General features: G+C 68.6%; 52 protein-coding genes and 2 tRNA genes (2 of these 54 cut by a window edge). 23 read left to right on the forward strand and 31 right to left on the reverse strand.

The annotated features are described in order from the left end of the window. On the forward strand, nt 1–16 hold the 3' end of the coding sequence (locus C5B97_RS15810) for a glycoside hydrolase family 65 protein (protein WP_104312943.1). 2,363 nt of this gene lie to the left of the window's left edge; only the last 16 of its 2,379 coding nucleotides appear in the window; its start codon lies beyond the left edge, outside the window; its stop codon occupies nt 14–16. On the opposite strand, the gene C5B97_RS15815 is transcribed toward C5B97_RS15810, so the two are convergent. After that, nucleotides 17–937 carry an ankyrin repeat domain-containing protein gene (locus C5B97_RS15815; protein WP_104312944.1) on the reverse strand — a complete coding sequence of 307 codons (921 nt, stop codon included), beginning with the start codon at nt 935–937 and terminating at the stop codon, nt 17–19. 341 nt (nt 938–1,278) lie between these two features. Between C5B97_RS15815 and ppk2 the strand changes: the two genes are divergently transcribed. After that, nucleotides 1,279–2,184, forward strand: coding sequence for a polyphosphate kinase 2 (gene ppk2 / locus C5B97_RS15820; RefSeq protein ID WP_104312945.1), 906 nt, complete (start codon nt 1,279–1,281; stop codon nt 2,182–2,184). A gap of 28 nt (nt 2,185–2,212) precedes the next feature. Then, the gene (locus C5B97_RS15825; RefSeq protein WP_104312946.1) at nt 2,213–2,995 is read left to right on the forward strand and encodes a maleylpyruvate isomerase family mycothiol-dependent enzyme; all 783 of its coding nucleotides are present in this window, start codon (nt 2,213–2,215) and stop codon (nt 2,993–2,995) included. 18 nt (nt 2,996–3,013) lie between these two features. Here C5B97_RS15825 and C5B97_RS15830 read toward each other — a convergent pair whose 3' ends face one another. The 3 genes from C5B97_RS15830 to C5B97_RS15840 all read right to left on the reverse strand — a co-directional run bounded on the left by C5B97_RS15830 (nt 3,014) and on the right by C5B97_RS15840 (nt 5,721). Continuing rightward, nucleotides 3,014–4,198 (reverse strand): Gfo/Idh/MocA family protein, encoded by a 1,185-nt coding sequence (locus C5B97_RS15830; protein ID WP_104312947.1) that lies wholly within the window; start codon nt 4,196–4,198, stop codon nt 3,014–3,016. Continuing rightward, entirely contained in the window at nt 4,195–5,040 is an 846-nt protein-coding gene (locus C5B97_RS15835; RefSeq protein WP_104312948.1) for a sugar phosphate isomerase/epimerase, read from the reverse strand. Before C5B97_RS15835 ends, C5B97_RS15830 begins: the two co-directional genes overlap by 4 nt. Nucleotides 5,041–5,136: 96 nt before the next feature. Continuing rightward, the gene (locus C5B97_RS15840; RefSeq protein ID WP_181027045.1) at nt 5,137–5,721 is read right to left on the reverse strand and encodes a TetR/AcrR family transcriptional regulator; all 585 of its coding nucleotides are present in this window, start codon (nt 5,719–5,721) and stop codon (nt 5,137–5,139) included. 160 nt (nt 5,722–5,881) lie between these two features. On the opposite strand from C5B97_RS15840, the gene C5B97_RS15845 reads away from it, so the two are divergent. Next, nucleotides 5,882–7,492 carry an HNH endonuclease signature motif containing protein gene (locus C5B97_RS15845; RefSeq protein ID WP_181027046.1) on the forward strand — a complete coding sequence of 537 codons (1,611 nt, stop codon included), beginning with the start codon at nt 5,882–5,884 and terminating at the stop codon, nt 7,490–7,492. A gap of 174 nt (nt 7,493–7,666) precedes the next feature. Here C5B97_RS15845 and C5B97_RS15850 read toward each other — a convergent pair whose 3' ends face one another. Further along, on the reverse strand, nt 7,667–8,149 hold the full coding sequence (locus C5B97_RS15850; RefSeq protein WP_179557820.1) for a hypothetical protein: 483 nt from the start codon (nt 8,147–8,149) through the stop codon (nt 7,667–7,669). 181 nt (nt 8,150–8,330) lie between these two features. On the opposite strand from C5B97_RS15850, the gene C5B97_RS15855 reads away from it, so the two are divergent. Then, nucleotides 8,331–9,176 (forward strand): PhzF family phenazine biosynthesis protein, encoded by an 846-nt coding sequence (locus C5B97_RS15855; protein ID WP_258068310.1) that lies wholly within the window; start codon nt 8,331–8,333, stop codon nt 9,174–9,176. Between the two features lie 148 nt (nt 9,177–9,324). On the opposite strand, the gene C5B97_RS15860 is transcribed toward C5B97_RS15855, so the two are convergent. Then, nucleotides 9,325–9,699 (reverse strand): VOC family protein, encoded by a 375-nt coding sequence (locus C5B97_RS15860; protein ID WP_104312950.1) that lies wholly within the window; start codon nt 9,697–9,699, stop codon nt 9,325–9,327. Between the two features lie 95 nt (nt 9,700–9,794). After that, a complete protein-coding gene (locus C5B97_RS15865) occupies nt 9,795–10,766 on the reverse strand; it encodes a pentapeptide repeat-containing protein (protein WP_258068311.1) in 972 nt (323 codons plus the stop codon). A 154-nt stretch (nt 10,767–10,920) separates the two neighbouring features. On the opposite strand from C5B97_RS15865, the gene C5B97_RS15870 reads away from it, so the two are divergent. The 3 genes from C5B97_RS15870 to C5B97_RS15880 all read left to right on the forward strand — a co-directional run bounded on the left by C5B97_RS15870 (nt 10,921) and on the right by C5B97_RS15880 (nt 13,656). Beyond that, nucleotides 10,921–11,871, forward strand: coding sequence for a metal ABC transporter substrate-binding protein (locus tag C5B97_RS15870; protein ID WP_104312951.1), 951 nt, complete (start codon nt 10,921–10,923; stop codon nt 11,869–11,871). Further along, the gene (locus C5B97_RS15875; RefSeq protein WP_219819822.1) at nt 11,868–12,644 is read left to right on the forward strand and encodes a metal ABC transporter ATP-binding protein; all 777 of its coding nucleotides are present in this window, start codon (nt 11,868–11,870) and stop codon (nt 12,642–12,644) included. Before C5B97_RS15870 ends, C5B97_RS15875 begins: the two co-directional genes overlap by 4 nt. Nucleotides 12,645–12,792: 148 nt before the next feature. Beyond that, the gene (locus C5B97_RS15880) at nt 12,793–13,656 is read left to right on the forward strand and encodes a metal ABC transporter permease (protein ID WP_104312952.1); all 864 of its coding nucleotides are present in this window, start codon (nt 12,793–12,795) and stop codon (nt 13,654–13,656) included. Nucleotides 13,657–13,667: 11 nt separating this feature from the next. On the opposite strand, the gene C5B97_RS15885 is transcribed toward C5B97_RS15880, so the two are convergent. Both C5B97_RS15885 and C5B97_RS15890 read right to left on the reverse strand, forming a co-directional pair. Continuing rightward, a complete protein-coding gene (locus C5B97_RS15885) occupies nt 13,668–14,366 on the reverse strand; it encodes a metal-dependent transcriptional regulator (RefSeq protein ID WP_104312953.1) in 699 nt (232 codons plus the stop codon). 71 nt (nt 14,367–14,437) lie between these two features. After that, a complete protein-coding gene (locus tag C5B97_RS15890; protein WP_244296265.1) occupies nt 14,438–14,770 on the reverse strand; it encodes a tryptophan synthase subunit alpha in 333 nt (110 codons plus the stop codon). A gap of 148 nt (nt 14,771–14,918) precedes the next feature. On the opposite strand from C5B97_RS15890, the gene C5B97_RS15895 reads away from it, so the two are divergent. Beyond that, nucleotides 14,919–16,505 carry a cell wall metabolism sensor histidine kinase WalK gene (locus C5B97_RS15895; protein ID WP_146080842.1) on the forward strand — a complete coding sequence of 529 codons (1,587 nt, stop codon included), beginning with the start codon at nt 14,919–14,921 and terminating at the stop codon, nt 16,503–16,505. Beyond that, on the forward strand, nt 16,502–17,158 hold the full coding sequence (locus C5B97_RS15900) for a response regulator transcription factor (protein ID WP_104312955.1): 657 nt from the start codon (nt 16,502–16,504) through the stop codon (nt 17,156–17,158). Before C5B97_RS15895 ends, C5B97_RS15900 begins: the two co-directional genes overlap by 4 nt. Nucleotides 17,159–17,200: 42 nt before the next feature. Here C5B97_RS15900 and C5B97_RS15905 read toward each other — a convergent pair whose 3' ends face one another. The 5 genes from C5B97_RS15905 to C5B97_RS15925 all read right to left on the reverse strand — a co-directional run bounded on the left by C5B97_RS15905 (nt 17,201) and on the right by C5B97_RS15925 (nt 21,242). Beyond that, nucleotides 17,201–17,572, reverse strand: a complete 372-nt coding sequence (locus tag C5B97_RS15905; protein ID WP_104312956.1) for a hypothetical protein — start codon at nt 17,570–17,572, stop codon at nt 17,201–17,203. After that, nucleotides 17,569–18,846, reverse strand: coding sequence for a phosphotransferase family protein (locus C5B97_RS15910; RefSeq protein ID WP_104312957.1), 1,278 nt, complete (start codon nt 18,844–18,846; stop codon nt 17,569–17,571). Before C5B97_RS15910 ends, C5B97_RS15905 begins: the two co-directional genes overlap by 4 nt. Nucleotides 18,847–18,993: 147 nt before the next feature. Further along, entirely contained in the window at nt 18,994–19,380 is a 387-nt protein-coding gene (locus C5B97_RS15915; protein ID WP_104312958.1) for a hypothetical protein, read from the reverse strand. A gap of 199 nt (nt 19,381–19,579) precedes the next feature. Next, complete coding sequence (locus C5B97_RS15920) at nt 19,580–20,128, reverse strand: type 1 glutamine amidotransferase domain-containing protein (RefSeq protein ID WP_104312959.1); 549 nt, start codon at nt 20,126–20,128, stop codon at nt 19,580–19,582. Nucleotides 20,129–20,264: 136 nt separating this feature from the next. Continuing rightward, entirely contained in the window at nt 20,265–21,242 is a 978-nt protein-coding gene (locus C5B97_RS15925) for a DNA topoisomerase IB (protein ID WP_104312960.1), read from the reverse strand. Nucleotides 21,243–21,444: 202 nt separating this feature from the next. On the opposite strand from C5B97_RS15925, the gene C5B97_RS15930 reads away from it, so the two are divergent. Beyond that, nucleotides 21,445–21,675 carry a hypothetical protein gene (locus C5B97_RS15930; RefSeq protein ID WP_104312961.1) on the forward strand — a complete coding sequence of 77 codons (231 nt, stop codon included), beginning with the start codon at nt 21,445–21,447 and terminating at the stop codon, nt 21,673–21,675. A 3-nt stretch (nt 21,676–21,678) separates the two neighbouring features. After that, nucleotides 21,679–22,182, forward strand: a complete 504-nt coding sequence (locus C5B97_RS15935; protein WP_146080843.1) for a hypothetical protein — start codon at nt 21,679–21,681, stop codon at nt 22,180–22,182. 17 nt (nt 22,183–22,199) lie between these two features. Here the strand turns inward: C5B97_RS15935 and C5B97_RS15940 are convergent, their stop codons facing one another. From C5B97_RS15940 to C5B97_RS15950, 3 genes are read right to left on the reverse strand one after another with little or no spacing between them, the layout of a single operon-like run. Continuing rightward, nucleotides 22,200–23,105 (reverse strand): IclR family transcriptional regulator, encoded by a 906-nt coding sequence (locus C5B97_RS15940; RefSeq protein WP_104312963.1) that lies wholly within the window; start codon nt 23,103–23,105, stop codon nt 22,200–22,202. A gap of 9 nt (nt 23,106–23,114) precedes the next feature. Then, on the reverse strand, nt 23,115–24,716 hold the full coding sequence (locus tag C5B97_RS15945) for a GMC family oxidoreductase (RefSeq protein ID WP_104312964.1): 1,602 nt from the start codon (nt 24,714–24,716) through the stop codon (nt 23,115–23,117). Continuing rightward, entirely contained in the window at nt 24,713–25,324 is a 612-nt protein-coding gene (locus tag C5B97_RS15950; protein WP_179557806.1) for a hypothetical protein, read from the reverse strand. The genes C5B97_RS15945 and C5B97_RS15950 overlap by 4 nt, the downstream gene beginning before the upstream one ends. A 321-nt stretch (nt 25,325–25,645) precedes the next feature. Between C5B97_RS15950 and C5B97_RS15955 the strand changes: the two genes are divergently transcribed. Both C5B97_RS15955 and C5B97_RS15960 read left to right on the forward strand, forming a co-directional pair. Beyond that, a complete protein-coding gene (locus C5B97_RS15955; RefSeq protein WP_104312965.1) occupies nt 25,646–26,209 on the forward strand; it encodes a DJ-1/PfpI family protein in 564 nt (187 codons plus the stop codon). Between the two features lie 580 nt (nt 26,210–26,789). Beyond that, nucleotides 26,790–27,569: a hypothetical protein gene (locus tag C5B97_RS15960; protein WP_181027047.1), complete on the forward strand. Its 780-nt coding sequence runs from the start codon at nt 26,790–26,792 to the stop codon at nt 27,567–27,569. A gap of 391 nt (nt 27,570–27,960) precedes the next feature. On the opposite strand, the gene C5B97_RS15965 is transcribed toward C5B97_RS15960, so the two are convergent. The 5 genes from C5B97_RS15965 to C5B97_RS15985 form a co-directional block, all read right to left on the reverse strand. Further along, complete coding sequence (locus tag C5B97_RS15965) at nt 27,961–28,746, reverse strand: SDR family NAD(P)-dependent oxidoreductase (protein WP_104287516.1); 786 nt, start codon at nt 28,744–28,746, stop codon at nt 27,961–27,963. Nucleotides 28,747–29,034: 288 nt separating this feature from the next. Continuing rightward, nucleotides 29,035–30,714: an SDR family oxidoreductase gene (locus C5B97_RS15970; RefSeq protein ID WP_104312967.1), complete on the reverse strand. Its 1,680-nt coding sequence runs from the start codon at nt 30,712–30,714 to the stop codon at nt 29,035–29,037. Between the two features lie 135 nt (nt 30,715–30,849). Then, nucleotides 30,850–31,851 carry an anti-sigma factor gene (locus C5B97_RS15975; RefSeq protein ID WP_104312968.1) on the reverse strand — a complete coding sequence of 334 codons (1,002 nt, stop codon included), beginning with the start codon at nt 31,849–31,851 and terminating at the stop codon, nt 30,850–30,852. Next, nucleotides 31,848–32,405 (reverse strand): ECF RNA polymerase sigma factor SigK, encoded by a 558-nt coding sequence (gene sigK, locus C5B97_RS15980; RefSeq protein WP_258065891.1) that lies wholly within the window; start codon nt 32,403–32,405, stop codon nt 31,848–31,850. Before sigK ends, C5B97_RS15975 begins: the two co-directional genes overlap by 4 nt. A gap of 100 nt (nt 32,406–32,505) precedes the next feature. Then, nucleotides 32,506–34,302, reverse strand: coding sequence for a cytochrome c biogenesis protein CcdA (locus C5B97_RS15985; RefSeq protein ID WP_104312970.1), 1,797 nt, complete (start codon nt 34,300–34,302; stop codon nt 32,506–32,508). A gap of 286 nt (nt 34,303–34,588) precedes the next feature. Between C5B97_RS15985 and C5B97_RS15990 the strand changes: the two genes are divergently transcribed. The 3 genes from C5B97_RS15990 to C5B97_RS16000 all read left to right on the forward strand — a co-directional run bounded on the left by C5B97_RS15990 (nt 34,589) and on the right by C5B97_RS16000 (nt 36,671). Further along, nucleotides 34,589–35,278 (forward strand): fasciclin domain-containing protein, encoded by a 690-nt coding sequence (locus C5B97_RS15990; RefSeq protein WP_104252061.1) that lies wholly within the window; start codon nt 34,589–34,591, stop codon nt 35,276–35,278. A 283-nt stretch (nt 35,279–35,561) separates the two neighbouring features. Next, nucleotides 35,562–35,834, forward strand: coding sequence for a GlsB/YeaQ/YmgE family stress response membrane protein (locus tag C5B97_RS15995; protein WP_104312971.1), 273 nt, complete (start codon nt 35,562–35,564; stop codon nt 35,832–35,834). Between the two features lie 93 nt (nt 35,835–35,927). Further along, nucleotides 35,928–36,671: a potassium channel family protein gene (locus C5B97_RS16000; RefSeq protein ID WP_104312972.1), complete on the forward strand. Its 744-nt coding sequence runs from the start codon at nt 35,928–35,930 to the stop codon at nt 36,669–36,671. Between the two features lie 105 nt (nt 36,672–36,776). On the opposite strand, the gene C5B97_RS16005 is transcribed toward C5B97_RS16000, so the two are convergent. From C5B97_RS16005 to C5B97_RS16020, 4 genes are all read right to left on the reverse strand, one after another. Further along, nucleotides 36,777–36,850, reverse strand: a tRNA-Met gene (locus tag C5B97_RS16005). Nucleotides 36,851–36,882: 32 nt separating this feature from the next. After that, nucleotides 36,883–36,957 (reverse strand) — tRNA-Thr (locus C5B97_RS16010). A 96-nt stretch (nt 36,958–37,053) separates the two neighbouring features. Then, entirely contained in the window at nt 37,054–38,307 is a 1,254-nt protein-coding gene (locus C5B97_RS16015) for a M23 family metallopeptidase (RefSeq protein WP_146080845.1), read from the reverse strand. 228 nt (nt 38,308–38,535) lie between these two features. Further along, nucleotides 38,536–39,405 carry an inositol monophosphatase family protein gene (locus C5B97_RS16020; RefSeq protein ID WP_258068312.1) on the reverse strand — a complete coding sequence of 290 codons (870 nt, stop codon included), beginning with the start codon at nt 39,403–39,405 and terminating at the stop codon, nt 38,536–38,538. A gap of 127 nt (nt 39,406–39,532) precedes the next feature. On the opposite strand from C5B97_RS16020, the gene C5B97_RS16025 reads away from it, so the two are divergent. The 4 genes from C5B97_RS16025 (at nt 39,533) to C5B97_RS16040 (ending at nt 45,014) form a co-directional block, all read left to right on the forward strand. After that, nucleotides 39,533–40,318 (forward strand): DeoR/GlpR family DNA-binding transcription regulator, encoded by a 786-nt coding sequence (locus tag C5B97_RS16025; RefSeq protein WP_104312975.1) that lies wholly within the window; start codon nt 39,533–39,535, stop codon nt 40,316–40,318. Then, a complete protein-coding gene (locus C5B97_RS16030; protein WP_104312976.1) occupies nt 40,315–41,322 on the forward strand; it encodes a 1-phosphofructokinase family hexose kinase in 1,008 nt (335 codons plus the stop codon). Before C5B97_RS16025 ends, C5B97_RS16030 begins: the two co-directional genes overlap by 4 nt. Continuing rightward, the gene (locus C5B97_RS16035) at nt 41,319–43,355 is read left to right on the forward strand and encodes a fructose-specific PTS transporter subunit EIIC (RefSeq protein ID WP_104312977.1); all 2,037 of its coding nucleotides are present in this window, start codon (nt 41,319–41,321) and stop codon (nt 43,353–43,355) included. The genes C5B97_RS16030 and C5B97_RS16035 overlap by 4 nt, the downstream gene beginning before the upstream one ends. Nucleotides 43,356–43,544: 189 nt before the next feature. Beyond that, the gene (locus C5B97_RS16040; RefSeq protein ID WP_104312978.1) at nt 43,545–45,014 is read left to right on the forward strand and encodes a sodium:alanine symporter family protein; all 1,470 of its coding nucleotides are present in this window, start codon (nt 43,545–43,547) and stop codon (nt 45,012–45,014) included. Between the two features lie 102 nt (nt 45,015–45,116). Here the strand turns inward: C5B97_RS16040 and nhaA are convergent, their stop codons facing one another. The 3 genes from nhaA to C5B97_RS16055 form a co-directional block, all read right to left on the reverse strand. Next, a complete protein-coding gene (nhaA, locus tag C5B97_RS16045) occupies nt 45,117–46,442 on the reverse strand; it encodes a Na+/H+ antiporter NhaA (RefSeq protein WP_104312979.1) in 1,326 nt (441 codons plus the stop codon). Nucleotides 46,443–46,574: 132 nt separating this feature from the next. Then, complete coding sequence (locus tag C5B97_RS16050; protein ID WP_104312980.1) at nt 46,575–49,604, reverse strand: aminotransferase; 3,030 nt, start codon at nt 49,602–49,604, stop codon at nt 46,575–46,577. Nucleotides 49,605–49,730: 126 nt separating this feature from the next. After that, nucleotides 49,731–51,239: an MFS transporter gene (locus C5B97_RS16055; RefSeq protein WP_104312981.1), complete on the reverse strand. Its 1,509-nt coding sequence runs from the start codon at nt 51,237–51,239 to the stop codon at nt 49,731–49,733. Between the two features lie 181 nt (nt 51,240–51,420). Here C5B97_RS16055 and C5B97_RS16060 point away from each other — a divergent pair, with 181 nt between their 5' ends. Both C5B97_RS16060 and C5B97_RS16065 read left to right on the forward strand, forming a co-directional pair. Further along, nucleotides 51,421–52,698, forward strand: a complete 1,278-nt coding sequence (locus tag C5B97_RS16060; RefSeq protein ID WP_104312982.1) for an ROK family protein — start codon at nt 51,421–51,423, stop codon at nt 52,696–52,698. Between the two features lie 153 nt (nt 52,699–52,851). After that, nucleotides 52,852–54,357, forward strand: a complete 1,506-nt coding sequence (locus tag C5B97_RS16065; protein WP_258068313.1) for a family 43 glycosylhydrolase — start codon at nt 52,852–52,854, stop codon at nt 54,355–54,357. An 80-nt stretch (nt 54,358–54,437) separates the two neighbouring features. On the opposite strand, the gene C5B97_RS16070 is transcribed toward C5B97_RS16065, so the two are convergent. Next, nucleotides 54,438–55,286 (reverse strand): alpha/beta hydrolase fold domain-containing protein, encoded by an 849-nt coding sequence (locus C5B97_RS16070; RefSeq protein WP_104312983.1) that lies wholly within the window; start codon nt 55,284–55,286, stop codon nt 54,438–54,440. Then, nucleotides 55,264–56,274 carry the 3' portion of a glycosyl hydrolase gene (locus C5B97_RS16075; protein ID WP_258068314.1) on the reverse strand. 2,229 nt of this gene lie beyond the right edge of the window, so the window shows 1,011 of its 3,240 coding nt (coding positions 2,230–3,240); its start codon lies beyond the right edge, outside the window — the gene reads right to left on this strand; the stop codon is at nt 55,264–55,266. Before C5B97_RS16075 ends, C5B97_RS16070 begins: the two co-directional genes overlap by 23 nt.

A 56,274-nucleotide genomic window follows, 5' to 3' on the forward strand; every position in this document is an offset into this window, starting at 1 on the left:
CATGCGGGAGGAGTGACTACCGTCGGTAGCTCGGCGTCGGCAGGTCGACGCGCTCCGGGTTCCGGAGCACCCACGTCACGGCGAGCTCGGTGAGCGTGTCGACGGCCGGCTCGTCGAAGGATCCGCCGGCGAGCCGATCGACGGCCTGGTCGACGCTCACCAGCTCCTCCTCATCGAGCGGTGCCCCCGTGGCCACGTGCGCGCGGTACGCCTGCAGCATCCTGTCGAAGTCCTTGTCCCAGTTGCCGCCGCCGTTGCCGAGGATCTCGTTGCCGACGCGACCCGCGATGCGCACGACCTCGCCCTGCACGCTCTCGGCGGCGCCACCCCCTGGCACCAGCATCTTCCACAGCTCGCTGTACTGCGCCTTCCATCCCTCAGCGGTGACGGTGATGGGCTCGCCTGGCGCGAGGACCCTCGGCGGCACCGTCGGTTCCACGCCGAGCAGCTCGAACAGCTCGAACAGGATCGCGAGGTTCTCCTCGGACCCCTTGCCCCTGGCGATGAGTCCCTGCAGCTGCGACATCGTCTGACGCAGGTACTTGGGGGTGTCCCCGGAGATGGTCGCGCCGCGGGCGACGAGGATCCGCGCCACCTTGAGCGCCCGAGGCGCGTGGTAGTCCTTCATCCTCGTCATCGCGCGGTCGAGCGCCGTCTCATCGCGACGCCCGAAGTCCAGCAGCGGGTCCGCGCCCGCCTCGAGGAGCAGGGTGAGGCCGTCGATGTTCCCGTACTCGGCCGCAGCGGCCAGCGGCGAAGAGTGACCGGTGATGTTGGGGTCTGCGCCGTGCTCGAGAAGCACGGTCAGGACGTCGAGCTTCGCCTTCCACTTCGAATGGTGGGTCAGCGCGGTGTTGCCGAAGCGGTCGACGGCGTCCACCTCCGCGCCGTGCTCGATCAGCCAGCGGATGCCAGCTGCATCGAGCCGGTCGCTCATGAGCGCGGACTCCTTGGAGGAGTCGCGGCCGAGGGCGGTCGTCTCGACCTTCGCGAAGATCTCCTCGAGCTCAGCGATCGTGTAGGTCTCGCCCCGCCTGAATTACTTTGGCAGGGTGATGCGCTTCTTGGGCAACGTCGTCTCCTCCGGTCGGTTCGCTCTCGTTTTCGAGCGAATTCCCCAAGGGTGATCGAACCCCCTGAGCGGTTCGTGCACGTCGTCGGTGTGCCCACCCGCGCTCGTACACATCCCGTTTGCCTTCACGGCGCAGTATGGTCGCCGCATCCCCCGCCGCAGGCCGCGGCGGGTGGATGCGCGGCACCTGAACCTCGGAGGAACGCATGGCCATCGAACAACCCCAGGACCTGCGCGAGTACATCGAGCACCTGCGCGCGCTCGGCTACTCGGTGCGCGACGGCCACACGAACGACCCGGATCTCATCGACCCGCAGGGCAACCCGGTGTACACGTGGCAGGAGGGGTACCCGTACGAGGAGCGCCTGAGCCGCGACGAGTATGAGAGCGAGAAGTACCGCCTCCAGGTGGAGTTGCTGAAGTGCCAGTACTGGATGGAGGACAACGACCAGCGCGCCGTGATCCTCTTCGAGGGGCGAGACGCTGCAGGCAAGGGCGGCACCATCAAGCGCTTCACGGAGCACCTCAACCCTCGCAAGGCGCGCGTCGTGGCGCTCGCGAAGCCGAGCGACCGCGAGCGCGGCCAGTGGTTCTTTCAGCGCTACATCCAGCACCTCCCCACCGACGGGGAGCTCGTCATGTTCGACCGCTCCTGGTACAACCGTTCCGGCGTGGAACACGTGATGGGTTTCTGCACCGACGACGAGTACACGCAGTTCATGCAGCAGGCGCCGGCGTTCGAGAAGATGCTCGTCGACTCGGGCATCCACGTCACGAAGTTCTGGTTCTCGGTGTCGCGCACCGAGCAGCGCACGCGCTTCGCGATCCGCCAGCTCGACCCGGTGCGCCGCTGGAAGCTCTCCCCCATGGACCTCGCCTCGCTCGACCGTTGGGAGGACTACACGGCGGCGAAGGAGGAGACGTTCCGCCTCACCGACAAGAAGCACGCGCCGTGGACGATCATCCGCTCCAACGACAAGAAGCGCGCCCGCCTCAACGCGATGCGCTTTTGGCTCGGGCAGTTCGAGTACGAGGGGAAGGACCACGACGTCGTCACGAAGCCGGACCCGCTGCTCGTGATGCGCGGCAAGCAGGAGACCGCCGACGAGTAGGCGTGGCCTCACGCCCTAGGCTCTGACCATGCGCCACGCAGACTTCATCGACACGACCGAGGACGCCGCGAACGGGTTCGCGCTCCTCCTCGAGTCTGCGGACCACACCACCACCGTCTCCTCGTGCCCCGGCTGGTCGCTCGTCGAGCTGGCGGTCCACCTCGGCGGCGTGCACCGGTGGGCGCGTGCGCAGCTGCTCGGCGGTGGGCAGCAGCTCGACCGTCAGACGCCGGATGCGCCGCTCGCCGACCGGGACGCGCTCGTCGCGTGGTTCCGCGAGGGCGCCGCGGACCTCGTGGCGACGCTGCGCGAGCTGCCGGAGGACGCGCCATGCTGGGCCCTCTACCCTCCTGCGCGTGCCTCGACGTGGGCGAGACGACAGGCGCTCGAGGCGGCCCTGCACCTCTGGGACGCGAGCGACAGCCTCGGCATCGCGGTGCCGATCCGCCCAGATCTCGCCGCCGCCGGTGTCGCGGAGGTCGCCGAGGACATGTACCCGCGGCAGGTCGCGCTCGGACGGATGCCGTCGCTCGAGGAGCGCGTCGACCTGCGGATGCTGGACCGGCTCGAACGCCCAGGCGACGGCGGCAGCTTCGGCCTGCGCGTCCGGCTCGGCCCCGTCGACGAGACACCGGCGGGCACCGCGAACACCCTCAGTGGAGCGAGACCGGCCGACGCGACGCTCGAGCTCACGGCCGAGGCCGCGCTGCTCCTCCTCTGGAAGCGGCGCGACCTGGCGGCGGTGGATGCACGGGTCACCGGCTCCCGCGAGGTGCTCGAGCGTGTGCTCGGGAATCCGTTGGCCCCCTGAGCGCAGGAGAGCAATCCCCTAGACGCTGAGCGTCGCCGCGAACGGGTCTCGCGTGTGGTCGACGAGCGGGACCGGATCGACCGTGCTCTCGATGACCACGACCTCCCCGGCGGCCGCCGACTCCTCGATGGCGAGCATGATGTCGAGCACGTGCAGCGCCAGGTCCCCGGTCGCGACGTGCGGGAGCCCCTCCCGGATGCCCCGCGCCATGTCGAGCGCACCGTAGCCGCGGCCCGTGACCGTGCCCTCCTCCGGGTAGTCCTCCCAGGTCGGTTCGAGCACCTCCGCGTACTCCTGCGGGTGCCTGGCGACCCTCGTGCCCCCATCGGCGTGGTTCGGGTCCGGGGTCAGGAGCATCCCGCCCGCCCCGATGATCTCGACCGTGCCCATCTCGGCGAGCGGGGAGTCGTTGCTGAAGGTGAGCTGCGCGCTCGCCCCGCTCTCGAACGTCACCAGCGCATCCACGTGCGTCAGCACCGAGACGGGGAACGACTGCCCGGTGAGCGGGCCGAGCTTGACGGTGCGCGTCTCCTTGGCCGTCGATCCCGTCGCGTAGACCTTGCGGACAGGGCCGAAGGCGCTCACGAGCGTCGTCACGTAGTACGGCCCCATGTCGAGCAGGGGGCCGCCACCCTGGGCGAACAGGAAGGCCGGGTTCGGGTGGAAGAGGTCGGGGCCCGAGTAGCGCATCATGGTGCGCGCCGTGAGCGGGGTGCCGATGGCACCCGCCGCGAGGTGCCGCAGGGCGGTCTGGATGCCCGGGTTCAGCACCGTGTCGGGCGCCACTCCCACGCGCAGGCCGGCCGCGTCGGCGGCCACGAGGAGGGCCTTCGCCTCCTCCCGGTTGATGCCGATGGGCTTCTCGATCCACACGTGCTTGCCCGCCGCGATCGCGTCGAGGGCGACAGGCACGTGCACCGCGGGGATGGTGAGGTTGATGACGATCTCGACCTCCTCGTTCGCGAGGACCGACGCCGGCGAGCCCGAGAAGGGAACGCCGTAGGTCTGCGCCTTCTCGGCGGCGAGCGCCTCGTTCAGATCACCGAGCGCGACGACTCGCACGTCGGGGAAGCGCACGAGATTGACGAGATACGCGTCGCTGATCATGCCGGTGCCGATGATGCCGATGCCCACGGGGCCGCGCTTGGCACCCGGCGCTGATGTGGATGCTGCAGCGGCTGCTGTTGCCTGCGGGAGGCTCATGCGCGGTTCTCCAGGTAGTCGAAGCTGGCGGCGATCGCGGCGAAGATGTCGCCGTCGAAGTGGTCGAACTCGATGACGGCGAACTCGGCCGACGGGGCGGCGTCGAGGGCCGCACCGAGCGGGATGACGCCCTGGCCGGCCGGAACCTGGCCGAGACCGGACGGGTCGAAGGGGGCATCCGTCAGGAACGGGTTCTCAACCTTGGGGCCGTCCTTGATGTGGAGCGCCTTGACGCGGTCGCCGAGGCGAGCGAGCAGAGCGGGTGCCTCCACGCCGCCGATGTGCGCCCAGTAGACGTCGATCTCGAGCACCACCTCGTCGTCGAGGAGCCCAGCGAAGTACTCGAGGGCCGGGACGCCGTCGATGCGGTTGCTGAGCTCCCACGCATGGTTGTGATAGCCGACGCGGAGTCCATGCTCGGCGGCCTCCTTCGAGGCCTGGTTGAGCGCCGCGGCCGTCGCCTCCACCGCATCGCGAGTCGACCAGTCGAAGACGGCGGGATCGATGACGTACCGCATGCCGAGCTTCTTCGCCGCCTCGAATGTGGTCGCGTGACCCGGCACCGGCGTCGTCACGCCGTCTCGCGTGACCTCGTTCGCGACGAGCATGGCGTGCCCCGTCGGGGCGGCGATGCCGTGCAGCTCGAAGGCCGCGGCGAGCTCCTCGGCGCGGTCGACGAACGCGAACGCCTCGACGTTGCGCACCCCGATCTCGGCGAGTCTCGCGAGGGTGCCGTCGAGGTCGGCCTCGAGGTGCGAGTTGATGCTGTAGAGCTGCAACGACGTCGCCGGGCGCTGCGATTCCTGTGGGGTGCCGGGTGCTGCTGGTCGGGTGGTGGGCACGTTGACTCCTGTGTCGGTGGGCGCCCGCCGCGTCGCGGTTCGCTCTCAGGAGAGACGCTACTAGAAAATTGCCAGTTGGCAACTTTCATTCTCGGCTCAGCCGGTTCGGCCGAGCCTCTCGAGCAACCCCAGCGTGCCCGCGACGTCGACGCTCGGGTCCAGGAGCCAGCGAACCTGCAGCCCGTCGGATGCGGCCATGATCAGGTCGACGAGCATGGCCGCGTCCGCGCGGCGCTCCTCGGGCAGCGCCGCGAGCTGGCCGCCGACCTCGGCCGCCAGCTCGACCCTCGCCCGGGCGAACCGAGCCGTGAAGAACGAACGAGCAGGACCATCCCCAGCCTCGACCGACTTCGCGAGCATCTCCGTGAACAGCGAGACCATGCCGGGGAACCGCACGTTGAACTCGGCGCTCAGGCGCATCCGCTCCACGAGCGAGACGGAATCCGGCATGCGCTCGTCGTTGACGCGGTCGTGCTCGCGGATGACCTCGACGAGCAGCCCCTCTCGGGAGCCGAAGTAGTGCGTCAGCATGCCGTGAGAGACCCCGATGGACTCGCCGATCGCGCGCAGCGAGGCCCCGCTCGCGCCCGTCTCGCGGAGCGTCTCGTACGCCACCGCCAAGATCTCGCGCTTGCGCTCGACACCCTTCGCGTACCGACCCCGCGCTCCGTCTGCTGCCACGCCCAGCATCGTAGCCGGGAGGTGGCAGGGCTGGCGGGAACAAGCCGGACGCAATGACCCCATGGTCCAGACCGATAAGACCTGCTGCCTGATCGGGGTTTTCTCAGCCACTGAGGGCTCGGCGAGCCGAAATGTCGGTGGTGCGGTCCAAGATTCGGGTATGAACTCGTACGACGGTGAACCGCTGAAGGTCTTGGGGCTTGATCCTCACGACCCGGTGTCGGTGTTGGCGTGGCGGAAGTTCTTGCTGGATTGGGATGCGGATCTGGCGGTCATGGCGGCCGCTGTGGCCGCGGATCAGGTGCGGGTGCGTGCGAAGTTGGCGGAGATGGCGTCGGTTCTGGATGAGCTTGATGGCACCGAGGAGCATGCCATGCACGTGCAGTCGCTCGCGGCGGAGATCGCGTTGATCGAGCAAATCGGGCAAGCGGCGGCTGAGGGGGCTTTGTCGGATGCTGGGATCGCGGTGCGCGAGTTCCCTGGCTTCGTGGACGCGCTCGGGGAAGGCAAGCTCAGCGAGGAGCAGCTTCGGGTGCTCACGGGTGCTGGCTTGTCGGTGTCGCATGCGGACGCGGCTGAGCAGTCCGCGCGACGGGGTGAGTTCGTGCGGGTGATGCTCGCCGAGCTGGATTCTCGGGTGTTGCCGCCGAAGGCATTGCGGATGGCCGCGGCCCGCGTCGCGGAGTCGCTGACGGAGGAGTCCGTCTCCGAGCGGCACGAACGGGCGCGGAAGACGCGGTACGTGTCGGTGACGGCGACGGAGAACGGCATGTGCATGCTGCGTGCCCGGCTCCCGCTGATCGAGGGCAAAGCCATCGCGGACCGGCTGCGGAAGCAGGGCAAGGCGCTCATCAGGGCACGACCGAAGCCCGCCCAGGCACGGCGAGCGCCAGAGGCTTCAGACGCTCCGGACGCACAAGAGGCTTCGGGCGTGCCGGACTTTACAGATGGGCCGAATGTTTCAGACGCGCCGGATGAGCGCACCATGGACGAGGTCAAGGCCGACTTGTTCACGGACATGCTCCTGACCTCCGACCCGATGTCCTGCGCGGCGGCGGCAGGTATCCAGGCGAACGTGCAGTTCACGATCCCGATCCTCACCGCCCTCACCAAGCTGGGCGGGAACGGTGCTGTCAGCGGCACAGGCAGCGGACCAGGCAGCGGCCGAGGCCCAGGCTCACGCGTTCGTGGTGGTGGTGCGGCGAGCTGTGTTGCTGGCGCGGCCCGTCTCACCCCGGCTCCGGCGCTGCTCGATGGCATGATCCCGGTGCCCTTCGAGGAAGCGGTCCGCCTCGCCGGCACCGCAACCTCGTTCGTGCGCATCCTCACCCACCCCATCACCGGCACCGTCACGGCCGTCGACACCTACCGACCCAGCGCAGCCATGCGCGCCTTCCTCGCTGCCCGCGACATTCACTGCCGCTGGCCCGGTTGCCGACAGCCCGCGACCCGATGCGACCTCGACCACACCCACGCCTGGGAACACGGCGGCAAAACCACCCTCGAGAACCTGTGCGGCTTCTGTAAACACCACCACGTCATGAAACACGCCACCGCCTGGACCGTCACCCAACTAGACGGCGGCGTCATGCAACTGCGCACCCCCAGCGGCAAGATCCTCACAGACAGACCCGAACACCACGACGTCTACTTCACACGCAACGACGAATACGAGACACCTGCGGCACCGCCCCAAGACTCTGTTGCGGAGACCGAGCGCACCCGAGCCCCAGAACCCAACGATGTTCCCGGCGACCCACCACCGTTCTGAGAGACACAACGAGGTACTTGCCACGCTCACCGCTGAGCCGAACGCGCCGAACGCGCCGCACACGTACGCACACGTACGCACAACATGCCACGGACCCTTCCGGTGGGGGTGGCAGCGCAGCGGGCACTTCCGGTGCGGGTCCGGTGCCGTTGCCCGTGCCGGTTCAGCGGCTCTCTAGATCTCGTCGACGGGGCGAGCCTCGTGATGGCGGGCGCCGTGCGTGCGCCGGTCCTCTTTCATCGCAGCCTCGGCGAGGTGACGCCGGCCTGCGACGAGCTGCTCCCTGACGTCGCGTTCTGCCGCCCGGAACGGCTCCCAGTAGGTGTCGTCGTAATCCTCGACGATCTGGAACGTCCACCGCCCTTCGATCACATTGCGGCCGACCAGCTCCGAGTCGAGCCGGTCGGCGAGCTCATCGTGCCCCGCGTCCCGCAGTGCATCGGATGCCTCACCCAACGCCAGGTCGGCAGCCCCCGTCAACCGGTGGAAGCTGTAGAGCAGCCCGCGCGCCTGGTCGACCATCTCGAGCGCCTCAGTGAGCTTCCCCACGGCAGCGACGGTCGCCTCGTCGACGCCTTCCGGCGGCAGATGCTCGGCGCTTCGGCGCTCCCGCTGATCGTCGTCGGCCCCGGGCGCTCGCGTGTTCTCGTCGCTCATGGTGCGATTGTTGCGGCCGAGCCTGAGCGATCCGTGGACCCCCGCGCGGGACAGGTCCACACCTCCGGATTGGACCTCAAGTCCAACTGCGAGCGATTGGCACGAGCGCTTCCCGCCACCACACCCCTACGGTTGCCGCACGCGCCTCGTTCGCGCCGCCTCCCCTCCGAAAGGACACCCCGTGACCACCTCGCGCCCCTTCGCCCAAATCGACGTCTTCTCCGAGACCCCCTACCTCGGCAACCCCGTCGCGGTCATCCTCGACGGCGAAGGACTCACGCGCGACGACATGCAGCGCATCGCACGATGGACGAACCTCTCCGAGACGACGTTCGTGCTGCCCACCACCGACGACGCGGCCGACTACCGACTGCGCATCTTCACCCCGGGCGGCGAGCTGCCGTTCGCCGGGCACCCGACGCTCGGCTCGGCGCACGCCTGGCTCGAGAACGGCGGTACCCCGAAGAAGGGCGGGCGCATCATCCAGGAGTGCGGCGCCGGACTCGTGGAGGTGCGCGTCGATGCGGGGCGCGTGTCGTTCGCGGCCCCGCCGACCCTCCGCAGCGGTCCGCTCGAGCCGGAGCTCCTCGCGCGCATCATCGAGGCGTATGGCATCACCAAGGAACAGGTCGTCGCCCACCAGTGGATCGACAACGGGCCCGGGTGGGCGGTCGTGCAGCTCGCATCCGCGCACGAGGTGCTCGATCTCGACCCCGACTTCTCGCTGCTGCCCGACGACATGGTCGGCGCCGTCGGCGCGTATCCGGCCGGGGCGGCGCACGCGTTCGAGCTGCGCAGCTTCGCGCCGCGCATCGGCGTCGACGAGGATCCGGTCTGCGGCAGCATGAACGCCTCGACGGCCCAGTGGATGCACCGCACGGGCGCCGCGCCGGGCTCGAGCTGGCGGGTATCCCAGGGCGCGCGCCTTGGCCGCGCCGGCGACATCACCGTGACCGTCGACGACTCCGGCGCCGTCTGGGTTGGCGGCGCCACGACCACCCTCTTCACGGGAACCGCGCTCGCGTAACCGCTGCCGCTGCGCCTCGCGGCTGCCACGGCCCAGAGCGGACTTGTGGTCGTCAAACCTGCGCTTCAGCGACCATAAGTCCGCCCTCGATGGCAGCCCGGCCCGGCCCGGCCCGGCCCGGGGAGTCAGCGCGGCGCAGCGCCCCGGCTCAGCCCTGGGGTGCCTTGCAGAGGCAGAACGGGTGGCCCGCGGGGTCGGCGTAGACCACGAATTCGTCGGGACTGCCGGGTTTGTCGCTTGCCTTGAGGAGACGGCCTCCGAGCTCGAGCACTCTCCGGTGCCCCTCGTCGAGGTCGTCGATGTAGAGGTCCAGATGGATCTGCTGCGGGGGTTGACCGTCAGGCCACCTCGGTGCCACGTGGTCGGGAGCGAGCTGGATGCCGAGCCTCCACTCGCCGTCGGCGTAGACACTGTGCCAGTCGTCCTCCTTCTCGACCGTACCCTCGAGCAGGGACGCCCAGAAGGCACTCTCGGCCTCGATGTCAGCGGCGTCGAACACGACGATCGTGCGGCGAATCCTCATGGCCCCTCCGTGGGTGTCAGCCTGCAGAACACGCTCACGCTACGGAAGAACGCTGACCGGCATCTGCCAGACGACGCGCACGCTCAGCCTCGGCCTCACTTCCAGTGGCGGGGCCGCGTGAGCGAGTCCGGAAGCTGGGTCGTTGCGTCACCGAACGCCGCCGCCAGCTGCGGTTGCGTGAGGTGCAGCACGTGGCGCAGGTCGGCACCGTGCAGCTCGGCGTCCCGCAGGTCGGCGCCGAGGAGGTCGGCCCATCGCAGGTCCGAGCCGCGCAGCTTCGCCGCGATGAGCAGCGCCCCGCGCAGCTCGACGGCGCGCAGGTCGCCTCCGGAGAAATCGGTGCCGAGGTAGACGCCGCGCGGCTCGACTCGCGACCAGGCCCCGGATGCGCGGCGTCGGGGCGCGTGCATCCGTCGCACCTCACGGCTCACGGCTCCCAGCAGGTCGCCCGCGGCGGGCCTGCTCGACTCGACCGCTGCTCGCAGCACCGCGACATCGGGTGACGCGGCCTGCGCATCCACACGATCGAACAGGGCGTCGATTCGGCGCAGCAGCGGCCGGTCGGCGGTGCGCCGCCTCGCCTCGGTCAGCAGCCACAGCACCTCGTGCAGTTGACGCACGAGTGGGAACACGGCGAACATCGCGTCGCGCAGCCCCTCACCGTCGCGCCAGTCGCCACTACCGAAGGTCTCCTGGGTAACCCGCTGTCCGGCGCCGTGGCATTCGAAGACGGTACAGCCCCGGTACCCGCGTTCGAGGAGCACCGCGTGGATGCTGCAGCCGAGGTTCTCGTCGAGGTTGCGGCAGGGTTTGCCTGCTGGCTTCTCGTGGGCGAAGTCGTCGCCCCGAGAGAAGGCGAGGGCCGAGCAGCAGAGCGCCACGCAGCGCGCGCAGTCGCTCTGGAAGCGCGTGTCGTCTGCATCCGGGCCGCGCCCTGCGCCGGAGACGCCCCCGGTGGATCCTCCGGACCGAGGCTCGGCCGCTCGACCCGAAACGGGGTCGACGGTGAGCGGCATCGGCACGCTCGGCCGGTGCCGCAGCTGCTCGCCGGGGTCGCCTGGTGACATCGTGGCCACAGCCTACGTTCGCATCCGCATGACCCGGCTGAGCGCCTTTCACCCTGTGGATCACTCTGAGCGGGCAAGAGCGGCCCGGCCCCACGAGTAAAGTTCGGCGCACCGAACATTGTTCTTCCCCTCACCGTAGCGCTATGCTCTGGGCATGCTGACCCCCGTGCTGCATGCAGCCAGACGGAAGGCCACCCGCATCGTCGCGGCCGGCCTCGCACTCGTCACGCTCGCATCCCTCACCGCCTGCGCCCCCACCGCCGAGGACGACAACCGCCCCGTCGTCCTCACCACCTTCACGGTGCTCGCCGACATCGCCAGGCAGGTCGCCGGCGACGAGCTCCGGGTCGAGTCGATCACCAAGGTCGGCGCGGAGATCCACGGGTACGAACCGACCCCTCTCGACATCGCGAAGGCCTCCGAGGCCGACCTGATCCTCGACAACGGCATGAACCTCGAGGCCTGGTTCGAGCAGTTCGTCGCGAGCATGGATGTGCCGCACGTCGTCGTCAGCGACGGCGTCGAGGAGGTGCCGATCGCGGGCGACGCCTACGCGGGTCTCCCCAACCCGCATGCCTGGATGTCGCCCCTCAACGTGCAGCTCTACGTCGACAACATGGCCACCGCGTTCGCCGACCTCGCGCCAGCAAGCGCGAGCATCTTCGAGGAGAACGCCGCCGCCTACAAGGCCGAACTGCAGGCCGTGCACGACGAGCTCGTCGCCGCGATCGAACCGCTCCCCACCTCGCAGCGCGCGCTCGTCACGTGCGAGGGAGCCTTCTCCTACCTCGCCCGCGATGCAGGACTCGAGGAGGTCTACATCTGGCCCGTCAACGCCGAGCAGCAGGCCACGCCGCAGCAGATCGCGGGCGTCATCGACCATGTGCGCGACAACGGCGTGCCCGCCGTGTTCTGCGAGTCGACCGTCTCGGATGCACCCATGCGTCAGGCCGTCGACGCCACGGACGCCGAGTTCGGCGGCACGCTCTACGTCGACTCGCTGAGCGAGGAGGACGGCCCAGTGCCCAGCTACCTCGACCTCATCCGGCACGACGTCGACACGATCGTGGCCGGCCTCACCGGCGAGCAGGGAGGCACCTCGTGAGCCCAGCATCCACCGGCGCACCTGCCGGCACCACAACATTGCCCGCCATCGAGGTCGACGCCCTCACCGTGCACTACGGCGAGGTGCTCGCGCTCGACGGCACCACCCTCGCCATCTCGCCGGGGCGGGTGTGCGGCCTCATCGGCATGAACGGCTCCGGCAAGTCGACGCTCTTCAAGTCCATCATGGGCGTCGTCCGCCCCGATGCGGGCACCGTCCGCATCCTCGGCGGCACATCGGCGGATGCGCGCAAGCGGGGTAGCGTCAGCTACGTCCCGCAGAGCGAGCAGGTCGACTGGGACTTCCCGCTCTCGGTGCGCGATGTGGTCATGACGGGCCGCTACGGGCACCTCGGCATCACCAGGCGACCGAAGGCGCGCGACCACGCCGCCGTCGATGCGGCGCTTGAGCGCGTCGAGCTGAGTGACCTCGCGGGGCGCCAGATCGGGCAGCTCTCCGGCGGGCAGCGCAAGCGCGCTTTCGTCGCCCGCGGCATCGCCCAGGAGGCCCAGGTGCTGCTGCTCGACGAGCCCTTCGCCGGCGTGGATACGCGCTCCCAGGCGACCATGACGCGCCTCCTTCGCCAGCTCGCGGCGCAGGGCGTCTGCATCCTCATCGCCACCCACGACCTCGGCTCCCTGCCCGAACTCGCCGACGAGGCCGTGCTCTTCAACCGGCGCGTCCTCCTGCACGCGAGCCCCGAGGAGATCATCCGACCGGAGAACCTGGCCCTCGCCTTCGGCATCGACACCGGCAAGGGGGCGGCCGCATGAGCCCCGCATCCGCCGCCAGAGTTGTGACGAAGTGCACCCTCCCTCCGCCGCGACAGCAACCATCCACAACTCTCCGCGACGGGCGAGGCGCGTGCGGCGCGCACGGCGAACGCCGCGAGCACCGCGAACCCCGAGATGGAGACCGCGCATGAATCTCGTCGACCTCGTCCTCGAGCCGCTCGGCTACGAGTTCATGGTGCGGGCCCTCATCACGACGATCATCACGGCCATCGTCTGCGCCCTCCTCAGCTGCTGGCTGGTCCTCATCGGCTGGTCCCTCATGGGCGACGCCGTCTCGCACGCTGTCCTTCCCGGGGTCGTGCTCGCCTACATCGTGGGCGCACCGTTTGCGCTCGGTGCCCTCGTGTTCGGGCTCGTCGCCGTCGGACTCATCGGCGTCATCCGCGACACGAGCAGGGTGAAGGAGGACGCGGCGATCGGCATCGTCTTCACGACCCTGTTCGCGTTCGGCCTCGTCCTCATCTCGGTCACCCCCAGCCAGACCGACCTCAGCCACATCCTCTTCGGCAACCTCCTCGGCGTGAGCAACACCGACCTCGTGCAGATCGGCATCCTCGCCGCCATCGTCGCGGTCGTGCTGCTCGTGAAGCGGCGCGACTTCACACTCGTCGCCTTCGACGCGACGCACGCCCACGCGATCGGCCTCAACCCGCGCCTCCTGCGCGGCGCGCTCCTCGGGCTCCTCGCGCTGACGGCCGTCGTCGCGCTGCAGACCGTCGGCGTCATCCTCGTCGTCGCGATGCTCATCATCCCGGGAGCCACCGCGACCGTGCTCACGCGCAGCTTCGCGCGGATGCTCGTCATCGCCCCGATCGTGTCGGTCGTCTGCTCGGCCATCGGCCTCTACGCCAGCTACTACCTCGACGCGGCGTCGGGCGGCATGATCGTGCTCGCGCAGGGCGTCGCGTTCCTGCTCGCCTACCTGCTCTCGCCAACGCAGGGGCTCGTCACGTCGCGCGTCGTCGCGCGTCGCCGCGCGAAGGTCGCGTAGCGATCACGCTGTCAGGCTGACGTCACCCAGACCGCTCGGGCGGCCACTGGGCCCAGGGCGAACTGGGGCGCAATCGCGATGTCCGCGCCGGGGGCCGCATCCACGACGCTCAGCACCAGCGACTCGGAGTACGGGTCGCTTTCGTCGATCTCGAGTCGCGCCCCGACGGTGACCCCCTTCGCGGCGAAGTACTTGAGCAGCTCGGGATCGGAGTCGGAGATGCGCTCCACGACAACGCGCGCGCCCACGTCGAGGCTGCTGAGCAGAACAGCCTGCGGGATGCTCACCTCTCCGGCTGCGGACGGGATCGGGTCGCCGTGCGGGTCGCGCTCCGGGTGCCCGAGCAGAGCGTCGATCCGCTCGACCATGAGGTCGGACACCGAATGCTCGAGGTTCTCGGCCTCGTCGTGCACCTCGTCCCACCCGTAGTGCAGCACCTCGACGAGGAACGTCTCGAGCAGCCGGTGCCTGCGAATCATGGCGAGCGCGTGCGCGCGACCCTCAGCCGTGAGCGAGATGCTGCCGTAGCGGGCATGCTCGAGGAGGCCCTGGTCGGCGAGTTTTCGGATGCCCTCGGACACGGTCGAGAGCCGGAGCTGCAGGCGCTCGGCGACGATCGTCGCCGTGACGGGCGCATCCGACCACTCTTGGAGACTCCAGACCACCTTGAGGTAGTTCTGCGCGCTCACCGAGAGTTCTGACACCGACATGCGGACAAGCCTACGGGGCAGGGTGCGCGGCGCGCGGATGCCCGGAACGCGACCGTCGCGACGGCCGAGGGTCAGGCGCTCCAGCGGTCGCCGAAGCGGCTCTCGCCCGCGAGCATCGTCCACACCGTGGTGCTGAGCGGCGGGTACTCGGTCGCGATGCGGCGCATGAGCTGCGCGTCGTGAGCGCCGCTCTCCGGCGCCTCGTCGCCACCCCGCTCGAGCGCTTCGGCGCGCATGAGCAGCACGACCAGCTCGTCGACGGTCGGCAGCTCCTGCATGAAGCGCCACGGGTCCTCCCCGTTGCGGGCGCGCGCGTAGATCATCGTCTCGCGCTCGTCCTGCGCCTCGGCGCGCAGGACCTCCAGGCTGGCTCGCCTGGTCAGTTCGTAGCGCTCGGTTTCCACGCGACGAGCCTACGCGCCACCTCGTCATCCCGCTGAACCCTGTGGAGTGGACCGGGTGCGCCTGTGGAGAGACGCCGCCCGGGGCGCCCCGCGTGAGAGTCTTCTCACCTGCCAGGATCTGGACTCCTCCGCCCCAGATAATCGATGGATGCGGGTGATGACGGCGGGCGAGGCGCGGCTGGAGGTGCGGCCGCGATCTTCGGTGCGGGTGCGCATCCTCGCGTCGATCCTGCTCGTCACGATGCTCGGCATGGTCGTCGCGGGCGCCACGAGCTACGTCGCCGCCCGCGAGCGCGTGCTCACTGGCGTCGACGAGCGCCTCACCACGGTGGCCGAGAGCGTGCGCGGGCTCGTGAGCGGGCAGGAGCTCGCGGCGCCGACGACGCCCGATTCGGCCACCCCGTCGGCGACCGCCGGCCCGTCAGCGAGTGCCAGCCCGTCAGCGACCGCACCAGACGCCGCCCGGACGTTCGCGAACTCCACCGAGGCGCTCGAGCTCGTCATGCAGCGCCTCATCCCGGAACGCAACGAGGGAGCCCTCGGGCTCATCGACGGGGCGCCCGCCTTCATCCCGTCCACCGCGACTCCGTTCTCGCTCGTCGACCTGCCCGCGCTCGTCGAACGAGCCGTGAGCGAGACCGCCGACGGCTCGGTGCGTATGGGCACCTTCGTCGACGCCACCCACGCGCTCCGGTATGTGGCCGTGCCGTTCACGGTGGGCGACGGCTCGAGCACGGCCCTCTACCTCGCGGCCTACGACCTGCGTGCCGAGCTCGCCGACACCAACAGCACCTTCCAGACCTACTCTCTGGTCGCCGTCGCCGCCCTCATCGTGGTCGGGCTTGTCGGCTGGTTCGTCGCGGGCCGCCTCCTCAGGCCCCTGCGCGAGCTGCGGGAGACGGCGGCCTCCATCACGGGCAGCAACCGATCCGCGCGCATCCCTGTCGTCGGCCACGACGACGTGTCGGCCCTCACCGCGACGATCAACGGCATGCTCGACCGCCTCGACGGCTCCCTCACCGCCCAACGGCAGCTGCTCGACGACGTGCGCCACGAGCTGAAGACCCCCATCACGATCGTGCGCGGACACTTCGAGATCCTCGACCCGACGGATCCCGCAGAGACCAGAGAGACGGTTGCCCTGGCCCTCGATGAGCTCGACCGGATGAGCGAGCTCATCGACGACATCGAGGCTCTCGCCGTCAGCGAGCAGCAGGGGTTGCTGAGCCTGGCGCCGTGCGACGTGCTCGAGCTGACCGAGCAGGTGCATGCGAAGGCGAGCGCCCTCTCGGCGCACCGATGGGTGCTCGAGCAGACGGCCCCCGTTGTCGTCGATGTCGACGCGCGGCGCATCACGCAGGCTTGGCTCCAGCTCGCCGACAACGCGGCGAAGTACTCGTCAGCGGGCTCCCGGGTCGGCCTCGGGAGTCTCGTGGATGCGCGCGGTGAGCTGCGCCTGTGGGTGCGCGACGAGGGCGTCGGCATCCCCGCGTCAGCCCAGGAGCGCGTCTTCGACCGCTTCGGGCGGGCCGAGACGGGGCGCAGCCAGACGGGATCCGGGCTCGGACTGTCGATCGTGCAGTCCATCGCGCGCGGCCACGGCGGGCGGGTCGAACTCGAGAGCGAACCGGGCGTCGGATCGATGTTCAGCATCGTGCTGCCCGGTGCCGACGCCGGACTCGCCTCGAAGCCGACCGACACGACTTCCGAACCCCAGCGAGAGGACCCCGCATGAGCAGCATCCTGGTCGTCGAAGACGAGGCGCGCATCGCCTCGTTCGTCGAGAAGGGCCTGAAGTCGAGCGGTTACGCCGTGACGGTCGCGGCCAACGGCACCGACGGCTTCGAGCTCGCCCGCGGCGGTGACTTCGATCTGGTGCTCCTCGACGTCGGACTCCCAGGGCTCGATGGCTTCGAAGTCCTCGACCGGCTGCGCGCCGAGGGCAACGCCGTGCCCGTCATCATGCTCACGGCCCGGACCTCGGTCGAGGCGACAGTGCGGGGCCTCGACGGTGGGGCCAACGACTACCTCGCGAAGCCGTTCAAGTTCGACGAGCTGCTCGCCCGCATCCGCCTGCGGCTTCGAGACGCGGGCCAGGTGGCGGCCACCGAGCTCACGCATGACGACCTGCTGCTCGACCTCCGAACGCGCCGCGTGCGGGTGAACGGCGCCGACATCGACCTCTCGGCGCGCGAGTTCGGCCTCGCCGAGCAGTTCTTCGGGAACCCCGGTCAGGTGCTCAGCCGCGAGCAGTTGCTGAGCCGAGTGTGGGGGTTCGACTTCGATCCTGGCTCGAACGTCGTCGACGTGTACGTGCGCTATCTGCGCGGCAAGATCGGTGCGGACCGCATCGAGACGGTGCGCGGCATGGGCTACCGCCTGCGCTGAGGCGAACTCGGGCGCCCCGACGGGATGCGTCCGCGCCGCAGGTCAGTCCTCGTCGTCCCCATCGTCGTCGTCATCATCATCGTCGTCGTCGTCGTCGATCTGCGACGGCCCGACGGGGTCGACCGGCACGGGCGCCTGGATGCTCCCCGTCGGCAGTGAGGGCTGCACCGGGTCCGGCACGCTGCTGGGCGACGGCGAGCCGGTGCCAGCCGGGGCAGTCGGCGACGGGGTCACGCTGATGGTCGTCACGGGCGTCTGCGCACCGACGATGGGCCCGACGTCGAGGGACTCACCCGGTGACGAGCGCAGCGACATGGCCTGAGCGAACGTGACCCCGGCGAGCGCGATCGCGAGCGCGCCGGCGCTCGTGAGGGCAAGCACCAGCCAACGCGGGCGGGGCTTCTGGCTGGTCATCGTCTCGGCTCCTTCGAGAGTGCGACGGCGAAGTCGAGGATGCGGTCCGGCAGCGCGTCGAGCCCGGCCCCGCCGCGGACCGCCGCGCCGAAGGCGTGCGAGAGCAGATGGGTGAGGGCGACCGCGTTGGCGCGGATGCTCAGGTCGGGGTCGTCGGTGAGCGTTCCGGCCTGTCCTGGGCTGTTCCAGGTGTGCGCGAAGTCGCCCCACGCGAGGCGCACGAGTTCGGCGAGCTCGAACGTCGAGGTCCGGAGCTCGGCCCTTCCACAGAGGTCATGCGTGAGGGCGGTCACGATCGCGTGTGCATAGAGTCCGCCGAGGTCATCGGCGAGGTCGCCGACGCCCGCCGTGTCGATGTCGACGACGCCCGTGATCGTGGCGCGGCCGTCGGTCTGGGCGTGCGGCTCGACGAAGATCTGGCCGAGGTGGAGGTCGCCGTGCACGGTGCGCGCCGGCCCCGGGCGCGCACGGGCGACCTCCGCGCGGATGCACGCGGCCACCCCATCGATGTCGGCCCTGCGCGCGGGGAGGAGGTCGTAGAGGCGCAGCAGGTACCAGTCGAGTCCCGCCGTCAGGCTCGCGCGGGCCCCGCGGGAGACCCTGGCGGCGCCGATGGACGCGACCAGTGACTGCAGCTCCCGCAGGAACGCGAGCCGCGCATCCGGTGTTCGTGGCACGTGCGAGTCGGCGGGGACGCCCGGCATGCGCTCGAGGGCGACGAGCCCTGCCTCACTCCAGCCTCGGCTTCGCGGCACTGCCACGCCCGCACCGGCGAGTTCCTCGTGGATGCGATGCAGCGGTTCCGCGTGCCCCGGTCGGACGACCTTGAAGAAGAGGGTCCCCTCGGGGCCGGCGAGACGCAGCACTGCCCGGCGCCCTGGCCGGTACGCGAGCATCTCGAGCTGCCCCTCGCCGACGGCGCCGAAGCGCGCCGCGGTCTCGCGCGCGGAGTCGGGGAACGCCGTCGCGGGGAGGGCGGGAAGGGCGGGGTCGTGCGGGTAGCGCCACACGCGCACCTGCTCGCGGGTCGCGGGGTTCTGCACGGTGGTCCACTGCTGGGATTCGCCGGCGACTGAAGCGGCCGCGGGGTTCGTCGCCGTGTCGATGAACAGACGGATGCGCTCGTCCGGTCCCTGCAGCGAGGCGAGCTCGACGTCGTAACCGGCAAGCACGCCGTCGCCGCTCGGCTCAGCGCAGGCGAGCGTGACCGACGCCACCTCGCGGCCGGTGCCCGTGGCGACGGCCTCGATCACCTGCCTGGCTGCTGCGAACATGTGCTCCTCCTGCGGCGCTGCGCTGAGCTGCTGTCGTGCTGAGTGTCGAACTGAGTTCTCGGCCGCAGCGTCCCGCGGCTCTGCCTCGAACCTACCGGGGTCGCAGCGCGACAGCCCGGGAACGTGCTCAGCTGTGGAGAACGCCGACTACGCGCTCGGGACGGACGGCGGCGTCTGCGCGCTCACCGGGCTCTGCGCGGAGACGGGGCTCTGGGCGCTCACCGGGCTCTGCGCGGACACGGGGCTCTGGACTGTCGGCACGCTCTGCGGGGCCTGCGCCGAGACGGGGCTCGGGGAGCTGAAGACGGGCGTCGCGGTCGGTGAGGCGCTGGTGCCCGTCGATGGGGAGGCCGACGGGGTCGTGGATGCGGCTGGGCTGCTCGTCGCCGACGGCGTCGAGAGGGTGAGCTGCTCACCGGGCACGTCGCGCACCTCGAGGGCGTTGGCAACGCCCGCCCCGCCGACGGTCAGGATGCCGAGACCGAGGGCACTGGCCGAACCGACGATGATCCAGGTGTTCTTCTTCTTGTTCATGGCTGCTGCCTCCTGTTGACTGCCGAGGCGTGACTTCGCCCCGGTAGCCCCAAGTCTCGTGAGCGTTCATGAGACGCACAGTGGTCTGAAGATGAGAGCGGCCTCATCTTCGCGCGGGCGCCGCCGCGCAGGCGCGGACGCGTGAGGGGCGGGTGGATGCGTGCATCCACCCGCCCCTCACATCAAGAGCTGGAGCCGATCAGGCGGTCTGGCCCCGGTGCTTGCCCTCCGCGACTTCCTCGACGAGCTTCGCGTTGAAGGCGGGGAGGTCGTCTGGCGTTCGGCTCGAGACGAGGCCCTGGTCGACGTGGACCTCTTCGTCGACCCACGTCGCGCCAGCGTTGATGAGGTCGGTCTTGAGGCTCGGGAAGCTCGTGAGCGTGCGCCCGTCGAGCACCTTCGCGTCGGTGAGGATCCACGCGCCGTGGCAGATCACCGCGACCGGCTTGTGCGCCTCGAAGAAGTCGCGCACGAAGCTGACCGACGCCTCGTCGAGGCGGAGCAGGTCCGCGTTGCCGACTCCGCCGGGCAGGACAAGCGCGTCGAAGTCAGTCGCTCTGGCGTCGCCCGAGGCGACGTCGACGGCCTGCTCGTGCCCGTTCTTGCCCTTCACGCTGCCGGACTCGGGTGAGACGAGTGACGCATCGCCTCCGGCTTCGGTCACGGCGCCCCATGGGCTCGTGAGCTCGCTGTCCTCGAAGTCGTTCGTGAGGAGGAAGGCCACGCGCTTGGTGTCGAGAGTCGTCATTGCTGATCGTCCTTTCGTCGGGGGAAAGAGTGCGCTGCTCGATCGCAACCGGGATGTGCTCCCGCGACGAGCAGGCATCTACTGTCTCGCACGGACCTCCCCGAAACGTGGACGGCCCGTGTGCGCGACCTGGCCGTCAGCTGGACGAGCCCAAGAGGAGCTTCCGCAGCGCCGCTTCCCCGGACCCGCGCCCCGGCTCGACGACTCGACCCTGGCCGTAGGCCTCGATGACCCTCGGATCGATGTAGCTCGACCGCGCGACCGCGGGCGTGTTCCCGAGCAGCTCGGCGGTGTCCCGCACCGCCTGCGCCACAAGTGACGTGCGCTCGCGCACCGTTCCCCCGACTCCCAGCTCGGCCAGTCGACTCGCGGCGAAGACCGTGCCGTGCAGCGTGCGGAAGTCCTTCGCCGTGAACTCGCCCCTCGTGCGCGCCCTGATGTCGTCGTTGACTTCGCGAGCCGAGAGGCGACGCCACGCTCGCCCGTCCTTCCACGAGAGGATGCGCCGCCCCGGCGACCCGCTCTCCCTGCGCTCTCCGAGGAACGTGACGAGTTCGAGATCCTCGATGAGGGCGCTCCACGGCACCCCGCTCTTGCCCTTGAACTCGAGCAGCACCTGCTCATCCTGCAGCGAGATGTGCCGGTTCAGGAGCGTCGTCAGTCCGCGGTGCCCGAACTGCTTCGCGGACCGCTCACTCCCGACGCGCAGGAACGCCGTGTCGAGGAGCTTGAAGCTCGCCGCGAGCGATGCCTCACGTCCGTCATTCACCGTGCGAAGCGCGCGGGTCGCCGCGCGGCGCGCCGACGGCAGCACGCGCGAGAGCTCGAGGGCCCGGTCGAAGGTCACGATCTGGCGCTTCGCGGTCCAGTCGGGATGGTAGATGTACTGGGTGCGGCCAAGCGCATCCACGCCCACCGCCAGCACGTGGGCGTTCTCGTGCGGCGCGATGCGCACGTCCCGCCACGCGGGCGGGATGGCGAGCGATGCGAGTCGAGCGCGCACCACGGGGTCGACGATGCGCTCACCGCGCTCGTCCCGGTAGCTGAAACCGCTCCCGGCTGCCTGCCGCGTCCACGCGGATTGAGTCGGCGTCCACCTTCGCAGTCGAACCATCTGTCTTGGCTAGCACCTGCGCGCCCCGCGAGGCAAGAGCTGAACGGCCATCGGCTGGGTAGCGTATTTCTAGGAGGTATCGCCTTCCCACAGATGTGGTGAGAACCCTCCACAGATCCCGTGGAAGTGGCTCCGCGCACATGTCGATGCGCGAGGATGCGACTATCCGTTCGAGACGGTCGCCAATGACGGCAGGAGCCTCATGCCATTCCCCGTTCCACCTCTCACCGCGACGATGCCCGCCGAGGGCCGAGTCGACCGCCTCTCCGAGCACACGTATCGCGTCGTCAAGGACGGCCGCATCTTGGGTTTCATCAACAAGATCGACGACCTCTGCGTCGTCTCGGCCGGATCCGACGCCGGGGCCGCCCTCGAGGTACTGCAGACCCGCGACTTCGCACGCGCGGTCAAGGAGCTCCAAGACCGAGCCTGACCCATGACCTCACGCCGCAGCTCCCCGGCCCGCTGGAAGGCAGCGGGCCTTGGAGTCGTGGCCACCCTCACGGCGGCCTTCGCGCTGACCGGATGCACTGCGGCCGGATCGGGAGCGAGTTCGGAATCAGCCACCGGCACGTTCGCGCCGGCTCCCCCCGCCTCGTCGGCTCCCCCTGACCAGCCGGGCGGCGCCACGGAGGCCGCCGGCGACCTGATCTTCGCCGCCACCGCCGACGACCGGCATTCGTGGATCACAGCCGAGGCGCGCGTCTCGGGCGTCACCAGATCCGGCACCTGCGAGTACACAGCGAGCGCCGAGGGCGTCGACACGATCACGCGCACCGCCAAGGCGCTCCCCAGCAACTACGACACCGTCTGCGGCGACATCTCCTTCGAGCTCGGCACGCCGGGGACCTACACGATCACGGTGACCGTCACCGATGTCACGGACCAGCCGCTCACGGCCAGTACCGACGTCGAGTTCCTGGGCGCATCCGCCGACTGACCCCGGGCCGCGCGAGCCTACCGTCCGCGGCGCACGAGGTGGCTGGCCCTCGCGCCCGCCCCGCGCAGGAGCCGCTCGAGCTCGTCCGAGCGATGGCCGAGACGCGGCGACTCGAGCGAGAGTGCGACCGCTCCGATCACCTCACCCGAGGCGCTGCGCACGCCGACGGCCGCGCACGTGTGACCTGGCACGAACTCCTCACGCTCCCAGGCCACGCCCCGCAGCCGTACCCGTTCGAGGTGTCGCTCGAGCTCGTCGCGCGACGTGATCGTCGCATCCGTGAACGAGGGCATGCCGTTCGCGTCGAGGAATGAGTCACGCTCCTCCACGCTCATGCCGGCGAGGATGATCTTGCCGAACGCTGTCGCGTGTGTCGCCTCGTGGAAGCCGAACTCGAGGGGGCGGATGCGCTGTGCACGCGCCGAGTCGGCGACGTGCGCCACGACCACATCCGTGCCCCGGTAGACCGCGAAGTACGCCGCCACGTCGCCGGCCTCGTGCAGCGCCTGCACGACCGCCCGCATGGGAGGCGAGACCCCGAGCTGCTGGTGCAGCGCCCGGCCGAGCTCGTGCACCTTGTAGCCCAGCTCGAACCGGCGCTCCTCGCGCAGGTGCACGAGGTAGTCCGCATCCACCAGCAGCTGGGCGAGCCGGTAGACGGTGGGCAGCGAGAACCCGAGCGTCTCCTTGATCTCAGTCGCGGTCGCGCCGCCGTTCTGGGCGACGAGCTCCAGCAGCGACAGCGCCTTGAGCGTGCTCGAGGAAGGCGCGGCCGACGCCGTGCCCGGGCCCGCGTCGCCCTCGAGGGGAGGCACGGCGGCGATCGAGGGGGCGGATCTGCTTCCGGGGGCATCCACGTCGACACTCACCGCAGCAGTATGCGCAGTGAAGACTGGACCCGCGGTGAGTGTCGCGTGGCTCATGACGTCTCCCTACAGCTCGCCGGCGCGCAGCTGCGTCGCCAGGTAGTCGGCCTGGCGCATGGCGAGCGCCACGATCGTGAGCGTCGGGTTGGCCGCGGCGCTCGTCGTGAACACGGATCCGTCGCCCACGAACAGGTTCGGCACGTCGTGGGATGCACCCCACCGGTCGACGACCCCGTCCTCGGGTCGCTCGCTCATGCGCGCCGTCCCGAGGTTGTGGGTCGACGGATACGGCGGGGTGCGGTGCACGTGCTCCGCACCGACCGCCTCGTAGAGCAGCGTGCCGCGGTCGTAGCCGTGCTCGCGCATGGCCACGTCGTTGGGGTGGTCGTCGTAGTGCACGTTCGGGACGGGCAGCCCGTTCGCATCCGTCACCGAGCGGTTCAGGGTGATGCGGTTCGACTCCTGCGGCAGATCCTCACCGACGATCCACATGCCGGCCGTGTTCTCGTAGGCGTCGAGCACCGAGGTGAACGATTTGCCCCACGCGCCGGGGTCGGCGAAGCTCGCCAGGAACGCGGGCCCGAGCGAGAGGGTCTCCATGAAGTAGCCGCCCACGAAGCCGCGGCTCGGGTTGTGGCCGGACTCATCGCGGATCACGCCGGCCATCGTCTCGCCGCGGTACATGCGCACGGGCTTGTCGAAGCGGGCGTACAGCGAACCGGTCGTGTGGCGCATGTAGTTGCGCCCGACCTGGCCGGACGAGTTCGCGAGGCCATCGGGGAACAGCGAGCTCGCACTCAGCAGCAGGAGGCGTGGCGTCTCGATCGAGTTGCCCGCCACGACGACGACCCTGGCCCGCTGGCGCTGCAGGTTGCCGTCCCGGTCGAGGTACAGCACCCCATCCGCTCGCCCGTCGACGTCATGCGTGATCTGGACGGCGTGGCTCTCCGTGCGGAGGTCGAGGAGCCCCGTCGCGAGGGCACGCGGGATCTCGCGCACCATCGTGCTCCACTTCGACTTGTTCTTGTCTCCCTGGAAGTTGAAGCCGTCCTGAATGGATGCGGGCCGCCCGTCGTACGGCTCCGCGTTCGTCCCATACGGCCCCGTCGAGTAGTGCGTGTACCCGGCCCGCTTCGCACCCTCGGCGAGCACCTTGTAGTTGTTGTTGGCCGGCAGCGGCGCCCGACCGCCCGTGTGCGTCGAGCCGATCGCGTCCTCGGCCTTCACATACCAGGGCGCGAGCTCGTCGAGCGTGATCGGCCAGTCGAGGAGGTTCGCCCCGTCGACGCGACCGTACGTGCTGCGCGCCTTGAACTCGTGCTCGTAGAAGCGAGGCGTCGCGCCGGACCAGTGCGTCGTCGTGCCACCGACCGCCTTCACGATCCACGCGGGAAGGTTCGGGAAGTCCTTCGCGATGCGCCACGAGCCGCTCGTGGTTCGCGCATCCAGCCACGCCATCTGGTTGAAGGCCTGCCACTCGTTGTTCTCGTAGTCCTCGTTCTGCAGGTACGGGCCAGCCTCGAGGACAACCACCGGGATGCCCTTCGCGGTCAGCTCGTGCGCGATCGTGCCGCCTCCCGCCCCGGAGCCGACGACGACGACGACCTCGTCGTCCTGCGAGATGGGCTTCCCGAACTGCGTGGGGCGTGCGCCCGTGTCCTCGGTCATCGCTCGACTCCTTCGTGGCTCGCGGCGAGATCGCCTGGCTGGTTGGTGGAGATGGGGTTGCCGTCGCCGGCCGCCTCGGCTGCGGATGCCGCCGGGATGCGCACGGCACCCGTCTGCGGACGCTTCAGTCCGGGCAGCGGCGAGAACGGCACATCCGCTGGCTCCTCGATGAGTGGCTCAGGCACCCAGTCGAGGTCGTTGAAGCCCCGGTTCACGTACCCGCCGAGCTCGAACGAGGAACCCTCGTAGCCGACCGCCTTCCACACCTCCGGGTCGTCGTAGAGGTTCAGCACCGTCGTGCGGCGGATGAAGCCGAAGAAGTCGGTGTGCTCGATGCTCCGCAGCACGGCCGTCGCCTGGTCCTCGTCGAGGGCGGTGAAGTCGCCCGCCGACAGGGAGTCGAGCGTGAGGAGCCCCTGCGTGAGCGTCACCCGAAGCCACGTCGACGACTTCGACTCCTCGAGGATGATCTGCGCGGTCCGCTCGTACGGCGAATCGGGGAAGGACGGGTGCGGGAATGCCACCCGGATGACGCGCACGAGCAGATCTCGAGCGTGCTCGGTGAGCTCTGTCTCGTTGAGCTGGGGGTACTTGGCCGGATATGCCATGGGTGTCGCTCTCCTCTCCATTGAGGTCTTGGTATGCGGTGGTCCCGATAGGCCCGTCGAGGCCGGACTCGAACCGTCCGGTGCCGGTGGGGGCCAGCACCCGCCTCGCGTCATCGGCGACGCGGCGGTGGATGCGGTGCTCATACGGTGCCCCGCACGATCCTCTCCTCACCACTCGCATTCTCGACATGCAAGAAACGGCGTTGCCTGGGTGGTCGCAGCGACGGGAGTCTGTGACGTGTCGGGGCGGATGAGAACGGCCCCGCGCATCCCGCAGGCAGCACCCTTCGCGCCTGCAGCAACTGAGAACAGGAGACAACGATGTCCAAGGTCCTTATCCTCGCTGGTGACTTTTCCGAGACCCTCGAGGTGTTCTACCCGTACGAGCGGCTCCGCGAGGAGGGCTACGAGCCCGTCATCGCGGCCCCGACCAAGAAGCGCCTGCAGTTCGTGGTGCACGACTTCGAGGGCTACGACACGTTCACGGAGAAGCTCGGGCACGGCTGGAACGCCGACATCGCCCTCGCCGACGTGAACCCCTCCGACTACGTCGCCCTCGTCGTTCCCGGTGGGCGCGCCCCCGAGTACCTGCGCAACAACGAGGACGTGAAGCGCATCGTGAGGCACTTCTTCGGCGAGGACTCCCCCGTCGCCGTCACCTGCCACGGGCCGATCATCCTCGCGAAGGCGGGCGTGCTCGAGGGTCGTACCACGTCGGGCTTCCCCGAGATCGCGGCCGACATCGAGGCCGGCGGCGGCACCTACGAGAGCTCGGAGGCCCTCGTCGACGGCAACCTCGTGAGCGCCCGCGCCTGGAACGACAACGGCCCCTGGTTCGGCAAGTTCATCGCGCTCCTTCGCGAGAAGGCCCCCCTCTCCGCGTAGCGCCCGCAGGCGCGCTCCCCCTGCCCCGCCCCTGCCCCGCTCGCTCCCGTCCTCGTCCCCGTCCCCGTCCCCGGCGTAGACCTGGGGCTTGTGCATCCGCCATACTCGCCCGGCGTGCGCAAGCCCCAGGTCTCACCCGCGCTTCCCACCGCGCCAACGCACACCTAGGGCCAACGCATCCACACCACCCCCGCAGCATGCGCAACCCCCAGGTCTCGCCACGCGTGACGCCGCCAGCGCCGGGGTTGACTGCGTTGTCACAGGGGCTCTCTCCACAGGCAGTAGTTCCCCAAGACCGTGGATGCTGGCCCGCGTCTAGCTTCGGCCTATGACTTCGGGCCAGAGACCCCCGCGATTTCGGACAGAGCTCCCGGCTGAGCTCCGGGGCCAGAGCTTCACGGTCGCGGATGCGCAAGCGCTCGGGGTAGGCAGGGGCCGACTGCAGAACCGCGGCCTTGAGCGCCCCTTTCGCGGAGTGCGCGTCGACGCCCTCGCGCTCGAGCCGATGATTGAGCATGAGGCTAAGGCCGCTGCCATCCGCCGCAGGTTGCGAGCCCACGACCTGCAGTACGCACCGCTCTTGAAAGAGTCGCAGGCATACGGGGCGATCTCGGCGGCTCGCGTGCTCGGTCTCCCGCTGCCGTGGCCGCTGCTCAACGACACACGCGTGCATCTCATCGTGCCGGAAGGCAGGAACCTCCCGAGGCGACCCGGCGTGGTCACACGAATCGTGCCGCTGCGACTCTGGCGCACGTTTGCGTTCGAGGGAGTCCTCCTGCCGCACCCGACACTGCTGTACTGCCTGATGAGCCGTGATCTGGTGCGGTCGAATGCCTCCGCCGCGCGGTCGGACCTGCTCAGTCTCGGCGACGCGCTCGTGACGGTCGCACGGAACTACCCGAACCGTGTCTGGAACGGCAACCTCACGACTCGCGCGGCCCTCGCCAGCGCAGTCGCCGAGTGGTCACCCGGTTACGGCTCCTCACTGCTCCGCGAGATGACCCCGCAGATTCGCGAAGAGGTGGAGTCGCCGTATGAGAGCCTCATGCGCTTCGCGCTCCACGATTCCGGGTACCCGGAGCTCGCGGTGCAGCACTCACTGCAACTTGGCGGCGTGGAGCTGGCTCGGCCCGACTGCGCCGACCTCAAAGCCAAGATCGCCTACGACTTCGAGGGCCTCGGTCACTTGGTGAGCCCAAGCCAGTGGCGACGGGACGTGAAGCGAGCGCGGCTTGTCACCAACCTGGTCTGGCACGGTGAACGCCTCACGCACTCGGACCTCTGGCCGGACCCCAGTGAGTTCATCAGGCACGCGCACGGTCTCCGTGAGCGGCGATTGCGTCTCCTCGGCGAGATGTGACTCCCTGCGTGCGGTGAAATCTGACGCAATGCGCGCGCATCCCAAGGTCTCCGCGGGCGACGCCACAAACCTTGGCCCGGTGCACCCACACCGCAGAAAGCGAATGCGCAAGACCTAGGTCTGCCGAAGGGCTGCTTCAACAGTGCTGCCCGGGACCGGCCCCTGGCCCGGGCGGGCGAGCGGTACACAACGCGCGGATTCGCCACCCCTCAGCCAATCCTGCGCGGAGACCTGGGGCTCCCGCATCCACCCTTCGCGCAGGCCGTGCGCAACCCCAAGGTCTCCGCCGGCGACGCCGCAGACCTTGGGCAAGCGCATCCACGCTTCAGAGACAGGATGCGCAAGGCCCAGGTCTGCGGCGGGGCCGGCCGGCCGCGCCGCGCGGCGGGGGCTAGCTGAACTGGATGCCGCCGTCGACGAGGATCGTCTGGCCGGTGACGTAGTCGGAGTCCTCGGACGACAGGTAGGAGACGAGCTGAGCGACGTCGTTCGGCACGGAGACGCGGCCGAGGAGGATGGACTTCGCGTTCTCCGCGAGCGCCTCACCCTTCGCGAGGCCCTGCTTCGCGCCGAGCTTCTCGTCGATGAGGTCCCACATGGCGGTGCCCACGATGCCGGGACCGTACGCGTTGACCGTGATCTTGTGCTCCGCCCACTCCATCGCGGCTGCCTGCGTGAGGCCGCGCACGGCCCACTTCGACGCCGAGTACGGGCCGAGGAGCGCGAACGGGCGGAACGCGACGATCGACGCCGCACCGATGATCTTGCCGCCGCCGCCCTGCTTGATGAACTGCCTGGCCGCCGAGCGGTACTGGTAGAAGACGCCGGTGACGTTCACGTCGAGCACGCGCTGGAAGTCGGCGCTCGAGTAGTCGAGCAGCGACTCGACCTGCGCGATGCCGGCGTTGGCGATGAACACATCCAGCTTCCCGGCCTTCTCGGCCGTGAACTCGACGAGGGCGTCGACGGATGCCTCATCCGTGACGTCGACGACAGCTCCTGTCGCCCGTCCCCCCGCGTGCTCGATGGCGGTGACCGTCTCCTCGACGCCGGCCTGGGCGCCCTCCAGGTCGGCGACGATGACGTGCAGTCCGTCCCGGCCGAGACGCTCTGCGATTCCCTTGCCGATGCCCCGTGCTGCTCCCGTGACGATGGCGACGCGCTGTTCGGTGCTCATGAATCCTCCTTGACTCGAGCGGCGCCTGCGCTCCGGTGCGCGGCGCTCGCTGCGAGGCTATGGAGGACGCACCGTCCGACGAAAGCGTCCCTCTCGCTGAGCGAGAACGCGCATCCGCACCCGCATCCACGCCCGCCACCCTTCATCCGTCACCCCGCACGCAGACATACGGAAAGCGCCGGTTCGTCGAGCAACGGACCGGCACTTTCCGTGTGGATGCTGGGGCCCAGAAGGTCGCCCGGAGGGACCAGCCGGAGGGACCAGCCGGAGGGATGAGAGTGGGAGTCCTCAGTCGTCCGCGTTCGCGGCTGCCGTCGCTACGATGCGGGAGGCCATCGTCGCGAAGATGAAGCCGTGGAAGGGGAAGACGGCAGCCCAGTAGAGGCGGCCGAGCAGCCCCTGCGGGAAGTAGACGGCGCGCTGCTCGTAGCGCGAGCGGATGCGTTCCCCATCCTTCTCGCCGTCGCCCTGCGCGTCCGTCTCGCCCTCGCCGTCGCCGACGGGCACGGCCCGCATCTCGAGCCAGGCGAGCCCGGGGACGCGCATCTCGGCGCGAAGGCGGAGCAGCGACCCGTGCTCACCGCCACGTTCGATCGTCTCGACGCGCCAGAAGTCGAGGGCGTCACCTTCGGCGAGACGGTCCGGGTTCGTGCGTCCGCGCCGCAGGCCGACACCGCCGACTAGCTTGTCCATGATGCCTCTGGCTCCCCAGAGCAGCTTCGACGAGTACCAGCCGTTGTCGCCGCCGATGCCCTCGATGACGCGGAACAGCTGCTCGGGCGGCACCGTGCTCTCCTTCGACTGCTCGTCGGTGAACACCGTCTGCCCTGCCCAGTCGGGGTCGGCGGGCAGCGGGTCGCTCGGCGAGTTGTGCACGTTCGCGTCTCGCCAGCTGGTCTCGGTCGCGCGCAGCTTCTCGCGGCCGAGCGCCAGCTCGACGGCTCGCAGGTACGTCGTGAGGCCTTCCTCGGGCGGCGGGATGAGCGCGTCCACGTCTCGGTTCTTGACGACGCACTCGTTCTGGAGCGACTCGACGAGCGGGCGGGCGATCGATTTCGGGATGGGCGTGACGAGGTTCACCCACCTCGATGCGAGGCCGGGCGTGAAGACGGGGAGCGAGGCGATGGCACGCTGCGGAAGGCCAGCTTTCACCGCGTACCCGTTCATCATCTGCCCGTACCTGAGCACGTCTGGCCCGCCGATGTCGAGCGGACGGTTCACATCCGCTTCCACTCGGGCGGCACCTAGGAGGTAGTGGAGCACGTCACGCACGGCGATGGGCTGGATGTGGTTGCGCACCCACTGCGGGGCCGGCATGTAGGGAAGCACGTCGGTGAGGTGGCGGACCATCTCGAACGACGCCGATCCTGAACCGATGACGATGCCGGCCTGCAGCACGATCGTCGGCACGGGCGAGTTCAGGAAGACCTCGCCGACCTCCTTGCGGGAGCGCAGGTGCTTCGAGAGCTTCGCGTCGTCGGGATGCAAGCCGCCGAGGTACACGATGCGGGAGACGTTCGCTTTCGCGGCCTGCTCGGCGACGTTCTCGGCGAGCTTCAGATCGGTGCGCTCGAAGTCGGAGCCTGAGCCCATCGCGTGCACGAGGTAGTAGACGACGTCGATGTCCTGCATCGCTTCGCCAACGGCCTTCGGATCGTCGGCGTCACCCACGACGACGTCGACCTGGTCGCCCCAGTCGTAGGCGGCGACGCGGCCTGCGTTGCGGGCGAGCACGCGCACGCGGTAGCCGGCGGTGAGGAGGCGCGGCACGAGGCGCCCCCCGAGGTAGCCGGTGGAACCGAAGACGAGAACGCGGGGAGCGGACCCGTCGGGGCGCGGCTTGGCCTTGAGCGCGGGCTCGTTGCCGGTCGGTGCGGGGGTCGCGGGAGTGGTGTTGTTGGCCGGGGCGTCGCCGGTCGTGAAGTCGTTGCCTGCGGGGCCGGATGGGGGCGTGCCTGGGGATGCCATGCTCGCGAGGCTATGACTTCAGACTGACCGAAAGATGATGGGTTGACATCGCGGAGTTCGGGCCGTCCGGGACGGGGAAGACCCCCGAGCGGCCGAGCCGCTCGAGGGTCTTTCCGGCTGTGCTCTGCTCGGCTTCTAGCTCTGCACGACCGCGACCGGGTCGGTGGTGGGGAGGCCCGTCTCCGAGCCGCCCTTCGACTCGACGGTGACACCGACGGCCATGCCGGGCGCGAATGTGCCGTCGAGCACGCGCACTGCCGGGGATCCGTCGGCCATCGTCAGGATGCCGGCAGGTGCCGGACCCTCGCCGTCGATGTACCAGAGCTCGTAGTCGTTCTCAGCTGGCAGCTGGGCCATGCCGTGGGCGACGACCGCCGACTGGCCGAGTTCCTCGGACCAGTAGACGGTGACCGTCCCGCCGCCGGCGACCTCGGTGCGGGCGCTGTCGACGTCGGGGGCGGCGAGGATCAGCGCGACGTCACCGTCGGCGGTCGGCGGCTCCTGCCCATCCTGCCCGAACCCGCCGAAGGCGAAGCCTCCGCCGAGGAACAGGCCGACGGCCAGCACGACGGCCGCGGTTGCTGCGAACATCGCCTGTGCGCTGCTGCGGAACCAACGGCCACGGGCACGCGTCTCGACGGGACCGAAGTCGTCCTCGCCGTGGCCGGTGCTGGATGCGCCCCCGCCAGCCGAGGCGATGCGACGATCGTCGTGGAGATCACGATCGTCGTCCTCGTCGGTCTGCGGCTCCGGGACGAGGGATAGCTTGCGCCGTCCCTCGCCGTCGGTGTCTTCGTTCGCCACGTCGGCGCGCGAAGGCACTCCGGTCGCGTCCGAGGCATCGGCGGAGGACGTCGCATCCCGCTCGTCGCCGATCGGGTTCTGCTGCGGGAAGCTGTCGAGCTTCGCGAACAGCGAGTCCTTCATGGAGAGGGGCGGTCGGATGGGGTCCGTGGCCAGCGCGAGCTGGGCTGCGGCCTCCTGGTAGCTCTCGAACTCCTCGGAGAGCTCGCCGTCTTCCAGGAGCTTGTTGAGCAGCGCCCGGTCGGCGGCATCGTCGAAGTCGTTGGCGGAGAGCGCCTCTGCAGCAAGCAGCTGCTCGAGCTCTTCGCGTTCGCGATCCTGTTCGTTGCTCATGACTCCACCCCCAACTCTCGTCGCAGCCGATTCATTCCGTCTCTGATTCTCGTCTTCACCGTGCCGAGCGGCACCTCGAGCCGTTCCGCGATCTCACTCTGCGTGAGACCCCCGTAGTAGGCAAGGGTGACGGCTTCACGTTGTTGATCGCTGAGCTTCGCGAGCGCCTGCTGTGCACGCTTGTGCTCGATGCTGATCTCCGCGGATTCGGCGACGTCGTCGCGTTCCCCTTCGAAGTCCCGCACCCCGATCTTCAGGTCACGGTCCTTCGACGCCTGGGATGCACGCACCCGGTCGATGGCTCTGCGGTGCGCGACAGTCAGCATCCAGGTGGTCGCCTTGCCCTTGCTCGGCGAGTACGACGCGGCGGTCTGCCAGATCTCCAGCAGCACTTCCTGTGCGACCTCTTCGGATTGCGCCTGGTCGACAAGCACTCGCCGGATCAGCCCCAGAACTCGCGGGGCCATGAGGTCGTAGAGGGTGGAGAAGGCTTCCTTGCTTCCTGTGGCGGTACGCACGAGAAGTTCCTCTATCTCTCCGATGGCTTCGCTCACCAGCTCAGCTTGCCATCTCTCGAAGCTTTCGCGAATTCGGTTGACTTCAACCTGTGAATCAGCGGGAGCTCTGGCGGGGGCTGGGTCGTTCGGCCTGGCCTCAACCGAAGGTGAATGAGTAAGCATCCACGCCACCCCCCAGCGTCACGGTCAGCTCTCCCTGCTTGCTCTGGTCCCCTTCGAAGAGGAGGTACGAGCCTGGGTTGCCTTCGACCTGGATCTCGCGGGGGCCCGTGCCGTCGTCGACGGTCACCGTGCCCGATCCGCCGAGCACCATCCGGATGGTCGAGGCCGTGTACGAGAGCTTGATCTTGCCCTCGTCGTCGCTTCTGATGCCCTGCGAGTCGAGGTTGAAGTCGCCTTCGAGGGAGAACGTGTCCTGCTGCTGCTCGGCGGGGAACGTGAAGCTGCGGTCGCCCTGGCCGTAATCGCCCTCACCTGCGTAGTTGACGACCTTCGTCGGCATCAGGTAGGTCTCGGGGGTCGTGCTTCCGAGCTCGGGCGTCGTGTCCGAGGTGTCGGTCTCACCCGGCAGCTGCACGTCGGGGTTGGCTTCCTTGAGGAGGTCGCGGATCTGCGCCTCGGTCTCCGCGTATCCGCCTTCACCGAAGTGGATGGCGCGGACGGTGCCGCTCGCGTCGATCAGGTAGTGGGCTGGCCAGTAGCGGTTGCGGTAGTTCGTCCACGTGCCGAGGTTGTTGTCGAGTGCGACGGGGTACTCGATGCCGAACTCGTCGATCGCGTTTGAGACGTTGGATGCTTCCTTCTCGAAGGCGTACTCGGGCGAGTGGATGCCGATGACCTGCAGGCCGGCGTCCTTGTAGGCCTGGTCCCAGGCGGTGACGTGAGGGATCGAGCGGATGCAGTTGATGCAGGAGTAGGCCCAGAAGTCGATGAGCACGACCTTGCCCTCAGCTGCCTGCGCTGCGAGCTGCACCTCTTCGCCGTCGGGAGTGTTCATCCACTCCTGGATGTCGAGGATCTCGGGCGCGGGACCGCAGTCGCCGAGCTCAGGATCGCCGGGCGTGCAGTTGGTGAGCTGCTCGTTCTGGTCGTTGACGAGGCCGCCGAACGCGAGGGCCTCTTCGACCTGCTCGTTCGAGTTGAACTGCTCCTGCAGGCCCGCCGTGTAGTCAGGGACGAGGCGCTGGAGCAGCTGCGGGAGGTTGAAGACGAGGCCGATCGCGAGGGCGATCATGACGACGCCGGCCGTGATGCGGATGCCGCGCTGGTGCTTGCGGAACGACTTGACGCGCTCGCCCACCCGGCGCCCGGCGAGGGCGAAGATGAGGAGCGGGATCGCCGCACCGATGCCGAAGGTCACCGTGAGGATGACCGTCTCGATGCCAATCTGGCCGGTCGAGCCTGCAACCGTGATGGCGGCGAGCACGGGGCCGGCGCACGGCACGTAGACGGCGCCGAGGGCGATGCCGAGGAGGAAGCCGCCGCGGTCGGTGTTGACCTGCTTCTGCGGGATCCACGAGAACGGCTTCTCGAGGAGGTGCTCGAACTTCGGCACGATGAGGCCGACTCCGATGAGCACCAGCACGATGATGCCCGCCCAGCGGAGCACATCCTGGGGGAGGCCCAGGAGGCTGAGGAGCAGCGAGCCGAGCAGCGTGAAGACGCTGAAGCTTGTAACGAGGCCCAGGATGACGAGGTACGGACGGGCGGATGCGCGCCGCTTCGTCTTCTGCTCGCTCTTGACTCTCGTCTTGAGCGCGCCCTCGTCGGGCCCATCGGCCCCGGGATCCTGGGCCTCGGCTTGCATCTCCTCGTCGCTGCGCGCACCCTGCACGCCGCCCGAGAAGAAGATGACGGGCAGCACCGGGAGGATGCACGGCGATATTCCCGTGATGAGGCCTCCGAGGAAGCCGATGAGTCCTAGCGAGATCATGTTGCGCTCCCTGCAGCGTGGCTGTCAGGCGGTCAGTGATGCCTGTGAACGGAGTTCGGAGCGGTGTCCGTTTCGGTTTGGTCTCACCACCTCTTCTGTTGCTGGAGGAGGTCACATCCCGGGCCTCGGAGGGGCACCCATATGTAAGGACTCGAAACCCGCGATTGCGACGCCCCAGAATTTATTCCGAACTTTTCCAATCCGTCCCGGGAGGGCCTCCGAATGTCTCAGTGAACCGCAACGGATGCGGCTCCGGCCCACCGGCCGAGAAATGAGGAGTGAAGTTATGCGCACTATCACCAGGAAGGGCTCACTCGCCCTCCTCTCGCTGGCGGCCATCTCGACCTTCGGCCTGGCAGCCTGCTCGAACTCGGCCCCCACGGCTGAGCCTGACGCCTCGATGGAAGCGTCCCCCATGGAGACGACCATGGAGTCGCCCATGGAGACCTCCATGGAGACGATGGACCCAGCCGCCAACCTCGTTGGCCCCGGCTGCGCGGACTACGCGGCACAGGTGCCGGACGGCGCTGGCTCGGTTCAGGGCATGTCCCAGGACCCGGTTGCGGTCGCGGCCTCCAACAACCCGCTGCTCACGCAGCTCACCGCAGCGGTCTCCGGACAGCTCAACCCTGATGTCGACCTCGTCTCGACGCTGAACGGTGGCGAGTTCACGGTGTTCGCACCGGTGGATGAGGCCTTCGGCAAGATTGATGCCGGCACGATCGAGACGCTCAAGACCGACGCGGACCTGCTCTCGGGCATCCTGACCTACCACGTCGTCGAGGGACAGATCCTGCCTGACGAGATCGCTGGCGAGCACACGACCGTCCAGGGCGAGACCGTCACCGTTGAGGGCTCGGGCGACGACCTGACCGTCGGTGCCGGTGGCGCCAAGGTCATCTGCGGTGGAGTCCAGACGGCCAACGCGACTGTCTACCTGATCGACTCGGTGCTCATGCCGCCGTCGAAGATGTAAGGCAGTACCTACTAACACAAATAACAGATAAGGCCCCGGATCTTGCATCCGGGGCCTTTCTCTGATTCTTTTTGCGCATTTGGCGGATATGACCGCGACTATCACAGGAAGAGCACGGCTTTCCGAGTGTTTGCGCACAGGATTTCCATATACCGATATCCGGGGTCCACAATGGACTGTCCGGTGAAGAGCCTGGCTGCACCGCTGAGCGCCACGAGCGCCACAAGGGGCGGCCAGCGTCCGACACCGGCGACTACAGTCAACATCGAACTTTGGAGCTCTCATGGGATTCCTCGCATTCCTCCTTCTCGGACTCATCGCCGGGGCCATCGCGAAGCTCATCCTGCCCGGCAAGCAGGGCGGCGGATGGATCGCAACCCTCATCCTCGGCGTCATCGGCGCACTGCTGGGTGGATGGATCGGCACGGCGCTCTTCGGCGCTGACGTCGACTCGTTCTTCTCGCTGAGCAGCTGGCTCCTCGCCATCGGCGGGTCGCTCATCGTGCTCGTCATCTGGGGCTTCATCACAAGCCGCGGCAGCAAGAACAAGGCGTAACCCGTACGACCTCAACAGCGGACCTCGGCTTCGGCCGGGGTCCGCTGTTGTTTGCGCTCGCGCTCTCGTGGCTAGCTGTGGTTCGCTCGATGCATGACCCCGAGCGCGACCATCCCCCACCCCGACCGTGCAGCGGCCCGCTGGCGCGCACTCGAACGCTGGGAGCAGTTGACGGCGCTGCCGATGTTCTTTGTGGCTGTCGCCTTCTTCGCGGCCTCGTCCATCCTGCTCATCGACGTGCAGCTGCCGACGGATGCGCAGGGCCAGCTCACGACGGTCGTGTCGGTCAGCTGGATGCTCTTCATCGCCGAGTTCGTCGTGCGTCTCCTGGTCAGCCCCGCCAAGCTCACCTTCGTCAGATCCCGATGGTTCGACCTGCTGTCGCTATTCGTCGTGATCCTGCGACCGTTCCTCATCGTCACGTACCTCTGGCGGCTGCCGTTCTTCCGAGGCGGCGGCGCGAGGGCCAAGCGCACCCGCAACGTCCTCGCCGTCTCGATCGCGTCGCTCCTGTACGTATACACGGCCTCGCTCGGCGTGTACCTCGTCGAACACAACACCTCAGGCGCGAACATCCTGAGCATGGGCGACGCCCTCTGGTGGGGGTTCACCACCATAACGACGGTCGGCTACGGCGACTTCACACCCGTCACGATCGCGGGGCGCGCGCTCGCCGTCTCCCTCATGGTCTCCGGCGTGCTCATCGTAGGCTTCGTGAGCGCGACGATCATGTCGGCCATCCGCGAAGACGCGCACACGATCGCAGCGAAGCTGACAGCGAAGGTGCCGGGCGAAGCCGAGGCGACGGCCCAGGGCCAGGGCCAGGCCGCTCGCTGACGCCTTGAGCCCAGCCCGACCGGGCCGACGCCAAAGACCGGCCAACACATAAGACCCGCCGACGCGAAAGACCCGGCCGCCAGAAGGCAACCGGGTCTTTGTTTGTAGCTGGAGAGAGATTCGAACTCTCGACCTCACGATTATGAGTCGTGCGCTCTCACCAACTGAGCTACCCAGCCAAGGGTTTCTGCAACAGACACCTGCTCCAGAATGGAGCCCCGAGTCGGGTTTGAACCGACGACCCCTTCCTTACCATGGAAGTGCTCTACCACTGAGCTATCGGGGCGAGATGCCAATCGAGCTTGTGGCTCGGAATGGCACCAGATGAGGATAGCACCTCACGGAACCCCGTGAGAACACGACCCTCGTCGTGGACCGCGTGTTACGCGCCAGCGCTTTCGCCTGGCATCGTGACGACCGTGGAAACCACGTTGAACTGCGTGAGGAAGGCGATCGGGTCGATCTTGTTGCCGTCCGCCGTGTGCACCTCGAGGTGCAGGTGGGGGCCAGTGGATGCGCCCGTGTTGCCGACCTTGCCGAGCTCGTCGCCGACCTTGACGACGTCGCCGACCTTGACCGCGATGGAGCCGGTCAGCATGTGGCCGTAGACGCTCTCGTAGCTCTGCCCGTTGATGACGTGCTCGACGATGACGTGCACGCCGAGGCCGCCGTTGTCGGTCGGGGTGACGCTCTTGACGGTGCCGCCGGCGATCGAGCCGATCGGCGTGCCCTGAGCGGGTGCGAAGTCGATGCCCATGTGGTTCGTGCTGCCGATGCCACCGGGCGAGACGCGAGGACCGAAGTCGTCGGTGATCGCGACGCCGACCGGGAACGGCCACTGCACGGTCGAGGAGAGGTCGTTCTTGTAGGTGCCACGGTCGACGAGGCTCATGAGGTTGGCGGCGGTGGCCGACCCCATCGTGGTGACGGCGTACGCGTCTTCGCGCTCGACCGTCGTGCCTTCGCCACCGGAGACCGTGAGGGTCTGGCCGGGAACCGAGGAGACGGCGTCGGCCAGCGCTGCTGCGCTGTCGCCTGCGACCTGGTCTTCCTGAGTGGAGGTCGCGTTGGCGGGCATCGTCGAGACGACGGCGATGGTCGCCGCGAAGCCGAGTGCCGTGACGCCTGCCGCGCCGCGGAGGAGGGCGCCGCGCTTCTTGTGCGACGACTCTGAGTTCTTGACGCGGACGAGGCCGCGGCGGCCGGTCTTGCTGTCGACCTCGGGGCGAAGAGCCTCTTCGTTGCGTGCGAAGCTCAGCGGCACTTCGAGGACCGCGACCGAAGCGCGCTCGATGCGAGCGGTCGACTCGGTCTCGTCGGAGCGGATCTGCGCGACTTCGGCGATGCTCGGCGTGACGATGGACGCGGGGGCCGGTGCAGGTGCGGAGACGACGGGCGCCGCCTCGGCGATCGACACGACCTGCGGCGCAAGGGCCGCGGTGATGACGGGGGCCGTCTGCACTGGAGTCGAGGTGCGCTCCGCCTCGCGGCGGGCACGGCGGGAGGTGAATGCCTCCGGCGTTGCCTCTGGCGCGCTAGCCGCGAGCGATGCGAGACGCTCTGCTTCGCGGAGTTCTCGACGGGTCATGGGCGCCGGCTGAGCCTGCTCCTGGCCCGATGTGAGAAGGGAAGTCAACGATTCATATCCTTACCGCGGTTTATAACGAACTGGTAAATAGTAACGCGCAGGTCACGGAAACTTCAAGGTCTCCGGGGAATCAAGGCTCTGTGTGGCCCGTCGCGAGGGTCGGCCCATCGGCCGCGTGGCCAGCAATCACGCGGGAGGGCGCGGGAGCCGACGACGTTCCAAGTCGGGCGTAATTCTTGCTGTCCAGCGCACCCCGGGCGTGCCACCGTCACGGATTCAGAGGCCAACCCCAGGAAGCAACGTGACCAGATCGGCCAGCTCGACCTCGAGACCCGGCTTGGCCGCGATGATCAGGCGGCGCCCTTCGCGCCCCATCGCCTCGCCCACGACGACCGCGCCGGCCTCGCGGGCGACCAGCGCCGCCCCTGCGTGATCCCACGGGTTCAGCCCCGACTCGTAGTACGCATCCAGCCGATTGATCGCGATGTTGCAGAGATCAAGGGATGCGGCGCCCACGCGGCGCAGGTCGCGCACGCGACCGGCAAGCGTCGTCCACTGCTCCGCCTGCTGCACACGACGCTCGGCCGCGTAGCTGAAGCCCGTGCCGACGAGAGCGAGCTCGAGAGGCGGGGCCGCGTCCACGTGCAGCCGCTCGCCGTTGCACCAGGACCCCTGCCCACGCATGGCGGTGAAGGACTCGCGACCTTCCGGGTTGACGACGGCTGAGGCGAGCGCGGTGAAGCTTGAGGGCTCAGAACCTGGATCGCCGAGAACGACCGCGACGCTCACCGCGTAGTTCGGGTAGCCGTAGAGGTAGTTGACGGTGCCATCGATGGGGTCGACCACCCAGGTCAGTCCCGTCTCGCTTGCCGTGGCGTCTGATTCCTCACCGAAGAAGCCATCGCCAGGGCGGAGCTCCTCGAGACGGCGGCGGATGTGGGCCTCTGATTCCCGGTCAGATGCGGTGACGATGTCCACCGACGACGACTTCGTGTCGGCGACCGCCACGCCTTCCTTCCGGCGCGCAGCCACGAGCTCGCCGGCCTCCGTCGCGAGCGTCACCGCGATGTCGAGGAGCTCCCGCAGCTGCTCGGGAGCGAACTGATCGGCGTCTGGTGCAGGTGAGGAAGCGTCGCGTTGGGTCACCGCTGGAGCGTAGCAAGCGCGCCCTTCGCGGGCTGATTCTGTGTTTGTGTTTGTTTCTCTTGTTTTACGCCCGCTTCGGGCGTACGCTCTCCACCAGAACCAACACCCGGATCGCACAGGAGCATCCATGTACGCAACGGAGCGGCACGCGCTCATCCTCGAACGCATCACCCAGCACGGGAAAGTCGCCGTGCGGGAACTCGCGGGCGACCTCGACGTCACACCAGAGACCATCCGCCGCGACCTCGACCAGCTCGAGCTCGAGAACCTCGTCAGACGAGTCCACGGCGGAGCCGTCAGCAACTCCCTCGGCAGCCTCGCCGAGACCGCCGTCGCCGAACGGCAGCCGCTCAACCACGACGCCAAGGTGAGCATCGGCGAAGCCGCCGAGCGCCTCATCCCCCGCGGCTTCACCGGGTCCATCCTCATCGACGCCGGGACGACCACCGCCGAGATCGCCGCGGCCCTCGTGCGACGACCCTCAGACGAGCTCGCGAAGCTGCAGGTCATCAGCAACTCCCTGCCCATCCTCGCGCTCCTCGCGGCGCACAGCGAGCTCACGACGATCGCCATCGGCGGGCGAGTGCGAGGCCTCACGAGCGCCGCCGTCGGCCCGAGCGCCCTCGCCCAGCTCGCCGCGCTCCGCCCCGACCTCGCCTTCGTCGGCACCAACGGCATCAGCGCCGAATTCGGGCTCAGCACCCCAGACCCCGACGAGGCGGCAGTGAAGTCGGCCATGTGCCGAGGCGCCCGCCGCGTGGTCGTCGCCGTCGACGCCTCCAAGTTCGACCAAGACGCCCTCACCCACATCGCGCCGCTCTCCAGCGTCGATGCCCTGGTCACCGACCAGCCCCCGCGTGCGGCACTCGCCGCCGCGCTCACCGAGAACGACGTGGAAGCAGTGCTCGCATGATCGTCACCGTCACCGCCAACCCAGCAATCGACAAGACCCTCGCCCTCCCCCACCCGCTCGCTCGAGGTGAAGTCCAGCGACTCACCGGCAGCGAGTCGCAGGCGGGCGGCAAGGGCATCAACGTCTCCCGCGCCCTCCGCGCCTCCAAGCTCGACAACCTCGCCATCTTCCCCGCATCCGCAGACGACGACTTCACGCACCTCGTCGAAGCCGAGGGGCTCCGGATGCTCCCCGTCCGCATCGAAGGCAAGGTGCGCACCAACTTCGCCGTCACCGAGACCGACGGCACCACCACCAAGCTCAACGAGCCCGGCCCGCACCTCAGCGCCGAAGAAGCAGACGCCCTCGTCGCCGCCGTCGTCGCCGCATCCCACGGCGCCGACTGGCTTGTCCTCGCGGGCTCCCTGCCGCTCGGAGTCGACTCCTCCTTCTACGCAACGCTCATCGAGGCCGTTCGCGCCGAGCTCGGCGACGCATCACCGCGCGTCGCCGTCGACAGCTCAGACGCCCCGCTCGAAGCACTCCTCGCATCCGGAACCCGCGTGCAGCTCATCAAGCCGAACGCCTTCGAGCTCGCCGACCTGAGCGGCATCTCCGACGGAGACACCCTCGAAGCCGACCCGCAGCTCGCCGCCGACGCTGCGGGGAGAGCCCTCGAACGGGGAGCCGACGCCGTGCTCGCCACCCTCGGAGGAGCAGGCGCCATCTACCGAGACGCCACCACCAGCCTCTTCGCCACCCCGCCACCCACTCGCGTGCGCAGCACCGTCGGAGCAGGCGACTCGTCGCTCGCCGGCTACCTGCTCGCGAGCGTCACCGGGGCCACCCCCGAACGCGCCCTCGCCCAAGCCGTCGCCCACGGAAGCGCCGCAGCTTCCCTCCCCGGCAGCGGAGTCCCATCCCCCGAGCAGACACAGCCGGACCTCGTCCGCATCGACCACCTCGCCACCACCGGCGAACACAGCAACAGCATCGCAACCAGCACCAAGGAGAACGCATCATGACCACCTACATCACGCCAGGGCTCGTCGCCCTCGACGTCGACCTGGGTGCGGACAAGACCGATGTCATCCGCAACCTCGCCGAACGCGTCGTCTCGCAGGGCCGCGCGACCGACGCCGCAGGGCTCGCCGCCGACGCCCTCGCCCGCGAAGAACAGGGAGCGACCGGCGTGCCTGGCGGCATCGCCATCCCGCACTGCCGCTCCGGCGCCGTCACCGAGGCCACGCTCGCCATGTCGCGCCTCAACCCGGGTGTCGACTTCGGCGCCCACGACGGGCCCAGCGACCTCGTCTTCTTCATCGCCGCCCCCGACGGCGCCCACGACGAGCACCTCCAGATGCTCTCCAAGCTCGCCCGCTCCCTCATGGTCCCCGAGTTCAACGACTCGCTCCGCGCCGCGACCACCCCGGAAGAGATCGTCGCGATCGTCGAGAAGGCCCTCGAGCCCGAGGAAGCCAAGCCGGCAGCTGCTGCCGCACCCGCGGCTCCCGCCGCGAGCGGAGCATCCACCGGCCCCGTCATCGTCGCCGTCACGTCCTGCGCCACCGGCATCGCCCACACCTTCATGTCAGCGGATGCGCTCACCGCGAAGGCCAAGGAGATGGGCATCGAGTTCTACGTCGAGCCGCAGGGCTCCTCGAAGGTCACGCCCCTCGACCCCGCCATCATCAAGCGCGCAGACGCCGTCATCTTCGCCAACGACGTCGACGTGCGCGACCGCGGCCGCTTCGCCGGCAAGCCCGTCGTGCAGTCGCCCGTGAAGCGCGGCATCGACCACCCGGACGAGCTGCTGGGCGAGGCCGTCGCCGCAGCCAAGGACCCGAACGCCAAGCGCGTCCCGGCCGTCGACTCCAGCGAAGCATCCGAGAACAACGCCAACGAGAGCGTCGGCGCCCGCATCAAGCGCTGGCTGCTCACCGGCGTCAGCTACATGATCCCGTTCGTCGCAGGTGGCGGCCTCCTCATCGCCCTCGGCTTCCTCCTCGGCGGCTACGACATCGTCAGCGACGGCCGCAACACCGACATCATCCTGCAGAACTCGCTCTTCAACCTGCCGCCAGACGAAGCAACCCGCTCGGGCCTCCTCGTCTACCTCGGCGCAGTCGCATCCGCCATCGGGCAAGCCTCCATGGGCTTCCTCGTGCCAGCCCTCGCCGGCTACATCGCCTACGCCATCGCCGACCGTCCAGGCATCGCGCCCGGCTTCGTCGCCGGTGCCGTCGCAGGCATCATGGGCGCCGGCTTCATCGGCGGCATCGTCGGTGGCCTCATCGCAGGTGGCGCGGCCTACTGGATCGGCTCGTGGAACGTGCCCCGCTGGATGCGCGGCCTCATGCCGGTCGTCATCATCCCGCTCGTCGGCTCCATCATCGCCTCCGGCCTCATGGTCATCCTCCTCGGCGGCCCCATCGCGGCCCTCACCAACGGCCTCAACACCTGGCTCACCGGCCTCACCGGCGCCAGCGCCGTACTCCTCGGCATCATCCTCGGCACCATGATGTGCTTCGACCTCGGAGGCCCCGTCAACAAGGTCGCCTACGCGTTCGCAGTCGCCGGCCTCGGCGCCGGATCCTTCGACAACCAGGCACCCTGGATGATCATGGCCACCGTCATGGCAGCCGGCATGGTCCCGCCGCTCGCCATGGCACTCGCCACCACCATCGCACCGCGCCTCTTCTCCCCCGTGGAGAAGGAGAACGGCCGCGCGGCCTGGCTTCTCGGAGCTGCCTTCATCTCCGAAGGCGCCATCCCGTTCGCCGCAGCCGACCCGCTGCGTGTGATCCCCGCGAGCATCCTCGGTGGTGCCGCCACCGGGGCCATCACCATGGCCACGGGCGTCACCTCGCAGGCACCCCACGGCGGAATCTTCGTGTTCTTCGCCATCGGCAACCTGCTCTGGTTCGTGCTCGCGATCCTCATCGGAACCGTCATCTCCGGCCTCACCGTCATCGCCCTCAAGAAGTGGGTGCGCAAGGCACCGGTCGACGCCGACGTGCCAGTCGCCGCCTCGCTGCAGGGCGAGCTCGCGCACTAGGTCGCTCGCGTCGCGGACGCCTCCCTCTGACTCGGGATGGGTTCCACGCTTCGAGATGGGTTGCACCCCATCCGGAAGCGCGGGACCCATCCCGAGACTCGTTGAGGTGCGGCCACGCCCTCACACTCGTCCATCCGAGTAGTCCGCATCGTTACTCCAGCGAAACTTCCCTGCGGGCATACTCACACTATGGACTTCATCAACGAACTCATACTCGCCGGCGGTGACTTGCTGTGGACGTGGGCAGTGCTGCCCATCCTGGCCCTGCTCGGTGTGTACTTCACCATCCGCTCCGGCGTGGTCCAGTTCCGCCTCATCCCGGAGATGTTCCGTACCCTCACGAACAAGACCCCCCTCAACGAGGCGGGCGAACCGCAGTCGGTCTCCGCGTTCCAGGCATTCACGATCTCCGCCGCATCGCGAGTCGGAGTCGGCAACATCGCCGGCGTCGGCACCGCGATCGCCATCGGCGGACCAGGCGCGGTGTTCTGGATGTGGGCGATGGCGTTCATCGGCGGCGCGTCGAGCTTCGTGGAGTCCACGCTCGGGCAGCTCTACAAGGTGCGCGACAAGGACAGCTTCCGCGGCGGGCCCGCCTACTACATGCAGTACGGGCTCAAGTCACGCTGGATGGGCATCCTCTTCGCCGTCATCCTCGTCATCTGCTTCCCCTTCGCCTTCAGCTCCCTCCAGGCGAACACCATCTCGGCGACCGTCTCCGCGAGCTTCGACGGCGACGTAAGCTGGATCCCGTGGGTCGTCGGCATCGTCCTCGCCATCCTGACGGCGCTCGTCATCTTCGGCGGCGTGCACCGCATCGCCTCGATCACGCAGGCCGTCGTGCCCCTCATGGCCCTCATGTACCTCCTCATGGGCATCGTCATCGTCGGCATGAACATCGACCAGCTCCCGGTCGTGTTCGGTCAGATCTTCACCCAGGCGTTCGGCTTCAACGAGGTGCTCGGCGCCACCGTGGGCACCATCATCATGACCGGCGTCAAGCGAGGCATGTTCTCCAACGAGGCAGGCCTCGGCTCAGCGCCGAACGCCGGCGCCAGCGCGGCAGTCACCCACCCCGTCAAGCAGGGCCTCGTGCAGACCCTCGGCGTCTACTTCGACACGTTCCTGGTCTGCTCGATCACCGCATTCATCGTCCTCGTCTCGACACCGGACCTCGCGGGGGCGGAACGAGGAATCGCCCTCACGCAAGCGGCCGTCGTCGGGGCGCTTGGGCCGTGGTCGAACATCCTGCTGAGCATCATCATCTTCCTGCTCGCGTTCAGCTCGATCATCGGCAACTACTACTACGGCGAATCGAACATCGAGTTCATCAACCCGAACAAGACCGTGCTCCGCGTCTACCGCTTCGCCGTCGTGGCCGTCGTCCTCCTCGGATCCATCGCCTCGGCCGACCTCATCTGGAACACGGCAGACGGCATCATGGGGCTCATGGCGCTCGTGAACCTCGTCGCCATCGGCCTCCTCTCCGGCGTGGCCTTCAAGCTGCTGAAGGACTACACCGATCAGCGCAAGCTGGGCAAGGATCCCGTCTTCACGCGCTCACGGCTCCCGGAGCTCCAGGGCGTGCACTGCTGGGAGAACGAGCTCAGCGTGACGGGCCCCGTCACCGTCGTCGACGAAGCCAAGGCGCGCGGCTGATCCGGCGCAGCTGAGGCAGCGCACCTGCCGCGCAGAACAGAGCCGGGCCCGCATCCACTGATACGTGGATGCGAGCCCGGCTCTTCTCGGTTGACGCTGGAGTCAGCTCTCCTTGGTGTGCGGCTGCGCGTCGCGCCCGTCGACGTGGGCATCGATCTCGGACTCGTCGGCGTCGCTTCCGATCGGCGTCCTGTCGATGTCGGGGATGCCGTCCTCGTTCATGTCGTCGCTGCGAGCGCGCTTCGCGTCGTGACGCAGCGTGATCGCGGCGAGCACGGCCGCGAGGAGGCTGCCGCCGAGCACGGCGAGCTTCGCAGCCGCCGTGTGCTCTGAGTCGGGGAACGAGAGCTCGGCGATGAGCAGCGAGACCGTGAAGCCGATGCCGGTGAGGAAGCCGACCGGGAGCAGGTCTCTGACGCCGATCGCGTCGGGGAGCCTCAGCGGTGTCAGCTTCACGACGAGCGCTGTCATGCCGAGCACGCCGATGAGCTTTCCGAGCACGAGTGCCGCTGCGATCGCGATGAACACGGGCTGCGAGACCACCGCTCCGAGACCATCACCGTCCACGATGTTCACACCGGCGGCGAAGAACGCGAAGACGGGCAGCGCGAAGCCCGACGAGAACGGACCGATCTTGTCGCCGAACCGATGCGTGCGCGAGTCGGTTTCGCCGTGGACCTTCTTAGATGGCACGCAGAACCCGAGCAGCACACCCGCGATGGTCGCGTGCACGCCCGCCTCGTGCATGAGCACCCAGGCGATGATCGCGATCGGCAGCAGCAGCCACCAGGAGGGGCGCTTGGAGCGGACGACGAGCAGGAAGACGCCGACCGCGACGAGCGATCCGAGCAGCGCGAGCAGGTTGATGCCCGCCGTGTAGAAGATGGCGATGATGACAATCGCGAGGAGGTCGTCGACGACCGCGAGTGTCAGCAGGAAGGTGCGGACTCCGCGCGGGAGTCCGCGTCCGAAGATGGCGAGGACTCCCAGGGCGAAGGCGATGTCCGTCGCAGTCGGGATCGCCCAGCCGTGGAGCGCCGAGGTGTCGCCGAGGACGGACACCGCGATCACGTAGAGGATGGCCGGCATCGCCATGCCCGCGACGGCGCCGAGGACTGGCACCGCCGCCTCCTTCGGCTTGCGGAGGCTGCCCGAGACGAACTCGTGCTTCAGCTCCACGCCGACGGTGAAGAAGAAGACCGCGAGCAGGCCGTCAGCCGCCCAGGTCGCGAGCGACAGGTCGAGGTGGATGGCGGCTGGCCCGATCGTGATCGCGCTGAGCGCCTCGTAGCCTCCGCGCCACGGCGAGTTCGCCCAGATGAGGGCGATGGCGGCCGCGAACAGGAGGAGGGCCCCTCCGGTGGTCTCGCGCATGATCCACGCGTTCAGTCGCGCGAAGCCTGTCGGTCGAGTGGCGGGTGCTGTCATGGTTCTCCTGACGTCTGAGACCGGCCAGCGGGTTGTGGCACAGCCGCCGACCAGACTTCCCGGCACACCGGGAGACGAGTCTACCGCTCGCCCGGCGTGCATAGCAGCGCGCATGCGGACGCGGCGCGGCGTTCAGAGGCCGCGGGTGAGGACCTCGTCGAGGGCTGCGACGAACGTGTCGGCGCTCGCCTTCGTGAAGCACAGCGGCGGCTTCACCTTCAGGACGTTGCCGCGGTCGCCGGTGGGCTGCACGACGATGCCGATGGCGAGCATCCGGTCGCAGAGGGCGAGCGTCTCGGCCGTGGCCGGCTCGAGCGTCTCGCGGTCGCGCACCAGCTCGATGCCCTGGTACAGCCCGCGCCCGTGGATGGCGCCGATGAGCGGCTGCCGCTCTGCGAGACTCAGCAGCTGCTCGCGCAGGTAGCCGCCGATCTCGCGCGCGTTCTCCTGCAGCCGGTCGTCGCGCATGATGTCGAGCACGGTCACGCCGAGCCTCGCGCTGAGCGTGGAGCCGCCGGCGGAGGAGAAGAAGGTGCCCTGGTCGGCGAGGGCCTCGGCGATCTCGGAGCGCGTGATGACGGCGCCGAGCGGATGCCCGTTGCCCATGGCCTTCGCAACGGTCACCACGTCCGGCACGATGGGCTCGCCGTCAGGGCCGGCGTGCTGTTCGAAGCCCCAGAAGACGTCGCCCTGCCGCCCGTACCCGACCTGGACCTCATCGGAGATGACCACTCCCCCGCCGGCGCGGACCGCGTCGTAGACGGCGGCGAGGTAGCCCGGGGGCACCTCGATGGCACCCGCGTTGCCGTTCCGCGGCTCGGCGATGAACGTGCCGATCGGGGTTCCGGCGGCGGCGAGGCGCTCGAGCTCGGCGAGCGCATCCGCCGCGTACCGCTGACCCGCGTCGTCACCACGATGCGTGCCCCGGTAGGCGTTGGGCGCGTCGAGCGCGTGCACCCAGGGCGCGCGCAGCTCGGCGGCGAGCGGATTGTCGGAGGTCGACGTCGAGACGGCATCGGCCGCGTACGACCAGCCGTGGTACGACTCCTCGACGCAGGCGACGTCGTCGCGCCCCGCGAACGCCTTCGTGAGCCGGAGTGCGAGATCGACGGCCTCGGTGCCGCTGTTGACGAGCAGCACGGTGTCGAAGCTGTCAGGCAGAGTCTCGAGAAGCCGCCGGGAGAGCTCTGCGACCGACGCGTAGTTGAACCGTGAGTTGGTGTTGAGCATGCGCCACTGCTGCGCGACCGCGTCTGCAAGCACGGGATGCCCGTGGCCGAGGGCCGTGACGTTGTTGACCATGTCGAGGTAGTGGCGGCCAGCGGTGTCGATGAGCATCTCGCGCCAGCCGCGTTCGAACTGCGGCGGATGCGCGTAGTAGTGGCCTTGCAGGGGCGCGTAGGTGTCGAGTCGCGCGCGGAGGGTCTCGTCGGCTCCTGTTCCGGCTCCAGCTCTGCCCCCGCTCGGAGCGAGCCCGATGAGCTCGCTCGGGTCGCCGATGACGGCGAGCCAGGCCGGGAACTCCTCGGCGGTCACGAAGCGCGGGACCGGCGCGGCAGCGGCGTCCACCGCCGACACCTCGCCGAGTTGCAGGGAGACCTGCGCCCAGCCGGCGATCTCGGCGAATGGGTCACCCTCGTCGACGCGAGTGGGGACAGCTGCGCTCTCTCCTTCGAGCGAGCGGCCCTCGACGAGCCCGCGGGCACCGGCGATCACGAGTGTGCGCGTGCCGTCCGTAAGCGTGACGTGTCCCTCGGCCGAGGACACGAGGCCCGAGAACGGTGCCGTCAGTGCGAGGTCGTCTGTGCTGTACAGCTCGACGCCGGTGGCGACGTTGGCGGGGGCATCACGGGAGACGCCCACCGAGCGGGTGAGTCGCGGCTCGCCGAAGCGAGTCGCGGCGACCCCGCCCGTGCGGGCGGCGAGCAGCAGCAGCTGTGCCTCGGCTTCGGCCCCTTCGTCACCGAGCCAGGAGCCGTCGCGCAGTGCGGCGCTCGTGTGGTCGAGGGTGACGACGCGGATGCGGCGGGCGAGTTCGGGGTCGAGGAGCGTCGCGCCCTTGGGTGCCGTGGCTGGCCCTGCCGCGACCGTGCGTCCGAGTGCTCGTCGGATCGCGGCCGTCGCGACGCGCGAGTCGAGGGCGGCCGGGACGGCGAAGATGGTCCACTCGCGCTCGAGGGCCTCCTCGGCGTAGTCGTTGCCCTCGTCGATGGCGACCTGCTGCAGGCCGCTGACGACGAGGGTCGCGCCCCTGAGCACGATGAGCGGCCAGAGCGCGTCGATCTCGGCGTCGGTGAGCGGCACGACCGCGTCGAAGGCGCGGATGAGCGGCAGCACGGCGAGGGGGCGAGCGGGGTCGTGGTGGAACACGGCCGTGCAGGCGACCGCCAGCTCGGCGATGCGCCACCCCGTTCCCACGTCGCCGAAGTCGATGATGCCGGAGAGCTCGGGGCGGCCGAGCGCGCCGGCCGTCGCGACGAGGTTGTCGTCGGTGAGGTCGCCGTGGATGGCCTGCAGCGGCAGTTCGTGCTTGATGGGAGCAAGCGCGGCCGTGACGTCCTCGAGCGCGCCGAGCACGAAGGCCTGCCGTTCGGGCTCGGTGACGTAGCCGATGAGATCCTCGACGAGCTGTTCGCCGACGCGCAGATCCCACTGCAGCTCGCGGTCGAGACCGGGATGCTCGAAGCCGGCGAGCGTCGCGACGGCCTGCCCGACGAGCGTGCCCATGGCCGCGATCGTTTCGGCGGAGAAGTGCTCGAAGTCGATGAGGGGCGTGCCCTCGACGAAGGCCAGCAGGCGGATGCTGTGCGGCGACCCATCGACGTCGGCCGTCTCGATGTCGTGGCCGTTGACGCTGGGCAGCGGGGCGGGCGAGGGGTGGCCCGCCGCGTGCATCCGCCGCATGGCCTCGTTCTGCGCCTCGATCTCGTCGCGGCGCACGGCCCGGTTGCTGACCTTGAACAGGACGCGGCGGCTCGGCGCGTGCGGGAGTGAACCCGGCTCGGTGAACAGGAAGTTGCGGTCCTGCTGGCTGCCGAGCTCGCGAACCTCACCAGCGACGCCGTACAGCTCGGCCGCGATGCGACGCACCTCGTCGATCGTGATGTTCGGGCGCGGAAGGCCCTCTGCGAACGACGGAATGCCCTCTGCGAATGCGGCCATGACTGCTCCCCCTCGAGTCGCCGACCGGTGCGCGGTCGAACCGAGGCAATGCTAGCGGCGGCCGCCGACATCGCGGTCGAGGGCGAGCGAACCAAGCGGACTGCCCGTCGCGTTCGACCCGCACGCTCAGCCGTGGCTCGCAGCGATTCTCTGCGCTTCGGGCTCACGAACCTCATCGTCTCCGCGCTCGCTGGAGAGCCTGCCGGATGGGAGGAGCATCGCCGCGGCGAACCCTGCCACGTACACGATCGAGAGCCCCACGAAGATCGGCGAGAAGACGTCGCGATAGATCGCCGCGACGGCGGCCTGGAATCCAGGCTCGCTCGCATGCACGGCCGCGGGAGTGAGACCTGCCGCGTCGACGCCCAGCGGGAGCATCGCGACGACGCCGATGCCGATCACGCCGCCGATGATGGCGGTCGTGACGGTCGTGCCGACCTGTCCGACGATGCTGACGGAGGCCGTCACCGCCCCGGTCGCACTCTTGGGCGCGGCGCTCTGCACGACGGCGATCATGAGGCTCATGAACGAGCCGGAGCCGAGTCCTACCACGAACATGACGACCATCGGCGTCCAGAGTGGCAACCCGACGGGCAGCAGCGACATGGTGAAGAGTCCGCCTGCACCCAGGGCCGTGCCGATGATCGGGAAGATCCGATACCTGCCGGTCTTGCTCGCGAGGAAGCCGACGAGCAGGTTGCTGACGAGCATTCCCATGACGGTCGCGATCGGGACGAGCCCGGAGACGGTGGCTGAGGTTCCGTACGCCATCTGCACGTAGGTGGGCAGGTAGGCGGTGATGGAGATGAGCCCCACGCCGTTGACTGCGGCGATGATGGTGCCGACGGACACCGTCCGGTTCTTGAAGATGGTGAGCGGCACGAGCGGGTTCTCGGCTCGGACTTCAGCCCAGAAGAAGATGGTGAAGGCGACCAGTGCGACAGCGAACGCGGCGAGGGCTGACGCGAGGAGCTGCGCATCCGAGGCCCAGGTCACGCCGAGCACGAGGGCGACGAGCGCGACGGTGAACGCCACGGCGCCGAGCGTGTCGAAGCGGCGCATCGAAGTTCGCGGGATGCTCGGGATGGCGAAGAGCGCGAGGACGAGCGCGACGATGCCGACCGGGAGATTGATCCAGAACAGCCATTGCCATCCCCAGTTGTCTGCGATCAGGCCGCCGAGGAAGGGGCCGACCAGGATCGCGACCGGGAAGGCCGCTCCGATGATGGCCATGTACTTCGGGCGGGCTCTGGGGCTCGTGACCTGCGCGACGATCGTCTGCGACATGAGCTGCAGGCCCGCGGAGCTCATTCCCTGGAAGACCCGAGCCGCGATGAGCAGCCCCATGTTGGGCGCGAATCCGCATGCGAGCGAGGCGATGAGGAAGAGGATGAGCGAGGCGATGAACACGGAGCGGGCGCCCATGATGTCGCCGAGCTTTCCGATGACGGGCAGCAGCACGGTGCTGGCGAGCGTGTAGCTGACGACGACCCACCCCATCTCCTCGAGTGCGCTGAGCTCACCCGCGATAGTCGCGAGCGACGTGGAGACGACGGTGTGGTCGAGGGCACCGAGGAAGGTGACGGTGAGGAGCGAGGCGACGAGGAGTCGGAGCCGTGTTGGGGAGAGTGACATGTGTGTGAGCCCGAACGATCGGACGGTCTGCGCGACATCGTGTGCACCTGCCGCTGCTTTGCGACGGCGACGGGCTCGCTGAGCCCCACGCAGGTCCCAACCTACGCTGACTTATGTAGAAAATCTACTTAAGATGCTCGGGTCCCGGTCGCCGCGACCGGGGGTCCGATAAAGTTCTGGAATGAGAGAGTCGACGCTACGATTCGGCGCGCAGACCGACGAGGTCACCAGCCTTCTCCGAGTGGTCAACCTCGTGAGGACGCGACAGGCCGTGACGCGACCCCAGATCGGCACGGCGACCGGCCTCGGGCGAGGAGTCGTGACTCAGAGGGTCGACCAGGCCATGGACATGGGCTACATCGTGGAAGGCGAAGTCGGCCCATCCTCTGGCGGGCGCGCCCCGCGCACGCTCCGGTTCAACAGCGAGCGGGGCTTCATCGTGACGTGCGCCATCGGCGCCTTGCACCTCCACGTCGGACTCTCACATCTCGAGGGCGACGTGACCGCGCACGCGCATCTCGACTGGGACATCGCACGCGGTCCAGCTGCGACCCTGGACGCGGCGCTGGAGCTCATCGAGCAGCTGCTCACCGAGGAACGGGCGAGAACCGGCGACGAGACACAGGTCTGGGGCATCGCTGTCGGCATCCCCGGCCCTGTGGACTTCACCTCCGGAAGACCGGTCGCCCCGCCGATCATGCCAGGCTGGAACGGCTTCGACTTCCGCCGGCGTTTCAAGCAGCACTTCGACGCGCCCGTCTGGGTGGACAAGGACGTCAACCTCCTCGCGATCAACGAGCGCACCAACCGCCAGCTCCCCGATATCGATCTGATCTACTGCAAGGTCGGCTCTGGCATCGGCGCTGGCCTGGTCTCTCGCGGCCGGATCCACCGCGGAGCCAACGGAACGGCAGGCGACCTCGCGCACGTGAAGCTCGCGGGGTCGGACATCGCGTGTCGGTGCGGCAAGCTGGGCTGCGTCGAGGCCGTCGCGGGCGGCTGGGCTCTCGTCAGGGATGCGAAGCTCGCTATCGAGGAGGGGGCGAGGGGAATGCTCGCCTCGCGAGTCGCCGCTGGAGCTCCGCTCATTCCGGAGCTCATAGCCGTGTCGGCCGAAGACGGCGACGCACTCGCGATACAGCTCACCCAGCGGTCCGCGCGGGTCATCGGCGAGGCCCTCTCGGGCATGGTCAACGTGTTCAACCCGAAGGTGATCGTCATCGGAGGTGCGCTCGCGTCAGCTGGGGAGATCTTCCTCTCCGAGGTGAGGCACCGCGTGTATGAGCAGTCTGCGCCGCTCGCGACCCGCGATCTCAACGTGATGGTGTCGGTCGGGGACGTCAGGGAGCCGCTCCGGGGAGGCGCCGCGTTGGTTCGCGAGCAGCTCTTCGAGGAGACCTTCCCGCGTTGGTTCGCGAACGGCCGCCCCGAGATCTCGGCGTTCGAGTCGGAGCATTGACCACCCCCTGGGGCACACACCGCTCAGCGCATCCTTGACATATGTCCATTTCGCACATAACTTTGCGAGTCAGTCCCCAGCCAGCCCGGCCACCCCCTCACGGCTCGCCAGCGACTCCTCAGCGCGCGTCCACCAGCGAAGGTGCGGCGCAGAATGTTCGACTCGAAGGATGACCATCTCATGAGAACTCCGAGTGCCGGCAAGTTCAGGAACCCCATCCTGGACGGCGATCGGCCTGATCCAACCGTCATCAAGAGTGGTGACGACTACTGGATGACCTACTCCTCCTTCGACTCAGCTCCAGGAATTCCGATCTACCACTCCACAGATCTCGTGAACTGGACGCACCGGGGATCCGCCCTGGAGGATCCCCCCGGGGTGGTCTTCGCGATGGACATCGCCGAAGTCGATGGCCATTTCTACATCTACATCCCCTTCATCCCGGCGCCGTGGTCGACGACGATCGCCGATGCTTCGATATTCGTCATCCACGCTCCTTCGATGACCGGGCCATGGAGCGACCCGATCGATCTGCAGATACGAGGAGCGATCGATCCTGGGCATGCGATCGGTGAGGACGGGAAGCGATACCTCTTCGTCAACGGAGTGCGCAAGATACAGCTCACCGACGACGGGTTGGCGACCGTCGGAGAGCTTGAGCATGTCTATGACGGCTGGCAGTACCCCGACGAATGGATCACCGAGGCGTACGCCCTTGAAGGCCCGAAGATCCTCCGTCGGAATGGCTGGTTCTACCTCGTGAGCGCCGTCGGAGGAACTGGCGGCCCGTCTACGGGTCACATGGTGATCGTCGCCCGTTCTCGGACCATCAGCGGCGTGTGGGAGAACTCCCCGAGCAATCCGGTTGCCCGCACGACAGACCCCTCGGAAGCATGGTGGTCGCGGGGCCATGCGACGCTCATCGAGGGGCCGAGGGGCGATTGGTGGATGCTGTCCCACGGTTACGAGAACGGCTATCGCACGTTGGGAAGACAGCTTCTTCTCGAACCCATCGCCTGGACAGACGATGACTGGCCCGTTGCGCTGGCTCAGGACATCTCGATGGATCTCGACGCTCCCGATCGATCCACTCTGCAGATCCGTGACTCCGCTGGAGCCGAGTCCCTCCCAGAGTTTGAGCTCGGCGAGCGCTGGACGTTCTACGGACCGACACCCGGCGAAAGCTCGCGACTCACCGTGCACCAGGATTCGCTGGAGGTCGTCGGCAAGGGCGGCAGCGTGGCGGAGTCCTCACCGCTCGTCCGAACGGGCGGTGATCGCTCGTACGAGTTCTCCGCCGTGGTCGAGCTGGATGGTGACGCTGAAGCAGGCCTCATGCTGTTCTTCAACAATCGACTGTTCTGCGGCCACACGATCAACGGAACGCAGATGAACACCTACTCGGGCGGCGTGAAGACCTACTGGCACGAACCCGTCACGGCCACTCGGCGCATCCATCTCAAGTTGGTCAACGACCAGCACATTCTCACCAGCTGGCACAGCCTTGACGGTGAGAACTGGACGCGACACGGCGTGCGCTACGAGACCTCCGGCTACCACGCGAACACGATCGGCGATCTCGTCAGCCTGCGCCCCGCCCTCGTCTCTGCGGGGACGGGGTCGGCGAAGTTCTCTGAAATCCGCTATCAGCCGCTCTAGGACAGCCTGGAACGCCATCCCGCTCCAGGGAGAGGCCCGTGCACACGAGATCGAACTCGCGCGCACGGGCCTCGCGTCGTCTACATACGGTCGGCGCTCAGCCAGGCGACCATGCGCTCGATGCTCTGAGCGGCCCCGACCTGTGCGGGGCCATCAAGATGGCCGTGAGCAGTCGTCGGCTCGACGACGACCAGTGCGTCATTCCCTGCTTCGATGAGTTCGGAAGCGAAGCGCTGACCGGACGCACGAAGGGGGTCTGAGTCGCTGTTGAGGAGGAACGACGGTGGTAGCCCTCCGACGTCGTGCCCTCCTGGGAACGCATACGGGTGCAGCAGGTGAGCCGGATCGCCCACGTAGTTCAGGTTGATGAGGCGCACATCGTCGGCCGTGAAGCTGCGGCCTCCCGAATATCTGCACTTCGCGTCGATTTCAGCTGTCAGCGGTGGCAGCGCACGATGGAACAGCCCGTAGGCGAGGACGAGGGATGCCGGCTGGGGTCCGCCCCGATCCCGGAGGCGGAGGGCCGCACCTGCAGCGAGGTTGGCCCCTGCGCTCGCGCCGCCGAGAGACCAGCCAGGCGGGTCGACCTCCGGGACGAGACCGGATGCGGCAGTCCACGCCGCGGTGACCTCGTCCGAGGCCACAGGGAAGCGCACTCCGTCTTTCACGGGAACGCCACCTGCCTCAGCTGCGAACCAGTCAGGCGTGGGCGCCAGCTGATAGTCGACCGCGATGACTGCGATTCCGCGCGCGGCGATCTGCCTGGCAACCCAGTCGCTCTCGAGCTGATCGAGGCCGCCGAGGGCGAATGCACCCCCGTGCGCCCAGACGAGGCCCCTGGTCGGCGAAGAGGGGACGTAGGTTCTGACGGCGAGCCCGCCATGCGGACCCTCGATCGTGATGTCCTCAACTCGGATAGCAACGGCCATGCTGCGCTCTTCTCTCGTGTTCGCGGCTCGATGCGTGTTCGCACTCTGCGTCGTCGTAGACCACCGTGACTGGCCCGACGACGCCCGCTGGGAGGAGTTCAGCCTGATCGTCGAACACTCGCGTCATGGGCTCGAAGAGCGAACCGGAGGTGACCTGCCCTTCAGCGATCAGACGGTTCCGCCACGGGTTGGTCACGCGAAGCTCCACGACGTTGCGCCCCTGACCAAGACCGCGGGCGGGAAGCTCGAAGGGCGCGGTCCACACGATGCCTGCGTCGATGCCGTTGATCGTCACCTCCGCGATATCGCTGATGTCGCCGAACCGGATGCGGACAGGATGCCCCGCTTCGGGAAGGTCGAACTCGAACCGATACTGGACCGTCCCCGAGAACCGCTGGCCTTCGTCATCGAGTTCAGTCCAGCGGATCGGCTCTGTGCTCCGGATGGGTTCAGCGCCCGGGAGGGTCATGGTCCATTCGCCCCCGACGGGGACATCGAGGGGCGCGCTCGACGGAGAGACTCCGTCCCCTGTTTCGCCCGGAAGCACGAAGACGGAGCCGTACGGTGCGAGCGAGAGCTCGAATCCGGTCCCGTCGGAGGTGGGCCGCAGCTCGCGCCTCTCGAGTGCGACCGGGTCCCACGCAACCAAGGGTCGGTCACACCCGGGCAAGGAGATGGTCGTGGTCACGGGGTCCTCGTGCGCATTGGCGAGAAAGACGAGCAGCTCGCCGTCAACCCATCTCGCGATGCGTCGCACGTCGGTGTGAGGCACAACGAGCACCGGGGGAAAGTGTCGACGGAGCACATCGCCGAGCTCTCGAGTCGCGTGAACGTGGTCGCTATGCGTCGGCCCCCAGATCTGATCGCACAGCCTGGCGTGGCGCTTGCCGTCATCGGCGAGGGAGCGAAGTGCCGGGCGCGTACCGACGACCGTGGCACCGGCCTCCACGAGTCGCAGGATGCCCTCGAGTACCGACGTGCTCATCCG

The organism is Pseudoclavibacter sp. RFBB5, from assembly GCF_002931555.1.
Classification (GTDB): domain Bacteria; phylum Actinomycetota; class Actinomycetes; order Actinomycetales; family Microbacteriaceae; genus Pseudoclavibacter.

Coding starts and splice junctions, on each gene's coding strand:
- C5B97_RS15815 (WP_104312944.1), bottom strand. CDS start 937: ATGAGCGACCGGCTCGATGCAGCTGGCATCCGCTGGCTGATCGAGCAC.
- ppk2 (WP_104312945.1), top strand. CDS start 1,279: ATGGCCATCGAACAACCCCAGGACCTGCGCGAGTACATCGAGCACCTG.
- C5B97_RS15825 (WP_104312946.1), top strand. CDS start 2,213: ATGCGCCACGCAGACTTCATCGACACGACCGAGGACGCCGCGAACGGG.
- C5B97_RS15830 (WP_104312947.1), bottom strand. CDS start 4,198: ATGAGCCTCCCGCAGGCAACAGCAGCCGCTGCAGCATCCACATCAGCG.
- C5B97_RS15845 (WP_181027046.1), top strand. CDS start 5,882: ATGAACTCGTACGACGGTGAACCGCTGAAGGTCTTGGGGCTTGATCCT.
- C5B97_RS15850 (WP_179557820.1), bottom strand. CDS start 8,149: ATGAGCGACGAGAACACGCGAGCGCCCGGGGCCGACGACGATCAGCGG.
- C5B97_RS15860 (WP_104312950.1), bottom strand. CDS start 9,699: ATGAGGATTCGCCGCACGATCGTCGTGTTCGACGCCGCTGACATCGAG.
- C5B97_RS15865 (WP_258068311.1), bottom strand. CDS start 10,766: ATGTCACCAGGCGACCCCGGCGAGCAGCTGCGGCACCGGCCGAGCGTG.
- C5B97_RS15870 (WP_104312951.1), top strand. CDS start 10,921: ATGCTGACCCCCGTGCTGCATGCAGCCAGACGGAAGGCCACCCGCATC.
- C5B97_RS15880 (WP_104312952.1), top strand. CDS start 12,793: ATGAATCTCGTCGACCTCGTCCTCGAGCCGCTCGGCTACGAGTTCATG.
- C5B97_RS15885 (WP_104312953.1), bottom strand. CDS start 14,366: ATGTCGGTGTCAGAACTCTCGGTGAGCGCGCAGAACTACCTCAAGGTG.
- C5B97_RS15895 (WP_146080842.1), top strand. CDS start 14,919: ATGCGGGTGATGACGGCGGGCGAGGCGCGGCTGGAGGTGCGGCCGCGA.
- C5B97_RS15900 (WP_104312955.1), top strand. CDS start 16,502: ATGAGCAGCATCCTGGTCGTCGAAGACGAGGCGCGCATCGCCTCGTTC.
- C5B97_RS15905 (WP_104312956.1), bottom strand. CDS start 17,572: ATGACCAGCCAGAAGCCCCGCCCGCGTTGGCTGGTGCTTGCCCTCACG.
- C5B97_RS15910 (WP_104312957.1), bottom strand. CDS start 18,846: ATGTTCGCAGCAGCCAGGCAGGTGATCGAGGCCGTCGCCACGGGCACC.
- C5B97_RS15915 (WP_104312958.1), bottom strand. CDS start 19,380: ATGAACAAGAAGAAGAACACCTGGATCATCGTCGGTTCGGCCAGTGCC.
- C5B97_RS15920 (WP_104312959.1), bottom strand. CDS start 20,128: ATGACGACTCTCGACACCAAGCGCGTGGCCTTCCTCCTCACGAACGAC.
- C5B97_RS15925 (WP_104312960.1), bottom strand. CDS start 21,242: ATGGTTCGACTGCGAAGGTGGACGCCGACTCAATCCGCGTGGACGCGG.
- C5B97_RS15930 (WP_104312961.1), top strand. CDS start 21,445: ATGCCATTCCCCGTTCCACCTCTCACCGCGACGATGCCCGCCGAGGGC.
- C5B97_RS15935 (WP_146080843.1), top strand. CDS start 21,679: ATGACCTCACGCCGCAGCTCCCCGGCCCGCTGGAAGGCAGCGGGCCTT.
- C5B97_RS15940 (WP_104312963.1), bottom strand. CDS start 23,105: ATGAGCCACGCGACACTCACCGCGGGTCCAGTCTTCACTGCGCATACT.
- C5B97_RS15945 (WP_104312964.1), bottom strand. CDS start 24,716: ATGACCGAGGACACGGGCGCACGCCCCACGCAGTTCGGGAAGCCCATC.
- C5B97_RS15950 (WP_179557806.1), bottom strand. CDS start 25,324: ATGGCATATCCGGCCAAGTACCCCCAGCTCAACGAGACAGAGCTCACC.
- C5B97_RS15955 (WP_104312965.1), top strand. CDS start 25,646: ATGTCCAAGGTCCTTATCCTCGCTGGTGACTTTTCCGAGACCCTCGAG.
- C5B97_RS15965 (WP_104287516.1), bottom strand. CDS start 28,746: ATGAGCACCGAACAGCGCGTCGCCATCGTCACGGGAGCAGCACGGGGC.
- C5B97_RS15970 (WP_104312967.1), bottom strand. CDS start 30,714: ATGGCATCCCCAGGCACGCCCCCATCCGGCCCCGCAGGCAACGACTTC.
- C5B97_RS15975 (WP_104312968.1), bottom strand. CDS start 31,851: ATGAGCAACGAACAGGATCGCGAACGCGAAGAGCTCGAGCAGCTGCTT.
- C5B97_RS15985 (WP_104312970.1), bottom strand. CDS start 34,302: ATGATCTCGCTAGGACTCATCGGCTTCCTCGGAGGCCTCATCACGGGA.
- C5B97_RS15990 (WP_104252061.1), top strand. CDS start 34,589: ATGCGCACTATCACCAGGAAGGGCTCACTCGCCCTCCTCTCGCTGGCG.
- C5B97_RS15995 (WP_104312971.1), top strand. CDS start 35,562: ATGGGATTCCTCGCATTCCTCCTTCTCGGACTCATCGCCGGGGCCATC.
- C5B97_RS16000 (WP_104312972.1), top strand. CDS start 35,928: ATGACCCCGAGCGCGACCATCCCCCACCCCGACCGTGCAGCGGCCCGC.
- C5B97_RS16025 (WP_104312975.1), top strand. CDS start 39,533: ATGTACGCAACGGAGCGGCACGCGCTCATCCTCGAACGCATCACCCAG.
- C5B97_RS16030 (WP_104312976.1), top strand. CDS start 40,315: ATGATCGTCACCGTCACCGCCAACCCAGCAATCGACAAGACCCTCGCC.
- C5B97_RS16035 (WP_104312977.1), top strand. CDS start 41,319: ATGACCACCTACATCACGCCAGGGCTCGTCGCCCTCGACGTCGACCTG.
- C5B97_RS16040 (WP_104312978.1), top strand. CDS start 43,545: ATGGACTTCATCAACGAACTCATACTCGCCGGCGGTGACTTGCTGTGG.
- nhaA (WP_104312979.1), bottom strand. CDS start 46,442: ATGACAGCACCCGCCACTCGACCGACAGGCTTCGCGCGACTGAACGCG.
- C5B97_RS16050 (WP_104312980.1), bottom strand. CDS start 49,604: ATGGCCGCATTCGCAGAGGGCATTCCGTCGTTCGCAGAGGGCCTTCCG.
- C5B97_RS16055 (WP_104312981.1), bottom strand. CDS start 51,239: ATGTCACTCTCCCCAACACGGCTCCGACTCCTCGTCGCCTCGCTCCTC.
- C5B97_RS16060 (WP_104312982.1), top strand. CDS start 51,421: ATGAGAGAGTCGACGCTACGATTCGGCGCGCAGACCGACGAGGTCACC.
- C5B97_RS16065 (WP_258068313.1), top strand. CDS start 52,852: ATGTTCGACTCGAAGGATGACCATCTCATGAGAACTCCGAGTGCCGGC.
- C5B97_RS16070 (WP_104312983.1), bottom strand. CDS start 55,286: ATGGCCGTTGCTATCCGAGTTGAGGACATCACGATCGAGGGTCCGCAT.